The sequence below is a fragment of the Micromonospora sp. bgisy143 genome, assembly GCF_057708145.1.
Genome location: NZ_JBYIRN010000025.1, coordinates 56,022 through 96,689, shown reverse-complemented (window position 1 = coordinate 96,689; position 40,668 = coordinate 56,022). Strand labels below are relative to the sequence as shown.

Below are 40,668 nucleotides of genomic sequence, written 5' to 3'. Positions count from 1 at the left end.
CCCATCCCCCCCCCCCCGCCCCGGTGGAGCGAACTGTCGACTCAGGCGTCGGCCGAGTCCCCGGTCAGGTTCTTCACCAGGTTCGGGTCGACCGGAACGCCCGGGCCCATCGTGGTGGTGAGGATGACCTTGCGGAGGTACTTGCCCTTGGCCGCGGACGGCTTGGCCCGCAGCACCTCGTCGAGCACCGCGGCGTAGTTGTCCACCAGCTGGTTCTCCGAGAAGGAGGCCTTGCCGATGATCAGGTGCAGGTTGGAGTGCTTGTCCACCCGGAAGGTGATCTTGCCGCCCTTGATGTCCTGCACCGCCTTGGTGACGTCCATGGTCACCGTGCCGGTCTTCGGGTTCGGCATGAGACCGCGCGGGCCCAGGATCCGCGCGATCCGGCCGATCTTGGCCATCTGGTCCGGCGTGGCGATCGCCGCGTCGAAGTCGAGCCAACCACCCTGGATCCGGGCGACCAGCTCGTCGGTGCCCACCTCGTCCGCACCCGCCGCGGCGGCCTCTTCGGCCTTCGCGCCGCTGGCGAAGACGATCACGCGGGCGGTCTTACCGGTGCCGTGCGGCAGGTTGACCGTGCCGCGAACCATCTGGTCCGCCTTGCGGGGGTCGACGCCGAGGCGCATGGCGACCTCGACCGTGGCGTCGAACTTGACGTTGGTGGTCTCCTTGGCCAGCTTCACGGCCTCGGCGGGGGTGTAGAGCTTCGACCGGTCGATGACGTCGGCGGCCTTGCGGTAGCTCTTGCTGCGCTGCATTGCTGATTACTCCTGTGGTCTCTGGCGGGCCGCTCGGCGCGAGCCCTCCCACGATCGGGTCGTCGGCGGGAGCCGGACGTCAGTCGTTGACGGTGATGCCCATCGACCGGGCGGTGCCGGCGATGATCCGCTCGGCGTGGTCCAGGTCGTTGGCGTTGAGGTCGGCCATCTTCTTCTCGGCGATCTCACGGAGCTGACCGCGGCTGACCGAGCCGACCTTGGTCGCCTGCGGAACGCCCGAACCCTTCTGGATACCGGCGGCCTTGAGCAGCAGCCGGGCGGCGGGCGGGGTCTTCAGCACGAAGGTGAAGGACCGGTCCTCGTACACGCTGATCTCGGCGGGGACGATGTCGCCCCGCTGGGACTCGGTCTGCGCGTTGTAGGACTTGCAGAACTCCATGATGTTCACGCCGTGCTGACCGAGCGCGGGGCCGACCGGCGGCGCCGGCGTGGCCTGGCCCGCCGGCAGCTGAAGCGTGAACGTCTTGACGAGCTTCTTCTTCGGAGGCATGTCACTTCCTGGGGCTTGGAGCTGGGAAAATGCGGCCGTCGCCGCCGTGGCGGGGCGCGCACGGTCAGCGCGGTGCGACAGCGGCGACGTTCAAGAGTAGCGCAGGCCGCAGCCCGCTCGTCCGCCGAGGTCGAGCGGGAGGGCGTACGCCGACGTCGGCGGCGGACCGGGCCCGCCGCCGACGACCGGTCAGATCTTGGCGACCTGGTTGAAGTTGAGCTCCACCGGGGTCTCCCGGCCGAAGATCGACACCAGCACCTTGAGCTTCTGCTGGTCGGCGTTGATCTCACTGATCGTGGCCGGCAGCGAGGCGAACGCGCCGTCGGTGACGGTGACCGAGTCACCGACCTCGAAGTCGAGGACCTTGATCTCCGGCTTCGCCTTCTTCTGCTCGGTCTCGACGGCCGGCGCCAGCCACTTCAGCACCTCGTCGAGCGACAGCGGCGCGGGCCGGTCGGCCCGGTCGGTCGCGCCGACGAAGCCGGTCACCCCGGGGGTGTTGCGGACACACGAGTAGGACTCGGCGGTCAGCTCCATCCGGACCAGGATGTAACCGGGGAAGACCTTGGCCTGGACCTGCGAACGCTTACCGTTCTTGACCTCGACCTCTTCCCGGGTCGGCACCTCGACCTGGTAGATGAAGTCCTCCATGTCGAGGCTCGTGATCCGGGTCTCGAGGTTGGTCTTCACCTTGTTCTCGTAGCCGGCGTACGAGTGCACCACGTACCAGTCACCCGGCGCGTAACGCAGCTTCTGCCGCAACTCGGCGACCGGGTCGTAATCCTCGTCCGGCGCAGGCTCGGTGGTGGGGAACTCCGGCTCGCTGGCGGCCTCAACCGACTCGTCACCAGCCGCCGTCGCGACCGTGGACTGCTCGTCCACTTCTCCGGCGGTCTCGTCGTACTCAGGCACGCTCGCTCACTTCCGTCACTATCGGCTGGAGACAGCCGGTCAGTCCGAGTTGCCGAAGACGAACAACACGGCCTTGGCGAAGCCGTAGTCCAGCAGACCCACGATCGTCAGCATCACCGCGACGAACGTGACCACCACGGCGGTGTACGTCAGCAACTCCTTGCGGGTCGGCCAGATGACCTTACGCAGTTCGGCAACGACCTCGCGGAAAAACCGGGCGATGCGGCCGAACACGCCCACCCGACCGGTTTCCGACCTCGTGGTCGGCCGGCTGTCCGCCGACTCCGCCCGAGCGCGGGCCCGCGTCGCGGTGCCGCCCCGGGAGACCGGCTCGTCCGCGCCGGTGGCGTCGTCGTCGGCTACGTCGTCGACGATCTCGTCGTCGAGACGATCGTCGCCGGCGTCCTCGCCGCGCCGCTTGTTGTCGGCCACTTCGCCCTCCGTCGCGGAATCTCGGGTCGCACGCCGGGCGGCGTACGCGGCGCTGGTCACGCCGGCCGGACCCAACCGTCCCGCGACGGGCCGCGGCCGGTGGTCCGACCGGGGGCCCGATTGCCTCGGAACCACCCCGCCGACGCCACCACCACGGGCCGGACGCCGCCTTGTCGGCGGCGCGACCCACGGGAACGGTCAGGCCTGAGGCGCAGGGGTGACAGGACTTGAACCTGCAGCCTGCGGTTTTGGAGACCGCTGCTCTGCCAATTGAGCTACACCCCTGTGCGGCAACACTCGCCCCACGCGGTCACAGACGACCGAGCAGGGGTCACTTGCCCCACGGCGGACCAGTGTACGGGTAGGCGCCCGACTTTCCCAACCGGTCTCCCCGCCACGCGTGGCGAAGCCGATCCAGCGCGCCCTCCGACCGGATCTCTACCTGCCGCGCGGCCTCGGTCCTGGGCGCCGCATGACTTCGGCTCAGCATGCCGTGCGGCCTCGGTTCAGCGGGTCGTGCGGGCGTCGGTCCGTGCGTGCCGTGCCCGCGCGGCCGTTCGTGCGTGCCGTGCCCGCGCGGCCGTTCGTGCGTGCCGTGCCCGCGCGGCCGTTCGTGCGTGCCGTGCCCGCGCGGCCGTTCGTGCGTGCCGTGCCCGCGCGGTCGTTCGTGCGTGCCGTGCCCGTTTGGCCGTTCGTGCGTGCCGTGCCCGCGCGGTCGCGGTCTCAGCGGGTCGTGCGGATGACCGCGCGCGCCTGCGACAGCACCTTGTCGCCCAGGCAGGTCGCGGTCACGTCGAGCCGGGTGAGGCCGTTCTCGGTCACCTCGCGGACCCGCGCGGTCACCTCGACCTCGGTCCCCTGGTCGTCGTCGGGGACGACCACGGGCCGGGTGAACCGGACGCCGTACTCGACCACCGCGTCGGGCGCGCCGGCCCACTCGGTGACCGCCCGGCCGACCAGCGCCATCGTGAACATGCCGTGTGCGATGACCCCGGGCAGTCCCACCTTCGTGGCGACCCGGTCGCTCCAGTGGATCGGGTTGAAGTCACCCGAGGCGCCGGCGTAGCGGATCAGGTCCGCCCGGGTGACCCGGAACGTCTTGGCTGGCAGTTCCATCTCAGGCCTCTCCACGGATGACGTACCGGGCCCAGACGGCGACCACCGGCTCCCCGGCGACGGTGCTCACGTCCGTACGGGTGGTCAGCAGGCCGTGCCCACCCCGGTTGGTGACCTCTTCGATGGTGTTGATGCAGACCAGCTCGTCGCCCGCGACCACCGGCCGGGTGTACGCGAACCGCTGGTCGCCGTGGACGAGACGGCTGTAGTCGACGCCCAGGTCCGGGTCCTCGATGATCTGGGCGGTCGCGGCCATGGTGACGATCACCGGAAAGGTCGGCGGGGCGACCACGTCCGGGTGGCCCAGGGCCTGCGCCGCGACCGGGTCGTGGTGAGCCGGGTCGGTGGCGCCGATGGCCGTGGCGAACTCACGGATCTTTTCTCGGCCCACCTGGTAGGGGGCGGTCGGCGGATACGTCCTGCCGACGAAGGAAGGGTCCAGGGACATGCCGCGAACCTACACGGAAAGCACAACCGCCGATCTGGTCGGCAGGCTGCGGCGGTGCCGCGCCCGACCGGTCAGATCGGCGGTTGGAAAGGCTTCGACGACGGCCGGGTGTGCCGGCCGGCGATCAGCGGGTCTCGCGGTGAACCGTGTGCCGGCCGTCGCGCGGGCAGAACTTCTTCAGCTCGATGCGGTCGGGGTCGTTCCGGCGGTTCTTGCGCGTGATGTAGTTGCGCTCCTTGCACTCCACACACGCCAAAGTGATCTTCGGCCGGACATCGGTAGCCTTCGCCACGGCGGAGTGCCTTCCTCGCTAACGGAAACAACTACGACGCGTCAGCCTAGACGCTGACTGCGCGGACATGCAAAGTGGGCGCCAGTGGCGCCCATCTCAACGACCACCGGGAACCAGCCCGGAAGACGAGAGTAGCGGTGGCCGGACTTGAACCGGCGACACAGCGATTATGAGCCGCTTGCTCTGCCATCTGAGCTACACCGCCGCGGTGGGTCCAGCTGAACCCTCGAGCCCCCTTACGGAATCGAACCGTAGACCTTCTCCTTACCATGGAGACGCTCTGCCGACTGAGCTAAGGGGGCCTGCGCGATCTCCCCGTGGGGCGCGCAGAAGTAGAATACACGGCAGGGGTCGGCAGGTGAAATCGGATCCCCGGTGGCCGGATCTGCCCAGGTCAGGGCACCACACGCAGGCGTGGAAGCTCGCCGCCGGAGATCGTCTCCGGGTCCACCTGAGCGCCGAACCAGGCGGCCAGTCGCTCGTACGGCAGCGGCCGGCTGAACAGGAAGCCCTGACCGATCTCGCACCCGATGTCCTGAAGAAGCTCCAGGGTCAGTTCGCTCTCCACCCCCTCGGCGACCACGGCCAGGCCGAACTGCTGGGAGAGCGTCACCACCGCGTTCACGATCGCCAGGTCTCCCGGGTCGGTGGCCATGCCCTGCACGAACGAGCGGTCCACCTTCACCTCGTGGACCGGCAACCGGCGCAGGTGGGCCAGCGAGGAGTCGCCGGTGCCGAAGTCGTCCACCGACAGCCGGACGCCGAGGTCGCGGAGCCGGCGCAGGGTCGGGATGGGCCGGTCCGTACCGTCCAGCACGCCCGACTCGGTGATCTCCAGGGTGAGCCGCTGCGCCGGCACCCCGTACTCGGTCAGCAGCTCCTGCACGCGGTCCGGGAAGTGCTGGTCGGTGAGCGTGCGGGCGGCGAGGTTCACGGCGATCGGCAGCGGCTGGTCGGCCTCCGCCCAGTCCCGGCTGCGCCGCAGCCCCTCGCGGAGCACCACCTCGGTGAGCCGGCTCAACTGGCCGGTGTGCGCGGCCACCGCCACGAAGTCCTCGGGAGCCACGGTGCCGTGCGTCGGATGCTCCCAGCGGGCCAGACACTCGACACCGACCAGACGCCGGTCCCGCAAGGTCACCTTGGGCTGGAAGTAGACCTCCAGCTCACCCTGGTCCAACGCCTGGCGCAGGTCACCGGCGAGACCCAACCGGCGCAACGACCGGGACTCCAGGCCCGGGTTGAACAACTGCACGCTGCCCGGAACCGACTTGGCGGCGTTCGCCGCCAAGTCGACCCGCAGCAGCAGGGTCGCGGCATCGCTGCCATGATCCGGGTGTACGGCCACCCCGACGGCGGTGTTCACGTCGAGGGTGAGCGCGTCGAAGACCATCTCGTCCCGGATCTGGTCGCGCAACTGTTCGGCCAGTTCGAGCGCCGCATCGGCGCTCTCCAACCGGAGGGTCACCAGGAACTCGTCCCCGCCGACGCGACCCACCAGCGCCGACGACGGCGCACTCGCCCGCAACCGGTTGGCGACCTCGACGAGCACCTTGTCCCCGGCGGCGTGGCCGAGGGACTCGTTGACCTGCTGCAACCCGTCGACGTCGAACAGCAGCAGGGCCACCACCTCGTCCGGCGCGCCGATCTTGACCGACTCGTCCAGGGCCGCGGTGATGCGCCGCCGGTTGGGCAGCCGGGTCAGCGTGTCGTGGTACGCGTCGTGCCGCAGACGGTCGACAAGTCGCGAATTTTCCAGCGCCACGGCGGCGTGCGCGGCCACCGTCTCGAAGATGGGGATGTCACCGGGGGCGAAGTGCCCGATGTCGCTGAGCCGGTTCGCCACCTCCAGGGTGCCGATCACGGCCTGCCCGGATCGCAGCGGCACGACGATCACGTCTTTGATCTCGCTGACGCTGACCTCGCGGCGTAGCTCGTCCTCGTCACCCAGCAGACGTCCCATCGAGAGGGTCTTCGCCAGGTCCCGCGCCCGTTCCCGGAGGATCGACGGCGTCGGGGCGACGTCGAGCAGCCCCGGTGTGTCGACCCGGGCTGTCAACAGCACCTCCGGATGCCGCCCCTGGGCGGGGAGCCACAGGGTCGCGGACTCCGCCTGCATGAGAGCACGGACCCGGTCGAGCAGGACGTCGGCCAGCGCGGCGTCGGCGCCGTTCGTGGTGATCAGCCGGGCCAGGTCGTACATCCCGGTCAGGGTGCGGTGCTGCCGGAAGAACTGGGCGTACGACCGGTAGACCAGGGCGAGCGCGGCGAACAGGGCTGCCAACAGCAACGCCGACCACCAGGTCTTGCGCAACGCGATCAGCACGAGGAGACCGACGGACGCGTTGATCGAGGTGGTGAGGAACACCGACGGCGTCGTCCGCAGCGCCTCCCGCCCGGCCTGCCAGCCCTGCAGGAGGACGTGTACGCCGACCACCGAGACGAGGCTGAACAGGGTGATGGCGTTGACGGCGAGGAAGAGACTGATCCACGTCCCGGGACCCACGTCGTGCAGCGGAGGCAGGCGCAGGAGGAGCAGGCCGGCCAGCGAGGTGGCGGCTGCGGCCCGCGCGACGTTGAACCAGAACTTGGCCGGGGGGAAGCGCTGCCTGGCGCTGTAGACCAACGAGGCGAGCGTGTAGATCAGGACGACCGTCAACGGGGGCAGGAAGAACAGCGCCACCACGAGGGGAATCTCCGTGAGCGTCACGCCCACGGACTGCCGCCGGACGACGAAGTTGAGGACCGGAATGCTGATCCCGGCCATCGCCAGGAAGATCAGGAACGCCAGTCCCCAGTTCCCGTAGGGACGGTCCGAGATGACGCTGATCGCGGTGCACGAGAGGATCGCGAACAGCGCCATGGGACCAGTGATGAGCCAAGCGCGGTCCGTGGACTTACGCCGTTGGTCACGCTTGGCCATGCCGCTCCCTCTGTAAGACGCCGCCCGCCCGGGCTGCCCTCACGGGCTACGCCCTGAGTCACCGCGCGGTGGCCACACCCCACAAGACGTCGCCTTGGCCCGCACCCCAGATGACGTCGGCCATTTGGGCGTAGCCCGCGTGTGCGAAAGCGTCGGTGCCGATCAGTCCACCGAGGACAGCGGCGAGCACGAGGAGCGAGCCGAGTGACCGGCCCAGCCTTCGACCAGACATGTTGGCTCCTGTCGGGGAAGTGTCACAGGGATGGTGGAGGTTCCACGATCGTGCCACACGCAAGGTACGCAGGAAAGCGGTGATGTCCGTACCCGTACGAGCGTTGACGAGGTCGCGCCCTTCGGCCCCCCGCGCCTCCACGAGCCGGGCCAGATCAGGGCCCCTTCCTGCGACATCAGCGCTTCACCCAGCGCTTGATGCGACCTACAGCACAATTCACCCAGGCACTCCGGAGGGGGCTGCCGTCCAATCCCGTCCAGTCACTCTCCGTGACGAATGTGATGGCCTGGAAGCGCACCGACGCGGCCCAGACATCGACCACCATACCTCCTTGTCGCAAAGACACAAGAAGGCGGGCCCGACCGATTCGCCCTCCTTCTACCGCCGCCGCTTACCGCCCCTGGTCGAGCGGGCGGTTGACGTACCCACCACCCGGACGACCCCTGCCGTGATAACCGCACCTGGCGCCGGGCGGGTGCATATCGAGGCGACAACCCCGGCGTGGTGATCGACCATGTACCGATGCTCAGCAGACATCCGCTAGCCCAACTCCAAGATGTGGCCGCCCTGTGGAGCGTCGGATCGAGCACGGCGGCCGATGTCGTCGCCGCCGCCTGCGACGGCCTCTTGGCAGGCGTGGACACCCCGACTCTCCGGATCCTCGCCGGCATCTCCACGCCGAAGGGCCGAGAGAACGACGAGGTGCGGCTCTGGCTCGAAGGAGCCCTGGCCGAACTCTCGCTCACCTACTATCCGGAGGGCAGCAGAGAAGGCGAAGAGGAGGCCCTACGCGTCATGGCCCGCCGGCTACTCGCGGGGGCCATCACACCTCCCGACCTCACGTCCTGGGCCTACCGGTTCGTCACCTGGGACGGCACTCCCCTGGGAGCCGAGCTGATCGCCCTCGACAACGCCTACGTCTACGTGGACGCGGTCCACGACGGGCACGAGTACACCAGCACTGAGTCCACAGACCTCGACGCGGACGTCATCGCCGAGGCACGGCGCCTGGTCGGCGACGACACGACCGATTGACTCAAGCGAGACAAACGACAACGGCCCCCGATCAGCATCTCTGCTGGTCAGGGGCCGTGTCTGCACCTGGTGGCGGGTAGAGGATTCGAACCTCTGTAGCTTTCGCGACGGATTTACAGGGCGTCCGCGATCTTGACCGCCTCAGCGCCTAGGACTTGCTGTTTACTAGCCTCCAGCCGGCTTCACCCAGTCCGCCGCCCACCATCTGCCCACGCCCCTTGAAGGCCGCGGGACTATCGCGCATCAATGATCCGAAGCACGTCCTTCGCAGCGAAGACGCGAGCATAGCGCCGCCCTGTCCGCTCTTGCAGGATGCCTAGGCCCTCCAGTCGACGGATGGCAGTGTTTACAGCTGGATAAGAGACGCTGTACATCTGGGAGGCAGTCGTGGGCGTGATCATCGGGTAGCCGATGAGATCCTCCACGATCCGGGCAGCCACCCCGCGCACGTTAGCCTCTTGAAGTCGGGCAAGCGCATGCTCCTTCCAGTCAAGGAGCGTATCGATGCGCTCCACTGCTAGGACAGCCTGCGCTCGCACAGCCTCCGAGAAGAACCTTATCCACTGATCGAACCTGCCCGTCATGCTGATCTGGAGGAGGTGGTCCTGATACTCCCGCCTCCGCACCTCAAGCCAGGGCGAGAGATTCAGAACGGGCACTCGCAGCTCACCCGCCGTCGCCAACTGGAGTACGCAGACCAAGCGCCCAAGACGCCCATTTCCGTCGTTAAATGGATGCAATGTCTCGAACTGGTAATGCCCCAGCGCCATCTTGGCGATCAGCGGAAGGTCATCCTTGGCGTTGATCCAGTTCTCCCACGCCTCAAAACCCGCCTTCAACTGGTCCCCTGGCGGTGGAGGCACGAAACGAGCTTCCGTGACTCGGCCTGCGCTGAGTCCGATGAAGACCTGGATACTCCTGACATCTCCCGCGTCAGCGGTGTCAGCACGGGTCCCCTTCACGAGAACCTTCTGGAGCTGCCGAAGCATGCCAACGGTGATCGGGCGTTCCTTGATCCACTCATACGCCATCTCAGCAGCACGCACGTAGTTGACGACCTCGGCGACTGACGCAGAGACCTCGCCCGCCTCTAGGAAGTCAGCCTCTAGCACCTCATCCAAGGCAGCGTACGTACCCTCAAGAGCTGAGGTGCTGACGGCCTCTCGCCGGATCGCCGGCCTTGCCAAGAGCATGGGGTTGGGAAGCCGGATCGCCGCCTGGTCAAGCCGTGCGACCGCAGCCGTCGCCGCAGTCAGATCCCGGAACGTCTCCTGCGCAAGGTCAACCTGCCCTGGCAGGGGGTTCGGCAGGAACGCCATGTGATCGTAAGGCTCGTCATAGCGAGCGTCATGGCCGCTGATGGGCACAAGAACCCCAGCAGGGGACGAAGCGAACGCACGAAGATCCACGGATTGCAAGCCATCCTCTAAGAACTTTAATTTCAGCGCTGTAATTCAAAGTCTAACCTCAACACCCGGGGTAGATCTAAAGCATCTAGCCTGAAACTTACATTTGGAACCTTGGTTTGTAACTACGGAGCGTTAGACTCTGATAGACAACGCCGCAGGATCCGCTACTCTCCGTGTCCAATCGCGGGACGCCCGATGCGAGTCATCCGAGGGCGCCGCCGATCTTGCCGTTGATGGTGTCGTCGCCGCCGTCGATGCAGTTGGCGTAGACACGGAGGAGGACTGCGACGCCGTGGCCCAGGCGCCGGCGACTTCGGTCGGTGGGACGCCAGCGTTCAACCAGAGCGAGGCCGCCGCGTGCCGCAGGTCGTAGGGCCGGCGGACGAGCGGCGAGACGACCTGCGATTCGGTCAGCGCCTTCTCCCGGGCGAGCTTCCACCACCGGTCGTAGACCGACTCGGAGAGCGGCCCACCGTGCAGGCCCCGGAAGAACCGACCGTCCGGGCCGACCCCGTGATTCTCGATGTGCGCGCACAGCAGCTCGACGAGCCGGGGCGGGATCGGGACCGTACGAGTTTCGGCCCTCCCCCGGTGCTTGAGTCCGCGCCGTTCGTGGGAGCCACCGTCATCGGTCCAGTGCGACCCGGCGCGCGGCGAGGTGCCGGCGAGCACCAGGCGGCCCCAGCGGTTTTCGATCTTCTCGCGACCTGCGCACCGGGCTGTCCGCAATCGCCTCGCGGATAGTCCATGGGTTCACGTCGGCCGCGTAGCGTCCGCTACTCCGGGAACGGATCGGAACGCTCGCCAGCGCCGGTAGAGCTTCCATGGACGGTCGAGCCAGTCGAGCGCTCTGCCCTTCGACGAGCGCAGTCGATCAACCTCGTCCCCGAGAATGTACAACCCAACGTCAGGGTCTCCCGAATGCTCGGCCGCTTGCCAATGCGCCACCGCAGCCCGCGATAGATCGTCGACTAGCCGCTGCGGCAGACCCGCGCTCCTAAGAGCGACGGCGAGCTGGCCCAGGTAGACCTGTAAATCCAGCCAGTCGCCCTCACCACCCTTGGTCCAGACCTTGCGATCGATCTCTACAAGGAGTTCAGCCGCCTTCCGCCGGCTCTCGTTGCGACGGCCGAGCGAGGCGATTCCGGCTCCGAGAAGCAATGTTCCTACGGGCAGCAGTTGTTGCAGCAGAGTTGGTTCGCTCACGGGAGTAGAAGCTACCGAAGGCACTCAATACTGACTGAGGTACGCATGACGACAAGATCATCGGACACAAGGTAGGCACAGCTGACCACGACAAGGGCTGTCAATCGCTGTAACGCAACGAGAGACCCCGCCCAGGTCAGGACGCCGATCCGCCCGATCTGAGATGATCCACAGACTGCCGCCAGGAACTCAAGGTTCGAGTCCCTGGCGGCAGAAGACGTGCGGCGCCCCGGGCCGGAGCCGAATGGCTTCATTGCCGATTTCTTTTGTTCTGGATCAAGGTGCCGCGCTCCGCGCGGCGCGGGGCGGTAACCCAGCCGGCGGCAAGCCGCCCCGGCCCCCTCCGGCGCCGGGGCGGAAAGCCACCGACTACCGCCGGACCGCCGCCCCGCCTCTGTTGATCCGGCCGGCAGCACGATCACAACCAGGCGGTACGGAAGCCGAACCGGTCGGCCTCGTGGACGGTCAGGGCTTCCGACTGCCGCGCCAGTCCAACCCCGGGACTGGCTTGCCCCCGGTCCTCTCCCGCAGCCGGCGACGCCTCACCGCGGAATCCGCCAGCCGATCCCCACACGCACGGACTCCGCCAGGCGAGGACCAGACACCATCCGCAGCGTTCACAGCCCCAGAAGAGCCCTCAGCGGGCAAGATCGACCTGCCCACCATCTGCCCACAATCAGTCGTCAGCGGCTGGACTCAGCCGGACCCCGCTAGATCAACGACAACGGCCCCTGATCAGCATCTCTGCTGGTCAGGGGCCGTGTCTGCACCTGGTGGCGGGTAGAGGATTCGAACCTCTGTAGCTTTCGCGACGGATTTACAGTCCGCTCCCATTGGCCGCTCGGGCAACCCGCCAGGGCACCCCACCGCGTCGCAACGCGGCGGCGGAAGCAAGGATAGCGGCTCGCCCCGGGGCCGGTGCAACCGGGTACGGTCAGGGGGTCGTGCCGCTGGTCGGCGGCCGACTGCAGGCCCCAGACCGCCGGACAGCAGGAGCAGAAGCATGCCAGCGAACCCGTCTTTCGACATCGTGAGCAAGGTTGACCGCCAGGAGGTCGACAACGCCCTCCGGCAGGCGGAGAAGGAGCTCTCGACGCGATTCGACTTCCGCGGCACGGGCGCGGAGATCTCCTGGTCGGGCGAGGAGGCGATCGGCCTTCAGGCCGAGACCGAGGAGCGGGTCCGCGCCGCGTTGGACGTCTTCAAGGAGAAGTTGGTCAAGCGGAACATCTCGCTGAAGTCCCTGGACGCGGGCGAGGCGCGCCCGTCCGGCAAGGTGTTCAAGATCGACTGCAAGGTGATCCAGGGCATCGAGGCGGACAAGGCCAAGGCGATCAGCAAGAAGATCCGCGACGAGGGCCCGAAGGGCGTGCAGGCGCAGATCCAGGGTGACCAGCTGCGCGTCACCGGCAAGAAGCGGGACGACCTCCAGGCGGTCATCTCCCTGCTCAAGGGTGAGGACTTCGGCGTCGCCCTCCAGTTCACGAACTACAGGTAACGCCGTCCTCTCGCCCCTGGTAGCGGTTGCTCGTACAACTGCTGCCAGGCCATACGCAGTCATGTTTGGTTGTTCCTGGTCAGGCTCGGCCAGCGTTTCACGGCCTGGAGACGGCCTGGCTCTCAGTTGATGCGCCCACCCTCAAAGGAGCCATCCGTGACTACTGACACCCCCGTCCCCGACGCCTCCGCCCCCGTGGATGCGGTGCCAGATCCGTACCCCTATGAAGATCGCTTCATCTGCCCTCAGCCAACCTGTGGTGTCTTCGCGCATCAGGAGACCGCTGACGTATCCATCGAGGCTATGGTCGTCGGCGTCTACCCGGCCTTCAAGGCCACGGTCTGTCAGCGCTGCCATATGCCTACCATGTGGGTAAGGGCTGAGCATGGCGGAAGCTGGCTACTCGCCTTCCCTCAGCGCGCGCTCGGGCTTCCGCCGCACTCTGACATGCCGTCTACAGTGGCTGTGATCTATGAAGAGGCACGGGCGGTGGCACCACGCTCGCCCCGCAGCGCGGCTGGCCTCCTGCGGCTCGCACTTCAAATGCTTGTCGATGACTTAGAGCCGGGGGCCGGCAGCCTAGACGTCAAGATCGGAAAGCTTGTCGGCTCAGGGCTAGACCCACGCGTCCAAAAGGCCATGGACATCGTGCGAGTCGTAGGCAACAACGCAGTGCATCCGGGTCAGATCAGCCTGGACGATGACCCGAATCTGCTGCCGTCCTTGTTCCGGTTGATCAACATGGTTGTCGAGGAGATGATCTCTCGACCGAGACACCTTGACCAACTCTTCGAGCTACTTCCCGAACAAACGCGACAGGGTATAGAACGCCGAAACTCCCGGGCCATCGGAGCCGGCGGGCCTTGACCCCTTCGTCCCGAAGGAACCACCAGCCACCGATGAGCTGTGCCAGCGGTAGGGCTGACCTGACCGAGCGGTCCACCGCAGTCCACGGACATCCGGCGTTGCTCGTGCCCATCGTCACCCAGTTGGTCACCCAGCTCTGGTGTCAGACGTTGAAGCGGGCTTAGACGGTCACAGATGATCGAAGCCGCGACGAGATATATCCGGGCAGAAGCTTGCTATTCAAGCATTAGGTTCCGTTTGAGAATCTCCCGCTTGCACCACCTCACCCTCCTTTGAATACTGAGAAACAATGTAAGCTTTCGCTGCATCATAACCGACTCGTAAAGTACCCATAACAAGTGTCTTGCCGATGTTCTCGGGCTCCTCCACCCAAAGTTTGCGCGCCCTCACTGCACCCTTTTCGGAAACCGAGTATCGGACAGAGAGGCGACCGAATATCCCTCGATCTCGTGGGCGCAAACTTGGAGAATCCCAAATGAGAGATACGCTTTCACCGCTGTGAAGGAAGTGTGGAACCATGTTTTGCGATCCGACTCTTAATTCTGTCTCAACTTCGCCGAGCGGCTCGAAATCGTCGGTGATAACGACTAAATAGGCGGTAACGCCGTGAATGAATACGTTCACGCCCTTGGCTTCGAGGGTGAACCAGACGGCACCATCACCATGTCGATCAACCTCGGCTTCTAGGCTCACGCTTAGTCCTGCCTCAGCTAGGGCCAGCTGGCCAGCGCCGACCTCCGCCGAAACCTCTGCGGCCTTAGCAGACCTCACCGAGGCTTCGGCCGCCAGTTCGGATGACGCCGCTGATCGTTCCGCCGCCCGGCCGGACCGGGCTGCATAGACGACGCCGCCGACACTCACTAGGAGCGACAAAGCGGCGAGAGCAACTGTCAGCCAATCGCCTATCTGCATCGGTCGATTGTATGGCCTTCGATGCAGCTGAGGCGCTTACGCCACCAGCCCAAGCGACGAACGCCCCCCGTCTGCCGTCGACCCGCCCTTTTGGGACGCGGTCCGCCACCCGGCCGGTCACGTCAAGCGGACCTTGACGCACGGACGGACGCTGCTGGGACGGGCTGAGTCGGCTTTCGTGTCACGGACGCTGCCCCCGGCGGACACCGCCACAGTGGCGCAGTTGACCTTAAGATCGACCGGTACGGACCCGGCTCCCGGCGTCGGAGCTGGCAACCGACGACACCCCTCCCCCTCCCAGGTGAGCAGTTGACCTGACCGTGAGTGGCCGCGGAGCCGGCTCCTGGACGACCGGCATGCCCTCGGCGGACACCACCCCATGCTTGGGGCTTGCCGCGCGGACCTGGCGGCGCGTCACCTGCGCCGCGCTGCTCAAGCGCGGCGCGGCCGGCTGCCGGCCCACCCTCACCGGTCAACGGCCTGTCGTTCTGCGGCGGCCCCTTGGGCTTCCCGCTTCCGCGCCAGCCGCCGGGCGTGTTGCGTGGCCGGAGTCGGAGCGCCAGCGGAGCGACGGACGCGCGCCCAGGCGGCGGCGCTTGCGGCCCGCCTCGGGCCGCCTTGGACGGCCTGGCGACGGCCTAACGGCGATCATGGCTACGTTTCGGCTGGTGGCGGGCGGTATCCCTCCAGTTCACGAACTACCGGTAGCCGGTGCCATCGAGGATCACCTGTGGTGACCTCGGTAGACGTCGTCGCCAACGGTCGTCCTTGGTCGCTGCTGTTCAGCGCCCGACGGCCGGGCGACGGCCTGGCGCGCATCGAACCCTTGCCAGAGCCGGCCCGGCAAACCCGCGCCTGAGCTTGTTGCCGTCAGGGGCCGCTGCGGACCTCCGAATCTGGGTTGCGCCTGGTTGACGGCCTTGACGGAGTCCTCTGCCCCGAGGTGCCACCACCGCCTCCCCGGGTGCCCAGGGTGGCTCACCTACGTTCGACCCGTGGAAGCGGGAGCGCTCCGACGTACGGCGACTCCGCTACGGTCGCATCGTGGATCCTCGATCGCGACGAGCGGACACCGGACGGGTACTTGGCACGCTGTCGCTCGTCGCTGGCTTTCTGACCTCGCTCCTCACCATGTCATCGGGCTACGACGGCATGGCACCGCACTTCGTGGCGTTCCTCCTCGTGCTGACTGGCATCGGCCTCCGGATCGAGGCAGCGATCACCGACCGTCAGCCGTAGAGCTTTCAACGAGGTCGGACCTCAGCGGTCGACGCGGTACCAGTGGGCCGTCTCACCGGGGATCGGCGTCAGCCGGACGCGGGCGCCGCCCGGGTCGTCGAGGATGCGTACGCCGTCGCCGAGCAGCACCGGCGCGAAGAAGATCAGGATCTCGTCGAGCAGGCCGGCCCGTAGGCACTGCTTGGCGACGTCCGCGCCGAGCACGTTGACGTACTTGTCGCCGGCGGCCTCCTTGGCCTGCGCTACGGCGCTACGCAGATCGTCGGCGAAGGTGACGCCTTCGGGCGGGTCGTCGGGTGGGCGGTGGGTCAGGACGACCACCGGCCCGTGGTACTGGCCGCCGAATGCGCCTTCCTTGTCGGTGCCGCGGTTGGGGTCGTCGCCGCCGAAAGTGCGGTTGCCGGCGAGGATCGCGCCGACGTTGGCCAGCAGACGGTCGGCGGTCGGGTTGTCGCCGGTGAGGTGTTCGGTCAGCCAGGACATGTCACCGCCGGGGCCTGCGATGTAGCCGTCGAGCGATGCGGTCGCGGAGTAGAGCAACTTGGCCATGATTTCCCCTCGTCGATGCCCATTCTGGTGGACGCCGGACGTTCACAGAAGTCACCGGGGGCAGGTCCACCGAGATCGACTCGGATTCCCGGATATCGGGGCATCCTCGTCAAGGGGACACCGCGACTTGCAGGAACTCGAGTCGATCAAGGCACGGGGCCTCGCCGGAGACGACGGAGCAGGGTCAGACCGGGACGGGGTCGTCGGCGCGTACCGCCTGGTTTTCCGCGCGGGCGATGGGCCCGGCGGGCAGCGCGGCGACCGCGGCCCCGACGGCCACCGCCGCGCCCGCGAAGACGAAGGCCCACGGCACGCCGCCGGCGTGGTCCACGATCAGGCCGGCCACCGCGCCGCCGGCGGCGCTCGCCGCCACGGCCACGGTGACCACCCAGGTGTACGCCTCGTTCAGCATGCTGGTCGGGGCGATCCGGCCGACCAGGGTGTTCTCCAGGGTGAGCGCCGGAGCGATGGTGGCCCCACCGACGACCAGCGCGACGCCCAGCGCCAGCGGGGTGGGCATGACCGCGAACACCACGAACGTGCCGGCCAGCGCGGCGAGGAGCAGGGCGAACTGGCGGGTCATGTTCGGCGAGGGCCGGCGGACACCGAACCAGAAGCCGCCGATCGCGCTGCCGACCCCCCAGACGGCCAGCAGCAGCCCGGCGAGGCTCTCCGGGTCGTCGGTGGTGGCGTTGCCGGCGTACGCCGGGACGATCACACCGGCGGCGCCGAACGCGATGCCCAGCCCGGCCACGCAGACCAGCAGGGCGCCGAAGCCGGGGACCCGCAGTGGGCCGAGCCCTCGGGCGTGGTGTTCGCGCGGGTGGGGGCGCCAGTCGCGCATCACCCGGCCGAGGGCGACGGCGGTGGTGCCGACCAGGGTGACCACCGCCGCTCCGATCAGCGCGGCCGCCGCGTCGGCGACCAGGACGAAGCCGGCCACGAGCAGCGGGCCGAGCACGAACACGATCTCGAACAGCGAGGTCTCCGCCGCGAGGGCGGTGTTGCGCAGGGCGTACCGGCCGGAGGTGGGGCTGGTCAGGTCGTTCCAGGCGCCCCGGATGGCGGCGGTCAGCGGCGGGTACGTGGCACCGGCGACACCGGCTGTCAGGTAGATGGCGGCGAGCGCGTCGTCGCCCGCCCGGCTGGCCAGCAGCAGCCCGACGAGGGCCAACGGGTGGGCCACGGCGGTGACCAGCAGCACCGGGCTCGGGCCGACCCGGTCGGCTATCCGACCGGCGATCGGGCTGAGCGCGGCGCCGGCGACGGCATAGATGCCGCCCGCGATGGCGGCCAACGCGTAACGGTCGGTCACCTGCTCGACCACCAGCAGCAGCGCCAGCGGGGTCATGCCGATGCCGAGTCGGCCGATGATGCCGGTGACCAGCAGAATCGGCGCACCGGGGATCCGCCAGACACCCAGGTACTGGCGCAGTGCGGCCACGGTGCACACCTCCGCTGGGACAGGTAACGGGTAGAAGCCCTGTCGACCCTAACGCCCGAGCTCACGCCGTGGATGGTCGTTCCGCTCACAGCAGCGCGGAGGCCGGGACTGACCGAGCGGTCACAAAGGGGGTAGGTTGCTGATCGAATTGGGTCCATACGCCGGCACCGCACGATGAGGCAGGAGGTCCGATGTCCGGGACTACCACCGCACCTCTGCGAGTCGAGATCTATTCGCTGTACGGCGACGCCAAACCCAGTGAAGCCGCCTCGCCCAGCCTGCGGGGTTCCCTGCCCGCCCGGGCCGTCCAACAGTGCCCACCGGTCGCCGCCGCCTCGGGGTTCGGCTGGTACGTCTACCCACCGATCGACTTCGCGCTGCGCTGGGACGGGCAGGACACGGAGTGGACCCTGCTGACGGAGAACGAGCCGACCCGGTGGCGTTCGCTCGCCGGCGGTTACGACGGGAAGCTGCCCGACGCGGCCGATGAGTTGCAGGCGGCGCCGGAGCAGTTCCGCGGCGACCTGGACATCTTCGACAGGTACGGGGCCAGCATCCCGTTCCTCGACGCCGACCCGCGGTCCGCCAACACCGTCGAGCTGGTCACCGGCGTGGTCGCGCGCACCTCCCCGGGCTGGTGCCTCATCGCCCGAGGCGCACCGAACTGGCCCGCCCAGCGCGGCCTGCAGCTCTACGAGGGCGTGGTGGAGACCGACTGGTACACCTCGCTGCTGCCCACCATCCTGCGGCTCACCGAGGCGGGGCAGGTGGTGCGCTTCTACCGGAACATCCCGCTGATGTGCCTGCAGCCGGTGCACCGGTCGACGCTGGAGGCGTTCCGCAACGCCGAACTGGTGACCGGTGAAGGGCTGCCGGCGTGGCCGGCGGACGTCTGGTCGGACTTCGTGGCGCTGCGCCGTCGCCGCCAGGACCCGGAGATCCGCAGCAGCTACCGCCGGGAACAGTCCCGCCGGGTCCGGGAGAACGCCACCTACCAGCCGATCGGGGTAGTGGAAGCGGACCAGCCGACCTGATGCCCGACACCGACGCACAGCTCACGCCGTCGCCCGGCTACCGGGCGCTGTTCCGACATCCGGTCGCCTCCCGGCTGGTCATCGCCCGCGGCATCTCGGAACTGGGCGACTTCGTGGGCCTGGCCGCGCTGCTGCTGCTCGCGTACGACCAGACGAACTCCGTCCTCGGCCCGGCCGCGGTGTACGCCGCCCGGACCCTGCCGGCCCTGCTCGTCGCCACCGTCTTCAGCGGCTGGCTGGACGTGCCGGCCCGCCGTACCCTGCTGGTCTGGCTGTCGGTGGTCGGCGCGGCGCTGATCGCCGTGCCCGCGGCGGTCCCCGAGCCGGTGCCGGCGATCGTGGCGGCGGGCCTGCTGGGCGCGGTGCGGGCCGCCTACGCGAGCGTCAACGTGGCCGTCGTCGCCGAGGCGGTGGACGCGCCGCTGCGGCTGCCGCTCTTCGGCCTCAGCGCCTTCGCCAACCAGGCGGGCCAGGTGGTCGGCCTGCTCGCGGGGGCCGGTCTGACCGTGGCCCTCGGCTCCCGGGTGGCGCTCCTGATCGACCTGGGGTCGTTCCTGGTCGCCGCGGTGGTGCTGGCCGGGCTGCCGAAGCGCCCCCACCGGGTACGCGGACCGCGCCCACCGGCCACCGCGGGCGTGCGCATCATCGCCGGCCATCCCGTGCTGCGGGGTGTCGCCCTGCTCACCCTGGGCACGGTGCTGTCCGGCGCGCTGCCGGAGACCCTCGCCCCCGATCTGGCCGCCGGGGCCTGGCGTCCCGCCGTGCTGGCGGCGTCGGCGCTGGGTGGGGCGGTCTTCGTGCTGGTGGTGGGCCGGTCCCGCTGGCTGGGTCGGCTGGCCGGTCAGGTGGCCGTCGCCGCAGCGCTGGCCGGCGCGCTGCTGCTGACCGGCGTCCTGGTCGCCGTCGACGCGCCACTGGCGGCGCTGACGGTGGGCAACGCGTTGATCGGCGCGGGTGGCGGCTGGTTGATCGGCGCGCAGGCCACGTTCGCCCGGTTGGCCCCTCCGGAGCGGATGGGACAGGTCGAGGCGACGATCGTCGCGGCGAACATCGTCACCTCGGGGGTCGGCATCTTCCTGCTGGGTGGGGTGGCCGCCGTGCTCTCGCCCGCCGCGTCGTACCTGACGGCGGGCGTCGTCCTGCTCGTCGTCGTGCTGCTGACCCGTCCGGATCGGCTGCCCGCACCGGAGTGACCGCGAAACGACTCCACCCGCGTCCGGGCGCGGACGCGGGTGGAGTACGGCGTGCGGCGGGTCAGCGCTGGAACTGCACCGGCCCCGAGTTGGCGGCCATCCGCTCCAGCCGGGCGACCCGGTCCTCCATCTTCGGGTGGGTGGAGAAGAGCGCGGCCACCGCGCCACCGGCGAACGGGTTGGCGATCATCAGGTGGGCGCTGCTGGTCAGCGTGCCCTGGGCGGGCAGCGGACGTCGCCGGGCCACGGCGTCGATCTTGCGCAGGGCGCTGGCCAGGGCCAGCGGGTCCCGGCTCAGCTCGGCGCCCGACTGGTCGGCCTGGAACTCGCGGCTGCGGCTGATCGCCAACTGGATCACGGTGGCCGCGATCGGGCCGAGGATCAGGGTCAGCAGCAGCACGGCCGGGTTCGGCGAGTCCTCGTCGTCGCCACCGCCCAGCGGGATGAACCAGGCGATGTTCGCCAGGAACGTGATGATGCCGGCCAGACCGGCCGCGACGCTGGAGATCAGGATGTCCCGGTTGTAGACGTGGGACAGCTCGTGCCCGATCACACCGCGCAGCTCCCGGTAGTCCAGGATCTCGGTGATGCCCTGGGTCACGCAGACCGCCGCGTGCTGCGGGTTACGTCCCGTCGCGAACGCGTTGGGCTGCGCGGTCGGGCTCACGTACAGGCGGGGCATCGGCTGCCGGGCCTCGGCCGCCAGTTCGCGCACCATCCGGTACAGCTCGGGGAACTGTGCCTCGCTGACCGGTTGCGCCCGCATCGAGCGCAGCGCGATCTTGTCCGAGTAGAAGTAGGAAATGCCGTTCATGACCAGCGAGATGAGGACGGCGATGACCAGGCCGCCACTGCCACCGAACCCGTAGCCCACCGCGAGGATCAGCGCGGTGAGCAGGCCGAGCAGCGCGGCGGTCTTCAGACGGTTGTGGTGCACGATCTCTCCTTCGGTGCGCGGATCGCCTCGATCCGCTGACCGGTACAACAACCCGATACCCGTCAACCATCCATCGGAACGCTGAGAGTTGACTGAGACCCGCTCAGCGGGCGGCGAGATCCAGCACCAGCTGCGGGGCGACGCCGAGCACCACGGCGGCCACCGTGGCCACCGCCAGCACCACGGCCACCACACCCACCAGGGGTACGGCCACCACCCCGTCCCCGGTCGGCGCGCGCGTCGGCGTCCAGAGGCCGGCGGTCACCCGCAGGTAGTAGGCGAGCCCGAGCACCGCGTTCAGCGCCACCACCAGCGCCAACCAGGCCGCGCCGCCGTCCAGCAGCGACCGGACCACCGTCACCTTCGCGAACAGACCGGCCAGGCCCGGTGGCAGTCCCGCCAGACCCACCAGCGCGAGGCCGAGGGCAGCGCCGCGCCACGGGTGCCGGCGCGCGGCCCCGCGCAGGTCGGCAAGCGTGCCGCCGTCCGCCCCCGCCGGGCGCAGCGCGGTCACCCCGGCGAACGCCGCCAGCTCCAGCACCACGAAGAAGACGGCGTACGCCACCGCGGCGGCGTACGCGGCCGACCGCGCCTCGCCCGTGCGGCCGGCGGCCAGCGCCAGCGCACCCAGCGGGGCGAGGATGTAACCGGCCTGCGCGACCGAGGACCAGGCGAGCAGCCGGACGGTACGCCGCTGACGCAGCGCCACCAGATTGCCGACGGTCATCGTGAGCACCGCCAGCAGGGCGAGCACCGGACCGGTCCGGTCCGCCGGCAGCGCCCGCTGCACCACTGCCAGCACCGCCACCAGGCCGCCCAGCTTCGACGCCGTCGACAGGTACGCGGCCACCGGCAGCGGAGCGCCGTCGTAGGTGGCCGGCGCCCAGGCGTGGAACGGCACCGCGGCCACCTTGAACGCCAACCCGAGCAGCAGCAGCGCCACGGCGGCGGTGGTCAGCGGCAGCTCGCGCACCTCCGGCCGCTCGGCCAGCAGCGCGCCGACCCGATCGAGGTGCAGACCGCCGGTCACCGCGTACAGCAGCGCCGCGCCGAGCAGCGTCAGCGTGGTGGCCACCACGCTCACCACGAAGAACGTCACCGCCGCCTCGGCGCTGGCCAGGCTGCCCCGGCGCAGGCCGACAAGCACGTACAGCGGCAGGGTCAGCGTCTCCAACGCCACGATCAGGGTGATCAGGTCACCGGCCGCGCCGAGCACCACGCCGCCGGTCATCGAGCAGGCGAGCAGGAAGGCGTACTCCCCCACCGGGGACCGGCCGGCCCGCAGCGCCGGCACCGACAGCCCGAGCACGCCCAGGGTGAGCAGCGCCACCACCGCGCCGACCAGGGCCGCCCGCCCACCGAAGATCCACGAGCAGTCCGCGCCGGCGCAGAACGTCCGCCGTTCGTCGCCCGCACCGACCAGCGCCGAGGCGACGGCGGTGCCGAGTGCGCCGAGCGCGGCCACCGCGACCGTGGCGCGCGGCCGCGCCAACACCAGGTCGACCACCAGCACGAGTACGGCGGTGCCGGCGGCCAGGTACGCCGGTAGCAGCGCGACGTTGTCCACGCTCTGCACGACGCTCATCGGTCCGCCTCCGGTCGCGCCACGCTCTCCGTGCTCACCTGTGGATCACCTCGACGAGGGCGTCGACGGGCGCCTCGGCGACACCGAGGACCAGCGCCGGAACCAGCCCGATGGCCAGCGCGAGCAGCACCAGCGGCGCCCACGCGGTCACCTCCGCGCCGGCCAGTCCCGCGCCGACGCCGCCCACCGCGGTGCTCGGCCGACCGTGGGTGACCTGGCGCAACAACCGCAGGAAGTACGCGGCCGTGAGCGCGCCACCGACCGCCGCCAGCACCCCGAGGGTCAGCCACAGCGGGCCGCCCACGCCGATCGCCGCGACCACCGCGAACGCCTCCCCCCAGAAGCCGGCCAGCCCGGGCAGGCCCAGCGACGCGACGGCCGCGAACGCCAGCAGACCGGCGAGGCGGGGCGCGGTCTCCCGCAGCCCGGACAGGTCGGCGAGCGCACCCGTGCCGGTGCGGTCCTTCACGGCCCCGGCCAGGAAGAACAGCAGGCCGGTGATGACGCCGTGGGCCACGTTGCCGATCAGGGCCGCCTGGATGCCGGTGGCGGTCAGCGTGGCCACGCCCAGCAGGACGAAACCCATGTGCCCCACGCTGGAGTACGCGATGAGCCGCTTCACCTCGACCTGCGCCAGGCAAACCAGCGAGCCGACCAGGATCGCGGCGACCGCCAGCACGCCGAGCACCGGGGCGGCCCAGCGGGCACCCTCCGGGGCCACCCCCACGGCCACCCGGATCAGCCCGTACGTGCCCATCTTGAGCAGCACCCCCGCCAGCACCACGCTGCCCACCGTCGGGGCCTGCGTGTGCGCGTCGGGCAGCCACGAGTGCAGCGGCCAGAGTGGGCTCTTCACCGCGAACGCGAGCGCGAGCAGCGTGAACGCGGCCAGCTGGGTGCCCCGGGACAGTCCGGCTCCGCCGGTCAGGGCCACGATGTCGGCGGTGCCGGCGGCGGCGACCACGACGTACACGCCGACCAGCAGCAGCACCGAACCGACGAGCGTGTAGAGCACGAACTTGCGGCCCGCCCGCCGCCGGTCGGCGCCACCCCAGCCGGCGATGATCGCGTACATCGGCAGCAGGACGACCTCGAAGAAGAGGAAGAACAGCACCAGGTCCAGGGCGAGGAACGTGCCGAGGATGCCCACCTCGACGACCAGCAGCAGCGCCACCAGCGCCCGGCCACTGCCGCCGTCGGGCACCCGCCACAGCGTGTACCCGCAGCAGAGCAACGTGAGCAGCGCGGTCAGCACCACCAGCGGCCAGGAGATGCCGTCGACGCCGAGGTGGAAGCGCAGTTCCAGGCCGGACGCCCAGGGCAGGTCCACCTGGTGCCAGGGGCGCACCGCCGGCGTACCGGCCGACCAGGCGAACCAGCCCCGCCCACCGGACACCAACGCCACGGCGGCCAGCAGGGTCAACGCCGCCGCGACCGTGCCGACGATCCGCGCCGCCCGGTCCCGGGGTGTCGCCGCCACCGCGACCGCACCCAGCGCCGGCAGGGCCAGCACGGCGACGAGCAGCACCTGCCCGAACGTCATGACACCACCCCCATGACGGCGGCGGCCAGGCCGATCAGCAGCGCGCCGGCCAGCACACCGGCGGCGGCCCGGGGCAGCGCCGCCCGGTGCAGCGCGGCCAGCCCGGCCCCCAGGCCCGTCGCGGCCTTGCCGCTGCCCTCCACAAGCCCGTCCACCACCACCTCGTCGCCGGTACGCGCGAGTCGGGCCAGCGCCCGGACGGGGCGTACGACAAGGGTGTGCTGGACGTCGTCGAGCCGGAACGCGCGGGCGAAGGCCGGGCGCAGCGGACCCAGCGCGGTCGCCGGGTCGGCGGCGGTGTCCCGACGCCAGCGCGCCCACACCAGCCCCGCGCCCACCAGCAGCAGCGCCAACGGCAGCAACAGCCCCGGCCCGACGTGCACCAGGCCGTCCTCCGCTCCCGCGACCGGCACGGTGGCGAACCGCAGCCGGTCGGCGAACGCCCCGACGAACCCGGCCAGGCCCAGCAGCGCGGCCGGCACGGCGAGCAGCAGCACCGGCCACCGCAGCACCGCCGGCGGGTCGTGCGGGTGCACCAGCGGCAACCGGGTCTCGCCGAAGAAGGTCCGCAGCAGCAGCCGACCCGCGTACCAGGCGGTGATCGCCACGCCGAGCAGCCCGGCCAGCCAGACCAGCCAGCCCACCCACGACGGCGCGGGACCGGTGCCCTCCAGCGCCGCCGACTCGGCGACGGTCAGCACGCCGTCCTTGCTCCAGAAGCCGGCCAGCGGCGGCACCCCGGCGAGCGCGCCGAGACCGATCACCGTGCACCAGAACGTCACCGGCATGCTCCGGCGCAGCCCGCCCATCTCCGACATCAGTGTGGTGCCCACCGCGTGGATCACCGCGCCGGCGGCGAGGAACAGCAGCGCCTTGAACGCGGCGTGGGTGAGCAGGTGGAACAGCGCGGCCGACGGCGAGCCGACGGCCAGCGCACCCGTCATGTAACCCAGCTGGGAGACGGTCGACCAGGCCAGCACCCGTTTGATGTCGTCCTGCGCGGTGGCGGCGAGCACCCCGAGCAGCAGGGTGATCGCGGCGAGCACCCCGAGCACCGTCAACGTCACCGGAGCGGCGGTGAACAGCGGGTAGAGCCGGGTCACCGCGTACACCCCGGCGGCGACCATCGTCGCGGCGTGGATCAGCGCGGAGATCGGCGTCGGGCCGGCCATCGCGTCCGGTAGCCAGGTGTGCAGCGGGAACTGCGCGCTCTTGCCGGCCACCCCGGCGAGCAGCAGCAGGCCGGCGGCGGTCAGGGTCGCGCCGGAGTGGTCGTGCGCGAGCACGTCGGCGATCCGGAAACTGCCCGTCGAGACGCCGAGCAGCGCGATGCCGAGCAGGAAGCCGACGTCACCGACCCGGGTCACCAGGAACGCCTTCATGGCGGCGGCCGGCGCGCCCGCGAGCCGGCGGTCGTGGGCGATGAGCAGGTACGAGCAGAGGCCCATCACCTCCCACCCCACCAGCAGCATGATCAGGTCACCGGCGACCACCACCAGCAGCATCGCCCCGGTGAAGAGGCTGATCTGGGCGGCGTACGGCGGGTAGCGGTGGTCGACGTCGACGTCGTCGTGCGGACCGCGCCGCAGGTAGCCGATCGAGTAGACCTGCACGGCCAGCGCCACCGCGGCGACCGCGACGGCGACCAGCGCGGCGGCGCCGTCCAGCCGCACCCCGAGGGTCACCGCCAACCCGCCGAGGTCGACCCAGGTCGTCGACGTCTCGGTCGGACCGTCGACCGTCACCAGCAGGGCCACTGCGAGGGCCAGCGCGGCGGCGGCACCGGCCACGCCGATCGTCACGGCCGCCGTCCGGGCGCGGTCCCCGCCACTTTGGTGTCGGGGGGCCGGCGGCAGCAGCAGCCCGATCAGGCCGGCGAGCAGCGGTACGGCGGGCAGCGCCGCCCCGAGCAGCCCGGTCACCGGCCCGCCTCCGCGTCCCCGGTGACGGACGACGTCGCCGGCTCGGTCAACGCCACGTCGTCCACCGCCACGGTGGATCGCAGGCGGTAGAGCTGGAGCACGATCGCCAACCCCACCCCGATCTCGGCGGCGGCGAGCACGATGACGAACAGCGCGAACACCTGACCGGAGTGCGGCAGCACCGCACGGGCGGTGGTGTCCGCGGTGACCAGGATCAGGTTCACCGCGTTGAGCATCAGCTCGACCGACATGAGCACCAGCACGGCGTTGCGTCGCCGCAGCACGCCGTACACGCCGAGGCCGAACAGCAGCGCGGCGGTGACGTACGGGATGACCGGCCTCACCGGCGCCCCCCGGAGGCCAGTTCCGCGGCCGGCGCGGGCGCGTCCTCGGTGCGGCGGCCGATGTCGGGCCGGGACAACACCACCGCGCCGACCAGGGCGGACAGCAGCAGGACGGAGAGCACCTCGAACGGCAGCACCCAGGAGGCGAAGATCTGCTCACCCAACCGCTCCGCCGTCCCCGGGCCGGGCAGCGCGACGGTGCTCCACCGGTACGCGTCGACCAACAGCACGCTCAGCCCCAGCCCGGCCCCGCCACCGATCAACGCGGCAGGCCAGCCGGGTCGGTCCAGGTCGTCGGACGCGCCGATCGGCGCCCGGGTCAGCATCACCGCGAACAGCAGCAGCACCACCACCGCGCCCACGTAGATCAGCACCTGCACCCAGGCGACCAACTCCGCGCCGAGCACCAGATAGTCGCCGGCCAGCGCGCCCAGGCAGACCACCAGGTAGAGCCCGGCCCGGACCAGGTGCTTGGTGGTCACCACCAGCACCCCGGCACCGACCGCCACCGCGCCCAGCGCGAGCAGCAGCAGATCCGCGCCGGTCACCGGGCCGCCCCCGCGGCTCGGGCTGTCACGACGTCGGGCCCTCGTCGCCGGGGCGTACCGCCGGTGGGACCGACCGCGCGGCCTTGCGCGCGGCGGCGGTCTCCTCCTTTGCCGGCTCGCCGTTGGGATCGTGCGCGGGCGGCGGCGGAACCGTCGCCATCCACTGACCCAGGTGGTCCTTGTCGTGCAGCAGGTCCTTGATGTCGTACTCGGCGTACTCGAACTCCGGCGACCAGTAGAGCGCGTCGAACGGGCAGACCTCGATGCAGATGCCGCAGTACATGCAGAGCGAGAAGTCGATGTCGAACCGGTCGAGCACGTTGCGCTGGCGGGGACGGGCGGCGCCGGGCACCGCCACCTCCTCCTTGTGCGAGTCGATGTAGATGCACCAGTCCGGGCACTCCCGGGCGCAGAGCATGCAGACCGTGCAGTTCTCCTCGGACAGCGCGATCACGCCACGCGAGCGCGGCGGCAGCTCGGGGGCGACGTCCGGGTACTGCTGGGTGGTCGAGCGGCTGGTCATCGTCTTGAGGGTGACCGCCAGGCCCTTCACCAGGCCGGCGCCGGGCAGGCCGCGCTCGCTGACGCCGCCGGCCGGATCGCCGTGCTCGCTGGGGTCGGTCATGTGGACCATCCTGCCCTGTGGCCCCGGCGCGCGCGACCACCACCCACAGGTCCGAGGCGGTACCGTGGTCGCGGGGAGAGCGACGCACCTGGAAGGACACGCCATGACCGCCGCGCTGCAGAGCGACTACCCGCCCGAGAGCGAGTGGACGACTGACGATCTGGACGCGCAGCCCGAGGATGGCCGTCGCCGGGAACTGCTCGATGGAGTGCTGCTGATGTCCCCCTCCCCCACCCGTACCCACCAGAGCATCGCGATGCGTCTCGGTGCCGCGCTCGACGAGGACTGCCCCGACGGCTACGACGTGACCCAGGCGGTCGAGGTTCGGATCAACCGCACCCGCTCCTTCATCCCCGACGTGCTGATCACCACGGCCACCGCCGCGGCTCGCGAGCCGTCGAGGTACGAGCCGCACGAGGTGGTCGTCGCCATCGAGATCGTCTCACCGAGCACCCGCTCGATCGACCGCGTGTTGAAGCCGGCGCTGTACGCCCAGGCTGGCATCCCCTACTACTGGCGGATCGAGACCCTGGGTGGCGATCTGGAGGTCGTGACGTACCGGATCGACGCGGTGAACGAGGTCTACACCGAGACCGGGCGGTGGACGAAGTTCGTCGACACCGGCGAGCCGTTCCCGATCAACCTGCCGATCAGCCGGATCACGCCGCGGAGCCGCTGAGGCCGCCGGCCGGCGGCACCATCTCCACGCCGAGCTGCTGAAGGAGCTGGAGCAGCTCGTTGCAGCTCCACACCTCGATGATCCGGCCGGCGGTGTCGAAGCGCAGGAACGTCGCCCCGGAGTAGCTGACCACCTGCCCGGTCGGCGGAACCGGTCCGAACTGTCCGGCCTGCGTACCGGCTGCCCGCCAGTGCACGGCCACCCGCTCACCCGCCGCGACCACGTCGACGATCTTGTAGCGGAGGTCCGGAAACGCCATCCGGCGCTCGCGGTGCCAGGCCAGCGTCGCCTCCGGGCCCGTCCCGCTCAGCCCGGGGCACTCCTCGGCGATCAGCTCGTACGCCGATTCCTCCCGACGCGCGTTCCACACGTCGGCGATCAAGCGCCGGGCCGCCGTCTCCACATCCGTCATGACGGCAGGGTAGCTCCGGCCAGCACCGGAGACAGCCGAGGTTCGTCCGCGCCGAGCCGGAGCCCCGGATTTCGGCGAGGATGGGGGCGAGGGCAACCGGAGCGGGAAGGGCGGACGACGTGGCGCAGACAGGCGGGAAGTACGTCGAGCCGGGTGGCGAGTTCACCCGGGACCAGCGGTACATCGCCACGCGGATCACCGCGGACGGGCGGGACGGGTACCCGGTGGAGCCGGGCCGCTACCGGCTGGTGGTCAGCCGCGCCTGCCCGTGGGCCAACCGCCTCATCATCGTGCGGCGGCTGCTCGGCCTGGAGGACGTCATCTCGATGGCGATCGCCGGTCCGACCCACGACGCCCGGAGCTGGACCTTCGACCTCGACCCGGGTGGGCGCGACCCGGTGCTCGGCATCGAGCGCCTCCAGGAGGCGTTCTTCGCGCGCTACCCGGACTACGAGCGGGGCATCACCGTTCCGGCGCTGGTGGACGTGCCCACCGGGCAGGTGGTGACCAACGACTACGCGCAGATGAGCCTGGACCTGTCCACCGAGTGGACGCCGTACCACCGCGAGGGCGCCCCGCAGCTCTACCCCGGGCACCTGCGCGAGCAGATCGACGAGGTCAACGACGTGGTGTTCCGGGACGTCAACAACGGCGTGTACCGGTGCGGGTTCGCCGGCAGCCAGGAGGCGTACGACAAGGCGTACCACCGGCTGTTCGACCGGCTTGACTGGTTGACCGAGCGGCTGACCGACCAGCGGTACCTGGTCGGCGACACCATCACCGAGGCCGACGTACGGCTGTTCACCACGCTGGTCCGCTTCGACCCCGTCTACCACGGGCACTTCAAGTGCAACCGGCAGAAGCTGAGCGAGATGCCGGTGCTGTGGGCGTACGCCCGGGACCTGTTCCAGACCCCTGGGTTCGGCGACACCATCGACTTCGACCACATCAAGCGGCACTACTACGAGGTGCACCGCGACATCAACCCGACGGGGATCGTGCCGCTCGGCCCCGACCTGTCGACCTGGCTCACCCCGCACGACCGGGAGAAGCTCGGCGGCCGCCCCTTCGGCGACGGCACCCCGCCCCCACCTCCCGCCGAACCGGTAGACCCCGCCCACACCCCCCTCCCCTAAACCGCGCCTTGCCTCTTTCGACCCCCGTCGATCTTGCACTTTCTGTCGTCGACATGAGTGGATATGCCCCTTATGCCACCGCAGTAAGTGCAAGATCGCGGCACGGTGCACCACCCAGCCTCGTCGATCTTGCACTTTGTGTCGTCGACATGAGCAGGGATGCCCCTTATGCCGCCGCAGAAAGTGCAAGATCGCGGCGCGGTCACCACCGGGCCTCGTCGATCATGGATTTGTGGTGCCTGGTTTGGGGCGTTGGGGGCACCTTGTTACCCACCACGACTCCATGATCGACGGGCGGGCGGGACGGGGCGCTGCTCAGCCCGGGGCGGGGCGCGCGGGGCGGGGGCTTGGGCTGGGCTCGACCCGGGGAGGCGGGGCGGGCGGGGCGGGGCGCGGGCCCGGGGAGGTGGGGCGGGGGGCTAGAGGGCTACGCGGACTGCGGCGGTGAGGACCAGTTGGGCCAGGGCGGCGGGGACCAGGACGAGCCAGCAGAGGCGTTGGAGTTGGTCCTCGCGCAGGCGGGGGTAGGAGACCCGGAGCCAGATGATCACGAAGGCCACGGCGAAGATCTTCAGTAGCGTCCAGAGCCAGCCGAGCTGGTCGTCGGCGAACGGTCCCTGCCAACCGCCCAGGAACAGCACGGTGGTCAGCGCGGCGATGACCACGATGCCGACGTACTCGGCGAGCAGGAAGAACGCGAACCGCAGACCCGTGTACTCGGTCATGTAACCGAACACCAGCTCCGAGTCGGCCACCGGCATGTCGAACGGCGGCCGGCGGATCTCGGCCAGCCCCGCCACGAAGAAAATGATCATCGCGGGCGCCTGCCAGAGCAGCCACCAGGGCTGCCACGCCTCGACGATGCCGGACAGGCTGAGCGTGCCCGCCGCCATCGCCACCGACGCGGCGGCCAACACCAGCGGCAGCTCGTAGCCGAGGAGCTGGGCGGCCCCGCGCAGGCCGCCGAGCAGGCTGTACTTGTTGGCCGACGCCCACGCCGACATCAGCACCGCCACCACCCCGATGCCGACGACGGCCAGCACGAAGAACAGGCCGATGTCCAACGGTTGCCCGACCAAATCGTTCGGGCCGAGCGGGATGACCAGCAGCACCAGCAGGTAGGGCACCAGCGCCACCGCGGGGGCCAGTCGGAACACCGCCCGGTCCGCCTCGCGCGGGGTGATGTCCTCCTTCTGCACGAACTTCACACCGTCCGCCACGAGCTGCGCCCAGCCGTGGAAACCGCCCGCGTACATCGGGCCGAGCCGGCCCTGCATGTGCGCCATCACCTTGTGCTCGGCCTGACCGACCAGCAACGGCAGGGTCAGGAACGCGACCACCACGCCGCCAATCCGGAGCACCAGCTCCACCCAGAGCGGCATCAGGGCGTACCCCCGTCGTGGTCGCCGTCGTCGCGCGCCGCCGGGTCCGCGACCGGCCCGGGCCGCGCGGACCCGGCCGGGCCGTCGGCGGCGCCGGCAGCCCGGGGAGTACGCGCCGGACGGGCCCCCGGCGCGGGCCGCGCCGGACGGTCACCCGCCGGACGGGCCGGGGTGCCGCCGCGCGGCCCCTCCCCCACGCCGGCCGCGCCGGCCGGGGTGGGCGTCGTTCCCCACTCGCCCGGAGCGGGTACGCCCGGCGGGCGGATCGGACGACGGCCGCCGCCGGCCTCCGACTCGCCCGGTTCCTTCGCGCCCGGCCACGGCTTGGCCACCCGGGAGGCGAGCACGAACTCCTTGCGCAGCGGATTGCCCTCGAACTCCGGTGGCAACAGCAGCGGTCGCAGCTCACCGTGCCCGGCGAAGTCGATGCCGAACATCTCGTGGGTCTCCCGCTCGTGCCAGGCGGCGCCGGGGAAGATGTCCACCACCGAGGCCACCGAGGGCGTGTCGCGGGGCACCCGGGTGCGCAGCAGCACGCCGTGCCGCAGCCGCGTCGACCAGAGGTGCGCGACCACGTCGAAGCCCTCGGCCAACTCGTCGACCGCCGACAGCCAGTCGAAGAAGTCGCAGGCCAGCTCGCTGTCGTCGCGGGCCGCGCGGACGGCCGCCGACCAGCTCGCGGCAGGTACGTCGACGGTGGCCCGGGCGAACCGCTGCCCGCCGGAGACCGCCGCGGTCGCCTCGACCGGCGCGAGCAGCGCGACCAGCCGAGCGCCGACCTCTTCTGACGTCATGCCGCTGATCCTAGGGTCTGTTCCACCGGGCCGGTCGAGCCGAGGCGGAGTCCCGGCGGCGATCGAGCCCACGGTCGCCGCCCGGCCAACCGGTGATCTGCCGGCTTTACCGGCGGCGGTCCGGCCGACGGGGAAAGATGAGGGCGTGCGCGCTGTGACGGTGAGACCCGGGGTCGCCAACTCGCTGAGCCTCGTCGAGGATCAGCCGGAGCCGGCGTCCGGGGAGGGCGCCGTCCTGGTCGAGGCGTTGGCCGTGGGCATCTGCGGCACCGATCACGAGATCATCGCCGGCGACTACGGCGAGGCGCCACCGGGCGCGGACCGGCTGGTGATCGGGCACGAGTCGCTGGGCCGGGTGCTCGAGGACCCGACCGGCACCGTGCAACCCGGCGACCTGGTGGCCGGTATCGTCCGGCATCCCGACCCGGTGCCCTGCCCCAACTGCGCCGTCGGCGAGTGGGACATGTGCCGCAACGGGCGGTACACCGAGCACGGCATCAAGGCGCTGCCCGGTTTCGCCCGCGACCGTTGGCGGATCGAGCCGCAGTTCGCGGTCCGCCTCGACCCGGCGCTGGCCCAGGTCGGCGTGCTGTTGGAGCCGACCAGCGTGGTGGCCAAGGCCTGGGACCACATCGAACGGATCGGGCACCGGGCCGAGTGGCAGCCGCAGACCGTCCTGGTGACCGGGGCCGGACCGATCGGGCTGCTGGCGGCGCTGCTCGGCGCCCAGCGCGGGCTCACCGTCCACGTGCTGGACCGGGCCACCGACGGGCCGAAGCCGGAACTGGTCGCCGGGCTGGGCGCCACGTACCACGCGGTGCCGGTCAACGACCTGCCCTTCGAGCCGGATGTCGTGATCGAGTGCACCGGCGCGCCCACCGTCGTCCTGGACGTCATGTGCAAGGCCGCGCCGAACGGGATCGTCTGCCTGGCCGGGGTGTCCAGCGGCGGCCGGACCATCGACTTCGACGCCGGGGCGCTGAACCGGGCGCTGGTGCTGGAGAACAACGTGGTGTTCGGCTCGGTGAACGCCAACCGGCGGCACTGGGACATGGCAGCCGAGGCGCTCTCGCGCGCCGACCAGGTCTGGCTCTCCTCCCTGATCACCCGGCGGGTGCCGGTGAACAGGTACGCCGACGCGTACACCCCCGGGCCGGACGACATCAAGGTGATCCTGGAGTTCGCCTCCTGAACCGGCTAGATCCCCGGTAGCCGGCCGTTGCGGAACAGGTCCACGAAGAGCTGGTGATCCTGCCGGGCGCGCACCCCGTACGCATGCGCGAAGTCCACCAGATGGGTGACGAATCCCGACTCGTCGGCGTCCACCGCCGCGACGATCGCCTCCTCGGTGGAGTAGTCCACCAGGTCGTGGCTGGACTCGTCGTCGGCGACCGAGTGCATCCGGGCCACCGCCCGGCCCAGGTCGACCAGCACCCCGGTCAGCTCGTCCGGCTCGTTGACGTCGGACCAGTCCAGATCGGCGGCGTACGGGGACACCTCGGCGACCAGTTGGCCCGCCCCGTCCAGCTCGGTGAAGCCCAGCCACGGGTCGGCGTGCGCCTGCAACGCCCGCTGCGACTCGGCGGTCCGGTGCCCCTGGTGCCGGAAGTAACCGGCCACCGACTCGTCCGTGCTGTAGCGGGCCACCGCCGGAACCTGCGCCTGCTTCATGTAGATCACCACGTCGTTCTCCAGCGCCTGGGTGTGCCCCTCCAGGAGCAGGTTGTACGACGGCAGCCCCGCCGAGCCGATGCCCACGCCCTTGCGCAGCACCACGTCCTTGATCCGGGCGGCCCCCGGACGCAGCCGGGCCGTGGCGGCGGGCAACGTGCCCAGGTACTCCTCGAAGGCGGCGAGCACCCTGTCCCGGGTCGGGGGGTCGACCTCGAAGATGCCGTCGGTGACGGAGAACCGCCGCTCGTAGTTGTCGACGGTGGTCTGCGCGGCGAGCAGGTCGACCCTCGTGTTGAGGCGGGCCTGTTGGAGCACCCGGCGCAGCACGCCGTCGGCGTTGTCCAGGGTGATCGAGCCGATGGCGTCGTCCCCGCCCGCGGCGATCGCCCGCAGCTCGGTCAGGTAGGCGCGGGCGAAGCCGGTGACCAGCGCACCGATCACCGTGTCGGACAGGGCCTTGCTGTAGCCGAGCAGCGCCACGCTGGCCACGAACCGCCGCAGGTCCCAGGTGAACGGCCCGACGTACGCCTCGTCGAAGTCGTTGACGTTGAAGACCAGTTGCCCGGAGGCGTTCATGTACGTGCCGAAGTTCTCCGCGTGCAGGTCGCCGTGGATCCACACCCGGCCGGTCCGCTCGTCGAGGAAACGGTCGTCGGCGAAGTCGCCACGCTGGTCGGCGTAGAACAGCGCGGCGCTGCCCCGGTAGAAGGCGAACGGCGACGCGGCCATCTTCCGGAACTTGCGGCGGAAGGCCGCCGGGTCGATCGCCATCGACGCGCCGAACTCCGCGTTGAGCACGTCGACGATGTGGTCCGAGCGCTGGTCCCCTGAGCTGCTCATGGTCCGCACGCTAGCGGGCCGGGTCCAGCTCTCGGGGTCAACTCGCGCTGGGTGGGCGTACCGGCGGAGCGGTGAGGGAGTCGACCGAGCGTGGTGCGCTGGCCTCGGCCGGCGCGGCGAGCAGGTCCCGCTGCGGCACGCCGCCGATCCCGGACTGCTCGGCGGCGATCTTCTCCTGAAGGCGCAGGATGCCGTGCAGCAGCGCCTCCGGGCGGGGCGGGCAGCCGGGTACGTAGACGTCGACCGGGATGAGCTGGTCGACGCCCTTGGTGACCGAGTACGAGTCCCAGTAGGGGCCACCGCAGTTGGAGCACGCGCCGAACGAGATGACGTACTTCGGCTCGGGCATCTGGTCGTAGAGCCGCTTGATGGCCGGGGCCATCTTGTCGGTCACCGTGCCGGAGACGACCATGAGGTCGGCCTGTCGGGGGCCGTGGGCGAACGGGATCACGCCGAGCCGGATGAAGTCGTGCCGGCCCATGCTGGTGGCGATGAACTCGATCGCACAACAGGCCAGGCCGAAGTTGAACACCCAGAGCGAGTAGCGGCGCCCCCAGTTCAGCACGAACCGGATCGGCTCACCGAGCACTGCCGGTAGCTGCACGGACGTCCCCTCTCCTCGCCTCACAGTGAATCACAGCCGGTTGTCACGGACCGGACAGGCAACCCCACCGGTTTCGACCGCAACCGGTGGGCACGGCCGAGTGTGTGACCGGTGCTGGCGAACACGCCGCTGCGGCCACCACGGGGAGGACGAGTGCTTGTGACAGGAGAAGTACGGGTGGGCGGCCCGCCCCCCGACCCGCCGGGAAGCCCTCTCCCCGCGACCGCCGAACTGGTCTTCGACGACTTCTACCACGCGCACTTCCGGTCCCTGGTGGTGCAGCTCACCGCGTACACGGGTGATCGTGGGCAGGCGCAGGACCTGGTTCAGGAGGCGTTCTGCCGGGCGTACACCCACTGGAGTCGGCTCGCCCGGTACGACGATCCGCTGGCCTGGGTCCGCCGGGTCGCCTGGAACCTCGGCCACAACCGTTGGCGGCGGCTGCGCACCGCGCAGGCCTGGCTGCTGCGGCAACGGGAGACCCACGTCGCCGAGCCGAGCCCGGACCGGGTCGCCCTCGACACCGCGCTGGCCAAGTTGCCACCGAAGCAGCGCCGGGCCGTCGTACTGCACTACCTCGCCGACCTGACCGTCGCCGAGATCGCCGCCCAGGAACGGGTCGCCGAGGGGACCGTCAAGTCCTGGCTGCACCGGGGCCGGGCGGCCCTCGCGACGCACCTGCGCGACACCACCGAGGAGGTGCGAGATGTCTGAGCAGGAGATCCTCGACCTCGCCGAAGAATTCGCCCACTACCGCCGTACCGTGCTGGCGGAGGTCGAGGTGCCCGGGCCCGCCGCCGTGCGGCGGACCGCACGGGGACGCGGCCGTCGCCGGCTGGGCACCTACACCGCGACGGTGCTCGCGCTGTTCGGCGGGGCCGCCGTCGGGTACGCGGCGATGAACGGCCCCGATCGCGAGCCGGGCCCGGTCGACCCCACCCCGACCATCTCCGCCTCGCCCACCCCGAGCGGCTCGGCGAGCCCGGCCCCCAGCCCGTCCCTGACGAGCGGCAGCCCGACCGCCACCGCACCGGGCGGGAAGATCAGCCGAGCCCAACTGCTCGCCGCGTCGGTGACCCTGCCCGCGTGGCGCGCCGGTCCGGGCTGCTCCACGTCGGGCATCCGGCTCAGCGCTGACGACCGCGAGGAGGCCAACTGGCTGGTGGCGTTCGACCAGGGGGACGTCGACGGGGACGGCGTCCAGGAGGCGGTGGCCCTGGTGCAGTGCGTGCTCGGCACCGGCGGGCCCATGCAGGTGGTCGCCTTCGACCGGGACCAGCAGGGCAGGATCGTCACGCTGGGCCGGGTGGTCGCGACGAGCATCGACAAGCCGCAGTGGTTGTTCGCCCTGGATGTGGTGGACGACGGCACCGTACGGGTGCAGGTCGGCGACATCGCGCCCGGTGGCGGCTGGCCCGGTGAGTGGTCGCAGCGACAGTGGCGTGGCTACCGCCTCAAGGGCGGGTCCTTCGCGCAGGTCTCCGGGCCGACGAGCTTCGGGCCGAACCCGCACGACGTCAACCTCGTCGTCAGCGCCACGAACCTGGTGCTGACCGACGCGCCGGACGGCTCCCGGACCGGCACGATCACCGTGCGGGTCCGCAACGGGGGCAACGAACCCGCCGCCTACGTGGCCCTGCGGATCGGCCTGCCGGAGGCGGTCCGGCCGGACGGCGCCGGCTGGGCGGCCTGCCGCGACGACCCGGCGAAGACCGGGTCGCCGGTGACCTGCGACCTGAACAAGCTCGGGGCCGGCAAGGAGGTCCGGCTCACGCTGGGTTTCCGGGTCGCTGCGGGCACCACGGTCGGCACGGGCAAGGCCGACGTGGACGTCCGCCCGATGAACGCGAGCTTCGACTTCGTGGAGGAGGTGTACGACCCCGACAACACGGTGGTGATCACCTACCGGTGAGTCCGGACCGGGCCGCGCTCACCCGAGCGCGGCCCGGTCGCCCTGCCACCGGCGTCGCGCCCCGACTGTCGGATACGCGGCCGGCCGGGCCGCAACCAGGGGCCGCGCAGCGGAGTGTTACCGGCGCCCAGGGCACCGGCCCGGCGGCACACGGGGAGGGGCAGTGACAGCAACGATGGGAGCCCGCGCCAACGAACCACCGGCGCCGCTGACGGCCCAGAGGGCGGATTCGGCGGCGATCCCGTTCGACGACTTCTACCACGCGCACTTCCGGAGCGTCACCGCCCAACTCTGCGCGTACACCGGGGATCTGGGCCACGCGCAGGATCTCGCCCAGGAGGCGTTCTGCCGGGCGTTGGCCCGCTGGGACCGCCTGGTCCGGTACGACGATCCGGTGGCCTGGGTCCGCCGGGTCGCCTGGAACCTGGCCCGCAGCCGCTGGCGTCGGCTCCGTACGGCCCGCAACCACCTGCTGCGGCAGCGACGCGTCGAGGCCGAGGTGGACGGTCCGACGCCGGACCGGGTGGCCATCGACGCGGCACTCACGCAACTGCCTCCCCACCACCGGCGGGCCGTCATCCTGCACTACCTGGCCGACCTGTCGGTCAGTCAGATCGCCCTCCAGGAAGGCGTGGCCGAGGGCACCGTGAAGTCCTGGCTGCACCGGGGCCGGACCGCCCTGGCCGGACTGCTGGACGAGAACACCGAGGGGGTGTCCGATGTCTGATCTCGACCCGCGGCTGCGCGAGCGGTTGACCGCATACCGCATGGACGTCACCGCCCGGGCCGTCGGCCCCGGTCCGGACCAGGCCCGACGCACCCTGCGCCGCCGCCGGCGGACGAGGGTCGTGGCGGTCGCCGCGGCCGCGGTCGTGCTGGTGCTGGCACCGGTCGTCGCCAACGCCGCGCTGAAGGGTGACCGGACGCCACCGGTGCCGGCGGAGTCCGTCGACCCGACACCCCCGCCGACCACCGCGCCGCCCACCACGCCGTCCACCACCCCGTCGCCGGATTCCCCGCCGTCCGCCGAATCCGGCGCCCCGGACGGCCGGATCAGCCGGCAGCAACTGCTCGCCGCCCGGCTGGACCTGCCGGACTGGCCGTCGCTCGTGCCGTCGACCTGCACCACGTCCGACGTACGGCTGGCGACCAGCGCGAACAAGGACGCCGTCCCGCTGCTCACCGACGTGCAGGTGGCCCACGCCGACCTGGACGACGACGGCGCGCAAGAGTCGGTCGCCCTGGTCGCCTGCCGCTACGGTGAGGCGTTCGCGAAGCAGGTCATCGCCTTCGACCGGGACGACAGTGGGCGGATCGTGACGCTCGGCCGGGTCGTCCGGACCACCAACGGGGTGCAGGACATCGTCGGGCTGAGCGTCACCGCGGCCGGTGCCGTCCAGGTGCGGGTGGCCGACCTACAGCCCTGCTGCGACACCCCTTCCTACTGGCCACAGGAACAGCAGCGCACCTACCGGTTCACGGGTGGCCGGTTCACCCAGACCGGCGGCCCCACCGCGTTCGGCAAGGATCCCCGCCTCACCGACCTGCGGTTGACCATGACCCACACGCTCGTCGACGCCCCGGACGGCCGCACGCTCACCACCGTCTTCACGGTCCGCAACGCGGGGAAGGTCGACGCGGCGCAGGTCGAGTTCCGGGGCTTCGACGTGGGTGAGCCGGCCGGCGGCGACTGGTCCCGGTGCGATACAAAGGCCGCAGCGGCGGACGACAACCAGTCGTGCCGCCTGCCGGGGGTGCCGGCCGGTGAGTCCCGGCGGTACACCTTCGTCCACCTGGTGCCCGACCGGTCGGGCGCCGCCGCGATGAAGCGCACCTTCCACGTCGTGCACTTCGACGCACAGGACCGCCAGTGGCGCGACCTCGACGACAAGAACAACCAGGCGCAACTGCCCGGCGTGCTCTGAGCCGGCCGGTGCCCCATCCCGAGCGGGGTGGGGCACCGGCGTTCAGACGGCCGGATCCCAGGTGGGGCGTTGCAGGAGCCCGACGAACTCGACGAGCAACCGTTCGCGCAGCGCCGGCGGGGCGGCGTCGAGCAGCGTGTTGACGACCGCCATCCGATCCGGCAGCGGACCGGCGGCGTCGCCGTCACCGCCCAGGCCCAGCCCGGCGGCCAGGCCGGCCACCACCTCCGGCGTCAGGGCCTCGGGGGTGAGGGCGCCGAGCAGGGACGCCAGTTCGGCGGGCAGTTGCACCGGGCCGGTCGCGCGGGCCGCCGCCACCGCGGCGGCCAGATCCGGTCCGAACTCGGCCACCCGGGGCGCCACCGAAGCGGTCACCGTGAGATGGACACTGGCCGGCAGATCGGCGTACGACAGCTGGGGCTGGGTGTGCCAACCCCGGGCGGTCAGCTCGTCGACCAGCACGAACAGGTCGGGACCGCCCTCGGTGGCGGTGAAGCAGACCACCGTGGACTCCGGCTCGGCCATCAGCCGCAGCCCGTTGACGGCGCGGACCGCGTCGGCCAGGGCCGCGACCGCGTCCCGGGTGGTGGCGGCCAACCGCAGGTAGCCGGCGTCGCCGAGGTGCCGCAGGGTGGCGTACGCGGCGGCGATCGGTCCGCCCGAGCGGGTCGAGGCGATCACCGGGTTGATCATCGTGTACCCGGGCCAGTCGGCGTACGCGAAGTACTGCGGCGCGCGGCCGGCGGCGTCCCGGTGCAGCAGCACCGACACGCCCTTCGGCGCGTACCCGTACTTGTGCAGGTCGACCGAGATGGACGTGACACCGGGGACGGTGAAGTCGAACGCCGGCACCGGCGCGCCGAGGCGACGCAGGTACGGCAGGGTCCAACCACCGAAGCAGGCGTCGACGTGGCAGCGCACCCCGGCCTCGGCGGCGACGGCGGCGATCTCGGCGACCGGGTCCACCACCCCGTGCGCGTACGACGGCGCGGAGCAGGCGACCAGTACCGTGTCCGGCCCGATCGCGGCGGCCATCGCGGCGGGTTCGGGCCGCAGCGTGTCCGGCGAGACCGGCACCACGTCCAGCGCCACCCGCAGGTAGTGCGCCGCCTTGGCGAACGCGGCGTGCGCCGTCGACGGCACGACGATCCGAGGCGCGGCGATCTCCGGGTGGGCGTCCCGGGCCGCCTTGACGGCGAGGATCAGCGACTCGGTGCCACCGCTGGTGACGCTGCCGACCACGTCCGGCGCGCTGGTGCCCGGGCCGCCGCCGAGCACCCGGCCGGCCGCGCCGACGAGCGCGTTCTCCATGGCCAGCAGGGACGGGAACGCGGTCGGGTCGAGCCCGTTGACGTGGGCACTCTCGGAGTGCGCGGCGGCCGCGAGGTCGTCGAGCCCCGGCACCGCCGGGTCGTACACGTAAGCGAACAGCCGCCCGCCGTGGGTGGGCCGGTCGCCAGCCCGCAGCCGCCGAACCTCGTCCAGCGCCTGCTCCGCGCTGACCCCGTCCCGGGACAGCGCGCCCGCGTCAACCCTGCTCTCGTCGATCATGGATTTGTGGTGCCCTTCTCGTGACGGTCAACGGCTTTCGTCCCCCACCACGACTCCATGATCGACCCGGGGAGTGACCCCGGGAGTGGGGGTGGGGAGGGTGTAGTGGCGGAGTAGGGGGATGGGTCCAGCTATCAGCAGGGCCGGGATCAGGGTGAAGCCGAGCAGGACGCCGAGCCGCGCCGTGTCGGACTGGGCGGCCGACGTGCCGGTGTCGGAGGAGACGTAGCCGGAGACCTGGAGCACGA

General features: G+C 70.6%; 41 protein-coding genes and 4 tRNA genes (1 of these 45 cut by a window edge). 13 read left to right on the top strand and 32 right to left on the bottom strand.

Annotated features, from left to right (window positions below; all coding sequences use genetic code 11):
- Window positions 1–41: 41 nt before the first annotated feature.
- The 12 genes from rplA to AC3EN4_RS24970 form a co-directional block, all read right to left on the bottom strand.
- Complete coding sequence (gene rplA / locus AC3EN4_RS25025; RefSeq protein ID WP_422736973.1) at window positions 42–758, bottom strand: 50S ribosomal protein L1; 717 nt, start codon at window positions 756–758, stop codon at window positions 42–44.
- 79 nt (window positions 759–837) lie between these two features.
- Window positions 838–1,269 carry a 50S ribosomal protein L11 gene (rplK, locus tag AC3EN4_RS25020; protein ID WP_435208255.1) on the bottom strand — a complete coding sequence of 144 codons (432 nt, stop codon included), beginning with the start codon at window positions 1,267–1,269 and terminating at the stop codon, window positions 838–840.
- A gap of 189 nt (window positions 1,270–1,458) precedes the next feature.
- A complete protein-coding gene (gene nusG / locus AC3EN4_RS25015) occupies window positions 1,459–2,181 on the bottom strand; it encodes a transcription termination/antitermination protein NusG (RefSeq protein WP_355053308.1) in 723 nt (240 codons plus the stop codon).
- Between the two features lie 39 nt (window positions 2,182–2,220).
- A complete protein-coding gene (gene secE / locus AC3EN4_RS25010; RefSeq protein ID WP_421473228.1) occupies window positions 2,221–2,613 on the bottom strand; it encodes a preprotein translocase subunit SecE in 393 nt (130 codons plus the stop codon).
- 212 nt (window positions 2,614–2,825) lie between these two features.
- Window positions 2,826–2,898, bottom strand: a tRNA-Trp gene (locus AC3EN4_RS25005).
- 438 nt (window positions 2,899–3,336) lie between these two features.
- Complete coding sequence (locus AC3EN4_RS25000; protein ID WP_435208252.1) at window positions 3,337–3,729, bottom strand: MaoC family dehydratase; 393 nt, start codon at window positions 3,727–3,729, stop codon at window positions 3,337–3,339.
- Window position 3,730: 1 nt separating this feature from the next.
- Entirely contained in the window at window positions 3,731–4,177 is a 447-nt protein-coding gene (locus tag AC3EN4_RS24995) for an FAS1-like dehydratase domain-containing protein (protein ID WP_435208250.1), read from the bottom strand.
- 124 nt (window positions 4,178–4,301) lie between these two features.
- The gene (gene rpmG / locus AC3EN4_RS24990; protein ID WP_007073056.1) at window positions 4,302–4,469 is read right to left on the bottom strand and encodes a 50S ribosomal protein L33; all 168 of its coding nucleotides are present in this window, start codon (window positions 4,467–4,469) and stop codon (window positions 4,302–4,304) included.
- Window positions 4,470–4,601: 132 nt separating this feature from the next.
- Window positions 4,602–4,674 (bottom strand) — tRNA-Met (locus AC3EN4_RS24985).
- A 24-nt stretch (window positions 4,675–4,698) separates the two neighbouring features.
- Window positions 4,699–4,771: transfer RNA gene (locus tag AC3EN4_RS24980), tRNA-Thr, on the bottom strand.
- 92 nt (window positions 4,772–4,863) lie between these two features.
- Complete coding sequence (locus tag AC3EN4_RS24975) at window positions 4,864–7,389, bottom strand: putative bifunctional diguanylate cyclase/phosphodiesterase (RefSeq protein WP_435208248.1); 2,526 nt, start codon at window positions 7,387–7,389, stop codon at window positions 4,864–4,866.
- 58 nt (window positions 7,390–7,447) lie between these two features.
- A complete protein-coding gene (locus tag AC3EN4_RS24970) occupies window positions 7,448–7,621 on the bottom strand; it encodes a hypothetical protein (protein WP_435208246.1) in 174 nt (57 codons plus the stop codon).
- Between the two features lie 522 nt (window positions 7,622–8,143).
- Here AC3EN4_RS24970 and AC3EN4_RS24965 point away from each other — a divergent pair.
- On the top strand, window positions 8,144–8,656 hold the full coding sequence (locus AC3EN4_RS24965; protein ID WP_435208244.1) for a hypothetical protein: 513 nt from the start codon (window positions 8,144–8,146) through the stop codon (window positions 8,654–8,656).
- A gap of 233 nt (window positions 8,657–8,889) precedes the next feature.
- Here the strand turns inward: AC3EN4_RS24965 and AC3EN4_RS24960 are convergent, their stop codons facing one another.
- The 3 genes from AC3EN4_RS24960 to AC3EN4_RS24950 all read right to left on the bottom strand — a co-directional run bounded on the left by AC3EN4_RS24960 (window position 8,890) and on the right by AC3EN4_RS24950 (window position 12,126).
- Window positions 8,890–9,975: a Fic family protein gene (locus AC3EN4_RS24960; protein ID WP_435208242.1), complete on the bottom strand. Its 1,086-nt coding sequence runs from the start codon at window positions 9,973–9,975 to the stop codon at window positions 8,890–8,892.
- Between the two features lie 843 nt (window positions 9,976–10,818).
- Window positions 10,819–11,271 carry a hypothetical protein gene (locus tag AC3EN4_RS24955; protein WP_435208240.1) on the bottom strand — a complete coding sequence of 151 codons (453 nt, stop codon included), beginning with the start codon at window positions 11,269–11,271 and terminating at the stop codon, window positions 10,819–10,821.
- 771 nt (window positions 11,272–12,042) lie between these two features.
- Window positions 12,043–12,126, bottom strand: a tRNA-Tyr gene (locus AC3EN4_RS24950).
- Between the two features lie 148 nt (window positions 12,127–12,274).
- Here AC3EN4_RS24950 and AC3EN4_RS24945 point away from each other — a divergent pair.
- Together AC3EN4_RS24945 and AC3EN4_RS24940 are read left to right on the top strand one after the other, a co-directional pair.
- A complete protein-coding gene (locus AC3EN4_RS24945; protein WP_421473254.1) occupies window positions 12,275–12,769 on the top strand; it encodes a YajQ family cyclic di-GMP-binding protein in 495 nt (164 codons plus the stop codon).
- Window positions 12,770–12,925: 156 nt separating this feature from the next.
- Window positions 12,926–13,636, top strand: a complete 711-nt coding sequence (locus AC3EN4_RS24940) for a DUF4145 domain-containing protein (RefSeq protein WP_435208238.1) — start codon at window positions 12,926–12,928, stop codon at window positions 13,634–13,636.
- A 219-nt stretch (window positions 13,637–13,855) separates the two neighbouring features.
- Here AC3EN4_RS24940 and AC3EN4_RS24935 read toward each other — a convergent pair whose 3' ends face one another.
- The gene (locus AC3EN4_RS24935) at window positions 13,856–14,548 is read right to left on the bottom strand and encodes a hypothetical protein (protein WP_435208237.1); all 693 of its coding nucleotides are present in this window, start codon (window positions 14,546–14,548) and stop codon (window positions 13,856–13,858) included.
- 1,044 nt (window positions 14,549–15,592) lie between these two features.
- Here AC3EN4_RS24935 and AC3EN4_RS24930 point away from each other — a divergent pair.
- The gene (locus AC3EN4_RS24930; protein ID WP_435208235.1) at window positions 15,593–15,787 is read left to right on the top strand and encodes a hypothetical protein; all 195 of its coding nucleotides are present in this window, start codon (window positions 15,593–15,595) and stop codon (window positions 15,785–15,787) included.
- A 21-nt stretch (window positions 15,788–15,808) separates the two neighbouring features.
- Here the strand turns inward: AC3EN4_RS24930 and AC3EN4_RS24925 are convergent, their stop codons facing one another.
- Together AC3EN4_RS24925 and AC3EN4_RS24920 are read right to left on the bottom strand one after the other, a co-directional pair.
- On the bottom strand, window positions 15,809–16,336 hold the full coding sequence (locus AC3EN4_RS24925) for a dihydrofolate reductase family protein (protein ID WP_435208233.1): 528 nt from the start codon (window positions 16,334–16,336) through the stop codon (window positions 15,809–15,811).
- Window positions 16,337–16,520: 184 nt separating this feature from the next.
- A complete protein-coding gene (locus AC3EN4_RS24920; RefSeq protein WP_435208231.1) occupies window positions 16,521–17,780 on the bottom strand; it encodes an MFS transporter in 1,260 nt (419 codons plus the stop codon).
- A gap of 191 nt (window positions 17,781–17,971) precedes the next feature.
- Here AC3EN4_RS24920 and AC3EN4_RS24915 point away from each other — a divergent pair, with 191 nt between their 5' ends.
- Window positions 17,972–18,814 (top strand): DUF6065 family protein, encoded by an 843-nt coding sequence (locus AC3EN4_RS24915; protein ID WP_435208229.1) that lies wholly within the window; start codon window positions 17,972–17,974, stop codon window positions 18,812–18,814.
- Entirely contained in the window at window positions 18,814–20,007 is a 1,194-nt protein-coding gene (locus tag AC3EN4_RS24910; RefSeq protein WP_435208227.1) for an MFS transporter, read from the top strand. Before AC3EN4_RS24915 ends, AC3EN4_RS24910 begins: the two co-directional genes overlap by 1 nt.
- Window positions 20,008–20,068: 61 nt before the next feature.
- On the opposite strand, the gene htpX is transcribed toward AC3EN4_RS24910, so the two are convergent.
- The 7 genes from htpX to AC3EN4_RS24875 form a co-directional block, all read right to left on the bottom strand.
- Window positions 20,069–20,944 (bottom strand): zinc metalloprotease HtpX, encoded by an 876-nt coding sequence (htpX, locus tag AC3EN4_RS24905; RefSeq protein WP_421473260.1) that lies wholly within the window; start codon window positions 20,942–20,944, stop codon window positions 20,069–20,071.
- Window positions 20,945–21,047: 103 nt separating this feature from the next.
- Entirely contained in the window at window positions 21,048–22,529 is a 1,482-nt protein-coding gene (locus AC3EN4_RS24900; protein WP_435208225.1) for an NADH-quinone oxidoreductase subunit N, read from the bottom strand.
- Window positions 22,530–22,563: 34 nt separating this feature from the next.
- Window positions 22,564–24,072: a complex I subunit 4 family protein gene (locus AC3EN4_RS24895; protein WP_435208223.1), complete on the bottom strand. Its 1,509-nt coding sequence runs from the start codon at window positions 24,070–24,072 to the stop codon at window positions 22,564–22,566.
- Window positions 24,069–25,994: an NADH-quinone oxidoreductase subunit 5 family protein gene (locus tag AC3EN4_RS24890; protein WP_435208221.1), complete on the bottom strand. Its 1,926-nt coding sequence runs from the start codon at window positions 25,992–25,994 to the stop codon at window positions 24,069–24,071. Before AC3EN4_RS24890 ends, AC3EN4_RS24895 begins: the two co-directional genes overlap by 4 nt.
- Window positions 25,991–26,338, bottom strand: coding sequence for an NADH-quinone oxidoreductase subunit NuoK (gene nuoK / locus AC3EN4_RS24885; protein WP_435208219.1), 348 nt, complete (start codon window positions 26,336–26,338; stop codon window positions 25,991–25,993). Before nuoK ends, AC3EN4_RS24890 begins: the two co-directional genes overlap by 4 nt.
- Window positions 26,335–26,886 carry an NADH-quinone oxidoreductase subunit J family protein gene (locus AC3EN4_RS24880; protein ID WP_435208217.1) on the bottom strand — a complete coding sequence of 184 codons (552 nt, stop codon included), beginning with the start codon at window positions 26,884–26,886 and terminating at the stop codon, window positions 26,335–26,337. Before AC3EN4_RS24880 ends, nuoK begins: the two co-directional genes overlap by 4 nt.
- A 25-nt stretch (window positions 26,887–26,911) precedes the next feature.
- Window positions 26,912–27,520 (bottom strand): NuoI/complex I 23 kDa subunit family protein, encoded by a 609-nt coding sequence (locus AC3EN4_RS24875; RefSeq protein ID WP_435208215.1) that lies wholly within the window; start codon window positions 27,518–27,520, stop codon window positions 26,912–26,914.
- Between the two features lie 94 nt (window positions 27,521–27,614).
- Between AC3EN4_RS24875 and AC3EN4_RS24870 the strand changes: the two genes are divergently transcribed.
- Window positions 27,615–28,190: a Uma2 family endonuclease gene (locus AC3EN4_RS24870; protein WP_435208214.1), complete on the top strand. Its 576-nt coding sequence runs from the start codon at window positions 27,615–27,617 to the stop codon at window positions 28,188–28,190.
- Here the strand turns inward: AC3EN4_RS24870 and AC3EN4_RS24865 are convergent.
- Entirely contained in the window at window positions 28,171–28,602 is a 432-nt protein-coding gene (locus AC3EN4_RS24865) for an ester cyclase (protein ID WP_435208212.1), read from the bottom strand. The two genes, AC3EN4_RS24870 and AC3EN4_RS24865, sit on opposite strands and share 20 nt — an antisense overlap.
- Before the next feature lie 80 nt (window positions 28,603–28,682).
- Here AC3EN4_RS24865 and AC3EN4_RS24860 point away from each other — a divergent pair, with 80 nt between their 5' ends.
- Window positions 28,683–29,738: a glutathione S-transferase family protein gene (locus tag AC3EN4_RS24860; protein WP_435208211.1), complete on the top strand. Its 1,056-nt coding sequence runs from the start codon at window positions 28,683–28,685 to the stop codon at window positions 29,736–29,738.
- A gap of 419 nt (window positions 29,739–30,157) precedes the next feature.
- Here the strand turns inward: AC3EN4_RS24860 and AC3EN4_RS24855 are convergent, their stop codons facing one another.
- Complete coding sequence (locus AC3EN4_RS24855) at window positions 30,158–31,120, bottom strand: complex I subunit 1/NuoH family protein (RefSeq protein ID WP_435208209.1); 963 nt, start codon at window positions 31,118–31,120, stop codon at window positions 30,158–30,160.
- Window positions 31,120–31,914, bottom strand: coding sequence for an NADH-quinone oxidoreductase subunit C (locus AC3EN4_RS24850; RefSeq protein WP_422736998.1), 795 nt, complete (start codon window positions 31,912–31,914; stop codon window positions 31,120–31,122). Before AC3EN4_RS24850 ends, AC3EN4_RS24855 begins: the two co-directional genes overlap by 1 nt.
- Before the next feature lie 145 nt (window positions 31,915–32,059).
- On the opposite strand from AC3EN4_RS24850, the gene AC3EN4_RS24845 reads away from it, so the two are divergent.
- The gene (locus AC3EN4_RS24845) at window positions 32,060–33,106 is read left to right on the top strand and encodes a glucose 1-dehydrogenase (RefSeq protein WP_435208207.1); all 1,047 of its coding nucleotides are present in this window, start codon (window positions 32,060–32,062) and stop codon (window positions 33,104–33,106) included.
- A gap of 5 nt (window positions 33,107–33,111) precedes the next feature.
- On the opposite strand, the gene AC3EN4_RS24840 is transcribed toward AC3EN4_RS24845, so the two are convergent.
- Window positions 33,112–34,428: a DUF2252 domain-containing protein gene (locus AC3EN4_RS24840; RefSeq protein WP_435208205.1), complete on the bottom strand. Its 1,317-nt coding sequence runs from the start codon at window positions 34,426–34,428 to the stop codon at window positions 33,112–33,114.
- A gap of 37 nt (window positions 34,429–34,465) precedes the next feature.
- Complete coding sequence (locus AC3EN4_RS24835) at window positions 34,466–35,032, bottom strand: NADH-quinone oxidoreductase subunit B (protein WP_435208203.1); 567 nt, start codon at window positions 35,030–35,032, stop codon at window positions 34,466–34,468.
- Between the two features lie 177 nt (window positions 35,033–35,209).
- On the opposite strand from AC3EN4_RS24835, the gene AC3EN4_RS24830 reads away from it, so the two are divergent.
- From AC3EN4_RS24830 to AC3EN4_RS24815, 4 genes are all read left to right on the top strand, one after another.
- Window positions 35,210–35,746 carry an RNA polymerase sigma factor gene (locus tag AC3EN4_RS24830; protein WP_435208201.1) on the top strand — a complete coding sequence of 179 codons (537 nt, stop codon included), beginning with the start codon at window positions 35,210–35,212 and terminating at the stop codon, window positions 35,744–35,746.
- The gene (locus AC3EN4_RS24825; RefSeq protein WP_435208199.1) at window positions 35,739–36,944 is read left to right on the top strand and encodes a hypothetical protein; all 1,206 of its coding nucleotides are present in this window, start codon (window positions 35,739–35,741) and stop codon (window positions 36,942–36,944) included. The genes AC3EN4_RS24830 and AC3EN4_RS24825 overlap by 8 nt, the downstream gene beginning before the upstream one ends.
- Before the next feature lie 163 nt (window positions 36,945–37,107).
- Complete coding sequence (locus AC3EN4_RS24820) at window positions 37,108–37,671, top strand: SigE family RNA polymerase sigma factor (RefSeq protein ID WP_422737004.1); 564 nt, start codon at window positions 37,108–37,110, stop codon at window positions 37,669–37,671.
- Window positions 37,664–38,869, top strand: coding sequence for a hypothetical protein (locus AC3EN4_RS24815; protein ID WP_435208196.1), 1,206 nt, complete (start codon window positions 37,664–37,666; stop codon window positions 38,867–38,869). Before AC3EN4_RS24820 ends, AC3EN4_RS24815 begins: the two co-directional genes overlap by 8 nt.
- A gap of 42 nt (window positions 38,870–38,911) precedes the next feature.
- On the opposite strand, the gene AC3EN4_RS24810 is transcribed toward AC3EN4_RS24815, so the two are convergent.
- Together AC3EN4_RS24810 and AC3EN4_RS24805 are read right to left on the bottom strand one after the other, a co-directional pair.
- Complete coding sequence (locus AC3EN4_RS24810) at window positions 38,912–40,420, bottom strand: pyridoxal phosphate-dependent decarboxylase family protein (protein ID WP_435208194.1); 1,509 nt, start codon at window positions 40,418–40,420, stop codon at window positions 38,912–38,914.
- A 27-nt stretch (window positions 40,421–40,447) separates the two neighbouring features.
- Window positions 40,448–40,668, bottom strand: partial view of an MFS transporter gene (locus AC3EN4_RS24805; protein ID WP_435208192.1) — the 3' portion only. The gene runs 1,180 nt beyond the window's last position; 221 of the gene's 1,401 nt are visible here — the last part of the coding sequence; its start codon lies off the right edge, out of view — the gene reads right to left on this strand; it ends in the stop codon at window positions 40,448–40,450.

What these genes read in the sequence shown, in the direction of transcription:
- rplA (WP_422736973.1), bottom strand. Translation starts at nt 758, where the DNA reads ATGCAGCGCAGCAAGAGCTACCGCAAGGCCGCCGACGTCATCGACCGG.
- rplK (WP_435208255.1), bottom strand. Translation starts at nt 1,269, where the DNA reads ATGCCTCCGAAGAAGAAGCTCGTCAAGACGTTCACGCTTCAGCTGCCG.
- AC3EN4_RS25000 (WP_435208252.1), bottom strand. Translation starts at nt 3,729, where the DNA reads ATGGAACTGCCAGCCAAGACGTTCCGGGTCACCCGGGCGGACCTGATC.
- AC3EN4_RS24995 (WP_435208250.1), bottom strand. Translation starts at nt 4,177, where the DNA reads ATGTCCCTGGACCCTTCCTTCGTCGGCAGGACGTATCCGCCGACCGCC.
- AC3EN4_RS24975 (WP_435208248.1), bottom strand. Translation starts at nt 7,389, where the DNA reads ATGGCCAAGCGTGACCAACGGCGTAAGTCCACGGACCGCGCTTGGCTC.
- AC3EN4_RS24970 (WP_435208246.1), bottom strand. Translation starts at nt 7,621, where the DNA reads ATGTCTGGTCGAAGGCTGGGCCGGTCACTCGGCTCGCTCCTCGTGCTC.
- AC3EN4_RS24965 (WP_435208244.1), top strand. Translation starts at nt 8,144, where the DNA reads ATGCTCAGCAGACATCCGCTAGCCCAACTCCAAGATGTGGCCGCCCTG.
- AC3EN4_RS24960 (WP_435208242.1), bottom strand. Translation starts at nt 9,975, where the DNA reads ATGGCGTTCCTGCCGAACCCCCTGCCAGGGCAGGTTGACCTTGCGCAG.
- AC3EN4_RS24945 (WP_421473254.1), top strand. Translation starts at nt 12,275, where the DNA reads ATGCCAGCGAACCCGTCTTTCGACATCGTGAGCAAGGTTGACCGCCAG.
- AC3EN4_RS24935 (WP_435208237.1), bottom strand. Translation starts at nt 14,548, where the DNA reads ATGCAGATAGGCGATTGGCTGACAGTTGCTCTCGCCGCTTTGTCGCTC.
- AC3EN4_RS24925 (WP_435208233.1), bottom strand. Translation starts at nt 16,336, where the DNA reads ATGGCCAAGTTGCTCTACTCCGCGACCGCATCGCTCGACGGCTACATC.
- AC3EN4_RS24915 (WP_435208229.1), top strand. Translation starts at nt 17,972, where the DNA reads ATGTCCGGGACTACCACCGCACCTCTGCGAGTCGAGATCTATTCGCTG.
- AC3EN4_RS24910 (WP_435208227.1), top strand. Translation starts at nt 18,814, where the DNA reads ATGCCCGACACCGACGCACAGCTCACGCCGTCGCCCGGCTACCGGGCG.
- AC3EN4_RS24900 (WP_435208225.1), bottom strand. Translation starts at nt 22,529, where the DNA reads ATGAGCGTCGTGCAGAGCGTGGACAACGTCGCGCTGCTACCGGCGTAC.
- AC3EN4_RS24895 (WP_435208223.1), bottom strand. Translation starts at nt 24,072, where the DNA reads ATGACGTTCGGGCAGGTGCTGCTCGTCGCCGTGCTGGCCCTGCCGGCG.
- AC3EN4_RS24875 (WP_435208215.1), bottom strand. Translation starts at nt 27,520, where the DNA reads ATGGTCCACATGACCGACCCCAGCGAGCACGGCGATCCGGCCGGCGGC.
- AC3EN4_RS24870 (WP_435208214.1), top strand. Translation starts at nt 27,615, where the DNA reads ATGACCGCCGCGCTGCAGAGCGACTACCCGCCCGAGAGCGAGTGGACG.
- AC3EN4_RS24865 (WP_435208212.1), bottom strand. Translation starts at nt 28,602, where the DNA reads ATGACGGATGTGGAGACGGCGGCCCGGCGCTTGATCGCCGACGTGTGG.
- AC3EN4_RS24860 (WP_435208211.1), top strand. Translation starts at nt 28,683, where the DNA reads ATGGGGGCGAGGGCAACCGGAGCGGGAAGGGCGGACGACGTGGCGCAG.
- AC3EN4_RS24855 (WP_435208209.1), bottom strand. Translation starts at nt 31,120, where the DNA reads ATGCCGCTCTGGGTGGAGCTGGTGCTCCGGATTGGCGGCGTGGTGGTC.
- AC3EN4_RS24850 (WP_422736998.1), bottom strand. Translation starts at nt 31,914, where the DNA reads ATGACGTCAGAAGAGGTCGGCGCTCGGCTGGTCGCGCTGCTCGCGCCG.
- AC3EN4_RS24840 (WP_435208205.1), bottom strand. Translation starts at nt 34,428, where the DNA reads ATGAGCAGCTCAGGGGACCAGCGCTCGGACCACATCGTCGACGTGCTC.
- AC3EN4_RS24825 (WP_435208199.1), top strand. Translation starts at nt 35,739, where the DNA reads ATGTCTGAGCAGGAGATCCTCGACCTCGCCGAAGAATTCGCCCACTAC.
- AC3EN4_RS24815 (WP_435208196.1), top strand. Translation starts at nt 37,664, where the DNA reads ATGTCTGATCTCGACCCGCGGCTGCGCGAGCGGTTGACCGCATACCGC.
- AC3EN4_RS24810 (WP_435208194.1), bottom strand. Translation starts at nt 40,420, where the DNA reads ATGATCGACGAGAGCAGGGTTGACGCGGGCGCGCTGTCCCGGGACGGG.